Origin of the sequence: Nocardioides ureilyticus (genome assembly GCF_051280745.1) — a bacterium.
GTDB lineage: Bacteria > Actinomycetota > Actinomycetes > Propionibacteriales > Nocardioidaceae > Nocardioides.
The window spans coordinates 1-57,215 of record NZ_JBNCOG010000020.1 but is presented as its reverse complement, the minus strand read 5'-3'; the positions used below and the strand labels follow the sequence as shown (position 1 = coordinate 57,215).

General features: G+C 73.7%; 49 protein-coding genes (1 of these 49 running past the window's edge). 18 read left to right on the top strand and 31 right to left on the bottom strand.

Translation table 11 applies throughout. The features are described from left to right. The 3 genes from ACSMHG_RS12625 to ACSMHG_RS12615 all read right to left on the bottom strand — a co-directional run. On the bottom strand, positions 1–913 hold the start of the coding sequence (locus ACSMHG_RS12625; protein ID WP_435745501.1) for a sensor histidine kinase. Its footprint begins 1,166 nt before the window's first position; 913 of the gene's 2,079 nt are visible here — the first part of the coding sequence; it begins with the start codon at positions 911–913; its stop codon lies beyond the left edge, outside the window. 70 nt (positions 914–983) lie between these two features. Then, the gene (locus ACSMHG_RS12620) at positions 984–1,718 is read right to left on the bottom strand and encodes a hypothetical protein (RefSeq protein ID WP_435745499.1); all 735 of its coding nucleotides are present in this window, start codon (positions 1,716–1,718) and stop codon (positions 984–986) included. Between the two features lie 84 nt (positions 1,719–1,802). Then, entirely contained in the window at positions 1,803–2,765 is a 963-nt protein-coding gene (locus ACSMHG_RS12615; RefSeq protein WP_435745497.1) for an ArsR/SmtB family transcription factor, read from the bottom strand. A 76-nt stretch (positions 2,766–2,841) separates the two neighbouring features. On the opposite strand from ACSMHG_RS12615, the gene ACSMHG_RS12610 reads away from it, so the two are divergent. Then, positions 2,842–4,128, top strand: coding sequence for an MFS transporter (locus ACSMHG_RS12610; protein WP_435745495.1), 1,287 nt, complete (start codon positions 2,842–2,844; stop codon positions 4,126–4,128). On the opposite strand, the gene hemG is transcribed toward ACSMHG_RS12610, so the two are convergent. After that, positions 4,065–5,453: a protoporphyrinogen oxidase gene (hemG, locus tag ACSMHG_RS12605; protein ID WP_435745494.1), complete on the bottom strand. Its 1,389-nt coding sequence runs from the start codon at positions 5,451–5,453 to the stop codon at positions 4,065–4,067. The two genes, ACSMHG_RS12610 and hemG, sit on opposite strands and share 64 nt — an antisense overlap. Before the next feature lie 57 nt (positions 5,454–5,510). Between hemG and ACSMHG_RS12600 the strand changes: the two genes are divergently transcribed. Next, entirely contained in the window at positions 5,511–6,572 is a 1,062-nt protein-coding gene (locus ACSMHG_RS12600) for a DUF4349 domain-containing protein (RefSeq protein WP_435745492.1), read from the top strand. 88 nt (positions 6,573–6,660) lie between these two features. Here the strand turns inward: ACSMHG_RS12600 and ACSMHG_RS12595 are convergent, their stop codons facing one another. Both ACSMHG_RS12595 and hemE read right to left on the bottom strand, forming a co-directional pair. Beyond that, positions 6,661–10,359: a hypothetical protein gene (locus tag ACSMHG_RS12595; RefSeq protein WP_435745489.1), complete on the bottom strand. Its 3,699-nt coding sequence runs from the start codon at positions 10,357–10,359 to the stop codon at positions 6,661–6,663. 141 nt (positions 10,360–10,500) lie between these two features. Further along, entirely contained in the window at positions 10,501–11,568 is a 1,068-nt protein-coding gene (gene hemE, locus ACSMHG_RS12590) for a uroporphyrinogen decarboxylase (protein ID WP_435745486.1), read from the bottom strand. A gap of 70 nt (positions 11,569–11,638) precedes the next feature. On the opposite strand from hemE, the gene ACSMHG_RS12585 reads away from it, so the two are divergent. Together ACSMHG_RS12585 and ACSMHG_RS12580 are read left to right on the top strand one after the other, a co-directional pair. Then, positions 11,639–12,277 (top strand): DUF3000 domain-containing protein, encoded by a 639-nt coding sequence (locus tag ACSMHG_RS12585; RefSeq protein WP_435745483.1) that lies wholly within the window; start codon positions 11,639–11,641, stop codon positions 12,275–12,277. Further along, positions 12,274–13,608: an HRDC domain-containing protein gene (locus ACSMHG_RS12580; RefSeq protein WP_435745481.1), complete on the top strand. Its 1,335-nt coding sequence runs from the start codon at positions 12,274–12,276 to the stop codon at positions 13,606–13,608. Before ACSMHG_RS12585 ends, ACSMHG_RS12580 begins: the two co-directional genes overlap by 4 nt. A gap of 47 nt (positions 13,609–13,655) precedes the next feature. On the opposite strand, the gene ACSMHG_RS12575 is transcribed toward ACSMHG_RS12580, so the two are convergent. Beyond that, positions 13,656–15,050: an ABC transporter substrate-binding protein gene (locus ACSMHG_RS12575; protein ID WP_435745479.1), complete on the bottom strand. Its 1,395-nt coding sequence runs from the start codon at positions 15,048–15,050 to the stop codon at positions 13,656–13,658. Between the two features lie 387 nt (positions 15,051–15,437). On the opposite strand from ACSMHG_RS12575, the gene ACSMHG_RS12570 reads away from it, so the two are divergent. Further along, entirely contained in the window at positions 15,438–16,007 is a 570-nt protein-coding gene (locus tag ACSMHG_RS12570) for a hypothetical protein (RefSeq protein ID WP_435745477.1), read from the top strand. Positions 16,008–16,133: 126 nt separating this feature from the next. Here the strand turns inward: ACSMHG_RS12570 and ACSMHG_RS12565 are convergent, their stop codons facing one another. Both ACSMHG_RS12565 and hrpA read right to left on the bottom strand, forming a co-directional pair. Further along, positions 16,134–16,727: a hypothetical protein gene (locus ACSMHG_RS12565; RefSeq protein ID WP_435745475.1), complete on the bottom strand. Its 594-nt coding sequence runs from the start codon at positions 16,725–16,727 to the stop codon at positions 16,134–16,136. A gap of 40 nt (positions 16,728–16,767) precedes the next feature. Then, complete coding sequence (gene hrpA, locus ACSMHG_RS12560; RefSeq protein ID WP_435745473.1) at positions 16,768–20,712, bottom strand: ATP-dependent RNA helicase HrpA; 3,945 nt, start codon at positions 20,710–20,712, stop codon at positions 16,768–16,770. A 191-nt stretch (positions 20,713–20,903) separates the two neighbouring features. Between hrpA and ACSMHG_RS12555 the strand changes: the two genes are divergently transcribed. Continuing rightward, a complete protein-coding gene (locus ACSMHG_RS12555) occupies positions 20,904–22,472 on the top strand; it encodes an FAD-dependent oxidoreductase (RefSeq protein WP_435745470.1) in 1,569 nt (522 codons plus the stop codon). Here ACSMHG_RS12555 and ACSMHG_RS12550 read toward each other — a convergent pair whose 3' ends face one another. Further along, positions 22,473–22,880 carry a hypothetical protein gene (locus ACSMHG_RS12550; protein ID WP_435745467.1) on the bottom strand — a complete coding sequence of 136 codons (408 nt, stop codon included), beginning with the start codon at positions 22,878–22,880 and terminating at the stop codon, positions 22,473–22,475. It lies immediately after the preceding gene. Positions 22,881–23,037: 157 nt separating this feature from the next. Here ACSMHG_RS12550 and ACSMHG_RS12545 point away from each other — a divergent pair, with 157 nt between their 5' ends. Genes ACSMHG_RS12545 through ACSMHG_RS12535 form a run of 3 tightly spaced genes read left to right on the top strand, consistent with a single transcriptional unit; the run spans position 23,038 to position 24,814 of the window. After that, a complete protein-coding gene (locus ACSMHG_RS12545; protein ID WP_435745465.1) occupies positions 23,038–23,793 on the top strand; it encodes a hypothetical protein in 756 nt (251 codons plus the stop codon). Next, entirely contained in the window at positions 23,790–24,212 is a 423-nt protein-coding gene (locus ACSMHG_RS12540; RefSeq protein WP_435745463.1) for a phage holin family protein, read from the top strand. The genes ACSMHG_RS12545 and ACSMHG_RS12540 overlap by 4 nt, the downstream gene beginning before the upstream one ends. Continuing rightward, positions 24,188–24,814 carry a DUF3618 domain-containing protein gene (locus tag ACSMHG_RS12535; protein WP_435745461.1) on the top strand — a complete coding sequence of 209 codons (627 nt, stop codon included), beginning with the start codon at positions 24,188–24,190 and terminating at the stop codon, positions 24,812–24,814. Before ACSMHG_RS12540 ends, ACSMHG_RS12535 begins: the two co-directional genes overlap by 25 nt. A gap of 200 nt (positions 24,815–25,014) precedes the next feature. Here the strand turns inward: ACSMHG_RS12535 and ACSMHG_RS12530 are convergent, their stop codons facing one another. Then, a complete protein-coding gene (locus ACSMHG_RS12530) occupies positions 25,015–26,613 on the bottom strand; it encodes a phytoene desaturase family protein (protein WP_435745459.1) in 1,599 nt (532 codons plus the stop codon). Between the two features lie 4 nt (positions 26,614–26,617). After that, on the bottom strand, positions 26,618–27,601 hold the full coding sequence (locus tag ACSMHG_RS12525; RefSeq protein ID WP_435745456.1) for an SDR family NAD(P)-dependent oxidoreductase: 984 nt from the start codon (positions 27,599–27,601) through the stop codon (positions 26,618–26,620). A 155-nt stretch (positions 27,602–27,756) separates the two neighbouring features. Between ACSMHG_RS12525 and rocD the strand changes: the two genes are divergently transcribed. Beyond that, entirely contained in the window at positions 27,757–28,995 is a 1,239-nt protein-coding gene (gene rocD / locus ACSMHG_RS12520) for an ornithine--oxo-acid transaminase (RefSeq protein ID WP_435745454.1), read from the top strand. Here the strand turns inward: rocD and ACSMHG_RS12515 are convergent. Further along, a complete protein-coding gene (locus ACSMHG_RS12515; protein ID WP_435745452.1) occupies positions 28,975–29,595 on the bottom strand; it encodes a TetR/AcrR family transcriptional regulator in 621 nt (206 codons plus the stop codon). The two genes, rocD and ACSMHG_RS12515, sit on opposite strands and share 21 nt — an antisense overlap. Before the next feature lie 50 nt (positions 29,596–29,645). Here ACSMHG_RS12515 and ACSMHG_RS12510 point away from each other — a divergent pair, with 50 nt between their 5' ends. After that, positions 29,646–31,253, top strand: coding sequence for a flavin-containing monooxygenase (locus ACSMHG_RS12510; protein ID WP_435745450.1), 1,608 nt, complete (start codon positions 29,646–29,648; stop codon positions 31,251–31,253). Continuing rightward, positions 31,250–32,092: an SDR family NAD(P)-dependent oxidoreductase gene (locus tag ACSMHG_RS12505; RefSeq protein ID WP_435745447.1), complete on the top strand. Its 843-nt coding sequence runs from the start codon at positions 31,250–31,252 to the stop codon at positions 32,090–32,092. Before ACSMHG_RS12510 ends, ACSMHG_RS12505 begins: the two co-directional genes overlap by 4 nt. Positions 32,093–32,165: 73 nt before the next feature. Here the strand turns inward: ACSMHG_RS12505 and ACSMHG_RS12500 are convergent, their stop codons facing one another. Beyond that, a complete protein-coding gene (locus tag ACSMHG_RS12500; RefSeq protein ID WP_435745445.1) occupies positions 32,166–33,539 on the bottom strand; it encodes a threonine/serine exporter family protein in 1,374 nt (457 codons plus the stop codon). A 67-nt stretch (positions 33,540–33,606) separates the two neighbouring features. Between ACSMHG_RS12500 and ACSMHG_RS12495 the strand changes: the two genes are divergently transcribed. Continuing rightward, complete coding sequence (locus ACSMHG_RS12495) at positions 33,607–34,752, top strand: glutamate--cysteine ligase (RefSeq protein WP_435745443.1); 1,146 nt, start codon at positions 33,607–33,609, stop codon at positions 34,750–34,752. A gap of 7 nt (positions 34,753–34,759) precedes the next feature. Here the strand turns inward: ACSMHG_RS12495 and ACSMHG_RS12490 are convergent, their stop codons facing one another. Beyond that, positions 34,760–35,863, bottom strand: coding sequence for an FUSC family protein (locus tag ACSMHG_RS12490; RefSeq protein WP_435745441.1), 1,104 nt, complete (start codon positions 35,861–35,863; stop codon positions 34,760–34,762). A gap of 55 nt (positions 35,864–35,918) precedes the next feature. Beyond that, a complete protein-coding gene (locus ACSMHG_RS12485; RefSeq protein ID WP_435745438.1) occupies positions 35,919–36,269 on the bottom strand; it encodes a hypothetical protein in 351 nt (116 codons plus the stop codon). A 267-nt stretch (positions 36,270–36,536) separates the two neighbouring features. Here ACSMHG_RS12485 and ACSMHG_RS12480 point away from each other — a divergent pair, with 267 nt between their 5' ends. Continuing rightward, positions 36,537–37,958, top strand: coding sequence for a WS/DGAT/MGAT family O-acyltransferase (locus ACSMHG_RS12480; RefSeq protein ID WP_435745436.1), 1,422 nt, complete (start codon positions 36,537–36,539; stop codon positions 37,956–37,958). Positions 37,959–37,990: 32 nt separating this feature from the next. Here the strand turns inward: ACSMHG_RS12480 and ACSMHG_RS12475 are convergent, their stop codons facing one another. Next, positions 37,991–39,175 (bottom strand): site-specific DNA-methyltransferase, encoded by a 1,185-nt coding sequence (locus ACSMHG_RS12475; RefSeq protein ID WP_435745433.1) that lies wholly within the window; start codon positions 39,173–39,175, stop codon positions 37,991–37,993. Positions 39,176–39,261: 86 nt separating this feature from the next. Here ACSMHG_RS12475 and ACSMHG_RS12470 point away from each other — a divergent pair, with 86 nt between their 5' ends. Beyond that, positions 39,262–40,842, top strand: coding sequence for an alpha/beta hydrolase family protein (locus ACSMHG_RS12470; RefSeq protein ID WP_435745430.1), 1,581 nt, complete (start codon positions 39,262–39,264; stop codon positions 40,840–40,842). 25 nt (positions 40,843–40,867) lie between these two features. After that, complete coding sequence (locus ACSMHG_RS12465) at positions 40,868–42,127, top strand: phosphodiester glycosidase family protein (protein ID WP_435745428.1); 1,260 nt, start codon at positions 40,868–40,870, stop codon at positions 42,125–42,127. Between the two features lie 15 nt (positions 42,128–42,142). Here ACSMHG_RS12465 and ACSMHG_RS12460 read toward each other — a convergent pair whose 3' ends face one another. From ACSMHG_RS12460 to ACSMHG_RS12415, 10 genes are read right to left on the bottom strand one after another with little or no spacing between them, the layout of a single operon-like run. Continuing rightward, positions 42,143–42,856, bottom strand: coding sequence for a YoaK family protein (locus tag ACSMHG_RS12460; RefSeq protein WP_435745426.1), 714 nt, complete (start codon positions 42,854–42,856; stop codon positions 42,143–42,145). After that, on the bottom strand, positions 42,853–43,542 hold the full coding sequence (locus ACSMHG_RS12455) for an urease accessory protein UreD (protein WP_435745424.1): 690 nt from the start codon (positions 43,540–43,542) through the stop codon (positions 42,853–42,855). The genes ACSMHG_RS12460 and ACSMHG_RS12455 overlap by 4 nt, the downstream gene beginning before the upstream one ends. Beyond that, complete coding sequence (gene ureG / locus ACSMHG_RS12450; RefSeq protein WP_435745422.1) at positions 43,526–44,248, bottom strand: urease accessory protein UreG; 723 nt, start codon at positions 44,246–44,248, stop codon at positions 43,526–43,528. The genes ACSMHG_RS12455 and ureG overlap by 17 nt, the downstream gene beginning before the upstream one ends. After that, positions 44,241–44,915: an urease accessory protein UreF gene (locus ACSMHG_RS12445; protein WP_435745420.1), complete on the bottom strand. Its 675-nt coding sequence runs from the start codon at positions 44,913–44,915 to the stop codon at positions 44,241–44,243. Before ACSMHG_RS12445 ends, ureG begins: the two co-directional genes overlap by 8 nt. Before the next feature lie 14 nt (positions 44,916–44,929). Next, the gene (locus ACSMHG_RS12440) at positions 44,930–46,633 is read right to left on the bottom strand and encodes an urease subunit alpha (RefSeq protein WP_435745418.1); all 1,704 of its coding nucleotides are present in this window, start codon (positions 46,631–46,633) and stop codon (positions 44,930–44,932) included. Continuing rightward, on the bottom strand, positions 46,633–47,247 hold the full coding sequence (locus tag ACSMHG_RS12435) for an urease subunit gamma (protein ID WP_435745416.1): 615 nt from the start codon (positions 47,245–47,247) through the stop codon (positions 46,633–46,635). Before ACSMHG_RS12435 ends, ACSMHG_RS12440 begins: the two co-directional genes overlap by 1 nt. A 19-nt stretch (positions 47,248–47,266) precedes the next feature. Next, positions 47,267–47,905 (bottom strand): class I SAM-dependent methyltransferase, encoded by a 639-nt coding sequence (locus tag ACSMHG_RS12430; protein WP_435745414.1) that lies wholly within the window; start codon positions 47,903–47,905, stop codon positions 47,267–47,269. Beyond that, on the bottom strand, positions 47,902–48,213 hold the full coding sequence (locus ACSMHG_RS12425) for a hypothetical protein (RefSeq protein ID WP_435745412.1): 312 nt from the start codon (positions 48,211–48,213) through the stop codon (positions 47,902–47,904). The genes ACSMHG_RS12430 and ACSMHG_RS12425 overlap by 4 nt, the downstream gene beginning before the upstream one ends. 52 nt (positions 48,214–48,265) lie before the next feature. After that, on the bottom strand, positions 48,266–48,772 hold the full coding sequence (locus ACSMHG_RS12420; RefSeq protein WP_435745409.1) for a nuclear transport factor 2 family protein: 507 nt from the start codon (positions 48,770–48,772) through the stop codon (positions 48,266–48,268). Further along, positions 48,765–50,000, bottom strand: a complete 1,236-nt coding sequence (locus tag ACSMHG_RS12415; RefSeq protein ID WP_435745406.1) for an aromatic ring-hydroxylating oxygenase subunit alpha — start codon at positions 49,998–50,000, stop codon at positions 48,765–48,767. The genes ACSMHG_RS12420 and ACSMHG_RS12415 overlap by 8 nt, the downstream gene beginning before the upstream one ends. A gap of 226 nt (positions 50,001–50,226) precedes the next feature. Here ACSMHG_RS12415 and ACSMHG_RS12410 point away from each other — a divergent pair, with 226 nt between their 5' ends. Together ACSMHG_RS12410 and ACSMHG_RS12405 are read left to right on the top strand one after the other, a co-directional pair. Continuing rightward, a complete protein-coding gene (locus ACSMHG_RS12410) occupies positions 50,227–51,597 on the top strand; it encodes an FAD-dependent oxidoreductase (RefSeq protein ID WP_435745404.1) in 1,371 nt (456 codons plus the stop codon). Between the two features lie 784 nt (positions 51,598–52,381). After that, positions 52,382–53,392 (top strand): DUF4238 domain-containing protein, encoded by a 1,011-nt coding sequence (locus tag ACSMHG_RS12405; RefSeq protein ID WP_435745401.1) that lies wholly within the window; start codon positions 52,382–52,384, stop codon positions 53,390–53,392. Positions 53,393–53,522: 130 nt separating this feature from the next. Here the strand turns inward: ACSMHG_RS12405 and ACSMHG_RS12400 are convergent, their stop codons facing one another. The 4 genes from ACSMHG_RS12400 to ACSMHG_RS12385 all read right to left on the bottom strand — a co-directional run bounded on the left by ACSMHG_RS12400 (position 53,523) and on the right by ACSMHG_RS12385 (position 57,014). Beyond that, positions 53,523–54,137 carry a hypothetical protein gene (locus tag ACSMHG_RS12400; RefSeq protein WP_435745398.1) on the bottom strand — a complete coding sequence of 205 codons (615 nt, stop codon included), beginning with the start codon at positions 54,135–54,137 and terminating at the stop codon, positions 53,523–53,525. A gap of 2 nt (positions 54,138–54,139) precedes the next feature. Next, complete coding sequence (locus ACSMHG_RS12395) at positions 54,140–54,856, bottom strand: DUF8453 domain-containing protein (protein ID WP_435745396.1); 717 nt, start codon at positions 54,854–54,856, stop codon at positions 54,140–54,142. 278 nt (positions 54,857–55,134) lie between these two features. Further along, positions 55,135–56,559 carry a DHA2 family efflux MFS transporter permease subunit gene (locus ACSMHG_RS12390; protein WP_435745394.1) on the bottom strand — a complete coding sequence of 475 codons (1,425 nt, stop codon included), beginning with the start codon at positions 56,557–56,559 and terminating at the stop codon, positions 55,135–55,137. Further along, the gene (locus ACSMHG_RS12385) at positions 56,556–57,014 is read right to left on the bottom strand and encodes a (2Fe-2S)-binding protein (protein ID WP_435745392.1); all 459 of its coding nucleotides are present in this window, start codon (positions 57,012–57,014) and stop codon (positions 56,556–56,558) included. Before ACSMHG_RS12385 ends, ACSMHG_RS12390 begins: the two co-directional genes overlap by 4 nt. Positions 57,015–57,215: the final 201 nt, after the last annotated feature.

Sequence of the window (57,215 nt, the reverse complement as noted above, 5' to 3'; positions counted from 1 at the left end):
GCAGGACCAGACCGACCCCGCCGACAGCGAGGGTGCGGCCGAGCAGGTCCTCGACGTCGACCACCCGCGGGGCGACCACGGCCACCGTCATGGCGGCCGGGACCAGGTTCACCACGAGGAAGAACACCAGCTCCTCGAGCCGGCCGAGGTCGAGCACGGCGACCAGCACGATGAGGAGCGCGGCGGCGACGACCGCCCACAGCAGCCATCGCATCCGGTCCCGGTCGAGCCCGCGGGCGCGGCGGTAGCGCAGCACGACGGTCACCAGGGGCACCAGGGCGGCCACCGCGAGCGCCGCGCCGGCGGCGGCGAGCAGCCCGTCGGCGTACGGCGCGAGGGCCCGGATCGTCGTCGGGTCGGGGTCGGTCCCCGGTGGCAACCGGCCGACCTGCTCGAACCCTCCGGAGGGCACGACCACGTAGGTCAGCGCGCTCACCACCATGACGGCGAGGGCGACCCGGCCGACGGTGCCCCATGCGCCCTCGATGAAGCGCCCCGTCGGGAAGAGCAGTGCGACCACCGCCACCGTCACCGGCAGCAGCGAGGTGAAGCGGAGCAGGAACCACGCGGTGAAGGTCATCGCCGGCAGGGGCTCCGCCTCGGCCAGGCCGGCCCGGAACCACGCCTGGGAGAGCCCGTCGAGGCTCCAGAACAGGCCGAACCACGCCAGCGCCCAGCCGAGGCCCTGCCGCCGGTCGTGCACGAGCACGACGGCGGCCATCGCGGCCAGGAGCATCCCGGTGCCGGCCGTGGTCCATCCCGGATCGGGCGCCAGGCCGTCGCCGGGGATGTGCGCGGGCAGGCGCAGCTCCAGCCACACGGTGAGGCCGAGCACCAGGGCGCAGACCGCCGGGAGCGCCAGCACCGCCCACCGCGTGCGCTGCGGGTCCGGAGCAGTGGCGCGGGCGGTCACCGGGACAGTGTGCTGCCGGCCCGGCCCCGGCGGGGCCGAACCGGCAGCAGAAGTGTCGGTCACGGGTGGGTCACGCGCCGCGGTGCCGCTTGTCGCCGACCGAGAACCCGAGGGCGGTGACGAGCAGCCACAGCGGGCCGGTCATGCCGGCGAGGTACTGCAGCGGCGAGATGCCCGCGAGGAGGGTCAGGCCGCCGAGGACCAGGCCGACCCGGCCGATCCATCGCGGGACGCCGCCGCTGCGACCGGCGACGTGGAGGGCGAGACCGGCCAGGCCCGCGAGCACCCAGCACCACGGCACCGTGCCGATCCAGTGGCCGTACATCACCACGTTGTCGGCCACGAGCTGGTCCTGGTGCGGCAGCCCGAAGAGGAACTCGGTGTCCAGGCTGGTGCCGATGACCGAGACGACCGACGTGCCCGCCAGGCCGGCGAACGCGACGTGGGGCGCGAGGCCGTCGGCGTCCGTCGACCGCATGCGGCGCAGCAGGCCGGCGGCGAACACGACCAGCAGCACCGCGCTCACGAGCGCGAGGGTGTGGAAGACGAAGGCCGCCTCGGTCTGGGTGGCGAGCTTGTCGGCGATGGCGACGGCGTCGCCCTGGATGTCCGGGTCGTAGACGGCGTCGACGAGGCTCGAGGTGATGATCGCGCCCACGCCGGCAAGGCCGGCGCCGACACCGGCGAACGCCCAGAGCCGGCCGCGGTGGGCGGTGCGGGTGCCCGGCGTCGCTGCCGGATCCGACGCCAGGTCGGTCCGGACGGGGTGGGTCGTGGTGATGGAGGTGGTGGTCTGTGTCGTCATGGCAGGAGGTTCGCGGGCCGGCTGTCCCGCACGACAGGGACAACGAGGCACAGCTGCGCGCCGCGCCGGGCCAGCGAGTCCCCTTCAAGCCGTGGCGGCGACGAGCCGGTCCCCCAGACCCGAGCGGAGGTAGAGCACCGACCGACCGTGCCGAGCGGAGGTCAACAGGCCTGCTGCCCTGAGCGCTCGCAGGTGCTGGTTGACCGCGGTGGTCGTCACCCCGAGGCGTACGGCGAGCTCGGTGGACGAGGCGGGGGCCTCGAGCAGGACGAGCAGTCGGGCGCGGGCGGTGCCGACCAGGCCGGCCAGGCTCCCGGGCACCTCCGGGCGCTCCCTCTGCCACAGCGCACCGATGCCGCGCGCGGCGTACATCACCTGGGGGTCCTGCTCCGCGGTGATCGGTGTCGAGCCGCCGCGCGAGAACAGCGACGGCACGAGGGTGAGGCCCGCGCCCGTCGTGGTCCGGCGATACCCGCAGGGCAGCGCGGTGGCGACCGTGACGACATTCCCCTCCAGCCGGACCTTCGGACTCAGGTCGGCGAACATGGCAGCGAGCCCACGCTGGGCCGTGACGCGACCGCGGTAGGTGACGTCGGCCTCCAGCACCGCCCGCATCCGCGGCCAGTACGGCGCGAAGCACGCCTCCCAGTACTCCTCGAGCGCGCGCACCACCCGCCGCAGGACGCGGTCGGTCCGGCCGCTGAGGGCGGGGGGAAGCCGTTCGCCGTGGACCTCGGCGAGCTTCACGCGGACCAGTCGCGGCGGCAGGTCGGCGACCCGGTCGAGCTCGTCGCGGATGCGGGTCAACGGGCTCGTCGGTCGCGGGTGGAGGAAGTCCGGCGTCCAGAGTGCGGTGTTGGTGAGGGCGGTCAGCACCTCGCCGTCGAGGTCCGCGCGGGCCCTCTCCGTCAGCCGGAGCCACGGAAGGTGGAGGGGGTAGCGGCCGGGGTCGCGGAAGGTGCGTACTGACAGGGCGAGCTCGTTGAGCGGTGAGATGGCGAACCGCACATCGGCCAGGTCCGGGCCGCCGAGCTCGTACTCGATCATCCCCAGCACCCCTCGACCATGAAGCACGACGCTACATCGTTGGCCGCAGGGTCAGCACCCGTGCGAGAACGGTCCCGTGCTGGTGCGAACCCTCCTTCCCGCCGACCCCGTCGCCCGGGCCCTGTCGGTGGCGTCGATGGCAGGCTCCCTGTCGACCGGCCTCTTCTACACGGTCAGCGCGCTGTACTTCACCACCGTCGTCGGACTTCCCGCCACGACCGTCGGGCTCGGGCTCACCATCGCCGGAGCCTGCGGCGTCCTGGGGTCGTTCGCCGGTGGCGGGCTCGCCGACCGCTTCGGAGCCGATCGGCTCCAGGTGCTCGCCACGGTCGTGCAGGGCCTCGCGCTGCTGGCCTACGTGGTCGCCGACGACGCGGTGACCTTCGTGCTGGTCGCCTGTGTCGCCGTGGGGTCGCGCAGCATCCAGGGCACGGCGAGGCAGACCCTGCTCGCCCGTTGGTACACCGGACCCGACCGGGTCGCGGTGCGCGCCCGGCTGCGGGTCGTCACCAACGTCTTCATCGGGCTGGGGACGGCGCTCGCCGCGCTCGCGCTGCTGGTCGGCACCCCCGGCGCGTTCCGGGTCACCATGGTGCTGGTCGGTCTGGTGGCCCTGCTCGCGGTCCTGCCGCTGAGGAACCTGCGAACCCGGGTGCCGGCCCTGTCCGCGGCCCTGGCACCGACACGCGGCCGGACCGCCCCACCCGACCTGGTGCGCGGGCGCTCACCGCTGCGGGACCGCACCTACCTCGCCTCGACCGCACTGAACTCGGTGATCGCCATGCAGTTCGGGCTGCAGACCGTCGGCATCCCGCTGTGGGTCGCCCACCACACCGAGGCGCCCACCGTCATGGTGTCGGCGATGCTGCTGCTCAACACGGTCCTGGTCGCACTCCTCCAGGTGCCGGCCTCCCGGGGCACGCACGACGTGGCGGCCGCCGGGCGGGCCGTACGCCGTGGCGGGCTGCTGCTGGCACTGGGTTGTGTCCTGCTCGCCGCCGCGGGCACGACCGGTGCGGTCGTCGCGGTGCTGGTGCTCGTGGCCGCCGCGGTCGTCAGCACCCTGGCCGAGGTCCTCACCGAGGCCGGCGGGTGGGCCCTCGCCTTCGAGCTGGCCGACCCGCGCAGCGCCGGCGCCTACCAGGGCGTCTCGCAGATGGGCTACTCGGTGGCCGGCATGCTTGCTCCGCTGGTGATCACGGCGACGGCCATCGACCGCGGTCTCATCGGGTGGCTGGGACTGGCGGCGCTCTTCGTCCTCGCCGGGTGCCTGGTCGCCCTGCTGGCCGGACGGGTCGCTCAGAGCTCCGCGACCGCGCGGTGCGCCGAGGCGATGACCGCCGGGATCCCGACACCCTCGTAGGCCGCGCCGCATAGAGCCAGGTCTGGCAGGTCGGCGACCGCGGTCCGAATGCGGGCGACCCGGTCGAGGTGGCCGACGGCGTACTGCGGCAGCCCGCCGCCCCAGCGCTGGACGTGGGTGTCCACGGGGGTGGCCCGCAGGCCGGTCGCCTCACGGAGGTCGGCGAGCGACCAGGCGACCAGCTCCTCGTCGGTCGCCTGGAGGGTGCGCTCCTCCCCGTGCCGCCCGAGGGAGGTGCGGAGGTGGACGACCCCCTCCTCGGCGCCGGCGGCGCGGACCCAGGCCCACTTGGCGAAGGAGAACGTCGATGCCTTGATCCGCCGGCCCTCGACGGGCGGGACCAGGAAGCCGGAGGAGCCCGTGCCGGCGAGGACTCCCGCGTCGTCGGCCCGGACGGCGAGGGTCACCACCACCACGGACGCCGACTCGACGGCGCGAAGCTCGGCCGCCGCGGCCGGGGCGAGGTCGGCCAGGAGCCGGGCGGTCGGGGCCGCCGGGGTGGCGAGCACCAGCCGGTCGGCCGTCACGCGCTCCGGCGCGGTGGTCGGCCCGCAGGTCAGCAGGTAGCCGCCGCCCGCGCGGGCCTCGACGGCCCGGACCGTCACGCCGGTGCACAGGGTGCCCCGCGCGGCCACGTCCGCGGCGAGCGCCTCGGCCAGCCGCGCCATCCCCCCGTCGAGGCCGGCGAAGACGGGACCGTCGTACGTCGTGGCCCCCGACGACGTGAGCGCCGCGGCCTGCTCGAGGAGCGAGCCGCGCTCGGCGAGCCCGACCAGCTGCGGCACCGCCGCCCGCGCGGAGATCTCGCGCGCCCGACCGGCGTAGACGCCGCCGAGCAGCGGCTCGACGAGCCGGTCGGTCACCTCGGGGCCGAAGCGCCGGTCCACCAGGTCGCCCACGGACAGGTCGTCGGCCAGCGCCTCCGGCTGCAGGCTCGGCTCCCGCTCGACCCGGGCCAGAGCGGCGTCGTCGAGGACGCCGGAGTCGCGGAGCTGGTCGAGGTCCAGCGGCACGCCCATGAGGGAGCGCGGGAGCGGGCGCAGCGCCCCGCGGGTCCAGATCCGCGACGAGGTCATGGCCGGGTGCTCGAGGTCGAGGCCCAACGACCGGGCCAGATCGACCCCTTCGGGTCGGCGGTTCAGCATCGCCTCGGCCCCGACGTCGACGTACGAGCCGGCGACCTCGCGGCGCCGCAGCTTGCCGCCGGTCTCGTCGGCCGCCTCGAGGACGAGCACGTCGTCGCCCTCGTCGAGCAGCGCGCGGGCGGCAGCCAGGCCGGCGATGCCGGCCCCGACCACGACCGTCCGTCGCCGTTGCGCCTCCATGCGCCCAGCCTCCCACCCGGGCGGGAACCGGCGCCCGGGCGTCGGCGTCACACCCGCATGACCTCCGTCACCGGCGTGCCCGGCCCTCCTCCGTCCTCCACGCCGCGATCCCGCGCCCGGCTGGGTGCCCGGCTGGGTGCCCGGCGAGCCGCGGTCGCGCTGGTCGCGCTCACCACGCTGGCGGGCGCCGCCTGCTCGGCCGGCGGTGGGGCTGGCAGCGGGGCCGGCAGCGGGGAGAGCGGCAGCGCGGACGGTGGTGGCCGACCGGCGTCGGCGGCGCAGGACGCGCCGGCCGCGGCCCGCGACGGCGTCGGCGGCGCGGCGGCGTTCGCCGACGGGACGGCGGCTGAGTCGCTCGACGACCTGGGCCGTGCCGCCTCCGACCAGGACGCGGCCGGGACCGTGAGCGAGCAGGCCGCGATCGAGCGGAAGGTCATCTCGACCGGCAACGTCGTGCTCCGCGCCGACGACGTCGCCGAGACGCGGCTGGAGGTCCTCGGCGTGGTCGACCGCCTCCGCGGCGAGGTGTCGGAGGAGGAGACGGCGACCGACGACGACGGCGAGGTCAAGCGGTCCCGGATGGTGCTGCGGGTGCCGACGGCGGCGTTCGACGAGGCCGTCGAGGGGCTCTCGGACGTCGCTGAGCTGGTGAGCGCGCAGACGGGCAGCGAGGACGTCACCACGAAGGTCCTCGACGTCGCCATCCGGGTGCGGGTCCAGCGGCGCAGCATCCGCCGGATCGAGCTGCTGCTGGACCGCGCGCAGTCGATCCGCGACATCGTCGCCATCGAGGCGCAGCTGACCCGTCGGCAGGCGGCCCTGGCATCGTTGGAGAAGCAGCAGGACTACCTGGCCGACCAGACGTCGATGGCCACGATCACGGTCAGCCTCCAGCGCACGGTCGAGGAGGAGGTCCGTCCGAAGGCCGAGGAGGCGGGGTTCCTCGCCGGGCTCTCCGCCGGGTGGGGCGGCCTCGTCTCCTTCGCGGTCGGCGCGGCGACCGTCACGGGTGCCCTCCTGCCGTTCCTGGCGCTCGCGCTCCTGCTCGCGATCCCGGGCTGGCCGCTCGCGCGCTGGCTGCGCAGGCTGGCCCGGTCCCGCCACCCCGCCGCCGGCTGACCCGCCCGACCCCACCGCCAGGGACCGTCGGACGACGGCCGCCCACCCGGCCAGGCGGACGGCCGTCGCCGCTGTCAGCGCCGCGTCGTCACGGCGTCCGGTCGACGTCGCAGATGGCGTCCTCCAGGCCCAGCGTGAGCGGGATCCCGGCGACCCTGACGGTCACGTCCAGCGCGGTGTCGGACACGCAGTGCACCACGCCGGTCCCGCCGGTGCCCTCCACGCCGATCGTCTGGCCGAAGAGCTTGCGCGGCTTCAGCCGGGTCAGCGCATCGTGGGCGTAGAAGCCGTTGCCCGGCCGGAACAGCAGGCCGGCGGAGCCGAGGTCGGCGCTGACCGAGCCACCGCGGATCGGCCGGACGCATCCCTCGCTTCCGCACTCCCCACCGAACTCGGTGGTGTTGAGGTACACGTCGCCACCGTCGTCGGCGTCCAGCGACCCGGTCAGCTCCAGCACCCGCACCCGCAGACCGTCGGCGGAGAGCCCCCCGGCACCGTCGACGAGGTCGACGGTGGTGTGCTCGCTGGCGGCGAAGCGGACGGAGCCCAGGCCAGGGTCGTCGATCCCGAGGTCGGGCAGGCAGGCTTCGTCACCGGCCATGCAGACCACGAGCTCGGCCGGCAGCGGTCCACCGATCGACCCGGACAGGTCACCCATGTCGAAGGTGAGGCTGTTGGTGGGCTCGTCGGCGGAGTAGCGCAACGACACCGCGCCCGAGCCGTCGTCGACCACACCGAGCCGCATGTGCGGGACCAGGTGGTCCAGGGTGGCCCGCACCTCGTCGTTGAGCGCACCCGTGCCGTCGCGTTCGCGCAACGAGACCTCGAAGACCTGACCGGCCACCGTGTCGAGCATCAGCTCAGGGGCGTCGCCCAGCGCAGCCGAGACCGCGCGCAGGCCGCTGATGCGGGCGGCGATCGTCGTCCCCGTCGGCGACCGCTCGAGCACGAGCCCGTCCGCGCCGTCGGGGACGGTGACCGGGTCCCCGGCGTGCGCGTCCAGCTCGAGCAGGCCGACCGGCTGTCCACCGGTGTCGAACCGCACCGTGCCGCCCTCGTCCAGGGCGACCTCGAGCTGCCCTGGCACGTCCTCGAGCCGGAGGTCCAGGTCGGTGGCGCCGTCGAGGATGCCTCCGTCGTCGGACGCCTGCACGGTCACCAGGTCGATCGGCGCGGAGCCGGTGACGCGGACGGCGCCGTCGGGCGACAGCCCCAGTCCGATCGACCGGGGGGCGTCGAGGATCCGGGCGTCGAGCACCAAGCCGTCCTGGTCGACGAGGGCACGCAACGGAGTCGGCGCCATGGTGAGGTCGAGGGCGATCTCGTCCTCGAGCTCCAGCGACATGCCTTCGAAGCCGGGGAGCCGCAGACCGATCGACCGGGCGTCGCCGGACTCCAGCAGACGCAGGTACGCCGGGTCGTCGAGCTCGGCGATCGAGCGGCCCGAGGCGTAGCCGGCCTCGAAGACGCCGATCGGGCCGCTGGCGGTCAGCTCGCCGGCACCGTCGCTGTCGAGCGTGAACCCGACGACGGTCGGCACATCGGTCAGCGCCAGGCTGATGTCCTCCACGCTGCGGCCGGCCTCGAGCTCACGCGCGCCCAAGGAGACCGAGGCCAGCCCGCTGGGGCTGGTCAGCGAGGCGGCCAGGCCGCCTGCGTCGGTGCCGGTGAGCTCCAGGTCCAGGTCACCCTCGACGCGGTCCAGGACGCCGTCAGCGAGGAACACCCGGTCCCCGCCACTGTCGTCGGCGAGGTGCAGGGTCACCCGCGTCGGCTCGTCGACCTCCAGGCTCGCCGCGAGGTCCTGGCCCGACCCGCCGGCCCCGCTCAGGCTGAGGCCGATGCGGGCACCGGCCGGCGCACGGTCGAAGCCGACCGCGAACCGCTGCTCCGCGGGAGCCCCCGCCTCCGGCGCGGGCTCCGCCTGACCTGTCGGCACCACCGCGCCGGTGACCTCGACCGGCGCAGCGCCCCGGCTGGTGAGCTCGAGCACGGCACCGCCCTCGGCCAGCACGACGTCCGCTCGGAACGCGTCCGGGGCGTCGCCCTCGCGGGCGTCGTAGCCGAAGCGGTACTGCTGGTCCGCGTCCGGCAGGTCGATGAGCGCCTGCAGGCTGAGCGGGAGCCGGTCCGGCGCGCCGTCCAGCCGCGCCACCTCGAGACGGGGCACCACCCGACTGGGGTCCCCGTCGGCGACGGCTCGGTCGAGCCCGGTGAGCGTGACGTTGGCCAGGACGTCGGCCGTGCCGTCGCCGGTCACGTCCAGGGGCGCCGGTGCTCCCACGAACGCACCGAACTCCCGGTTCCGGCGCGTGCCGTCGTCCGCGACGTAGCTGGCGCGCCACTGGAACCTCGCGGTGTCCACCACCGCGCCGAGCGGCGTGCCTGCCCCGACCGTCCGCAGGATCCGGTCCAGGGCCCGGTCGACCGGGTCACCCGAGCGGTCCACGCCGTCGGCGACGGCCCCCAGGAGGTGGTCGAGCACTCCCCGCAGCTGCGTCGCGTCGAGCACGTGCAGCAGGCCTGCGTCGACCACGTCCGTGACCGAGCTGAGCGGCGTGCCGTTCCAGGCGCCACCCGTCAAGGCCGCCAGGAGACCGGTCAGACCGGTCGAGCCGCCGGAGGTCGTGCCGCCGCCCAGCAGCCCGCCGACGAGGCCGCCGAGCGCGCCGGTGACGTTGCCGATCACGCCGGACTCCGTGGGAGCCGGCGCCGCAGCGTCCTCGCTGACGTAGAAGGTGATCGCGTCGGAGCTCGGACCGTAGACCTCGCCACCGCGGTAGACCGCGGAGGCCGCGAGCGTGCGCGACGGGCCGCTGACCGGCACCGTGCGGACGGCGCGGCCGGTCGCGACGGTGCGCACGTCGGCCACGTCCGCGCCGAGCGCGAGTGCGAGCGGCTCGTCCTGGACCGGCTGGCCGTACCGGTCGCTGCCGGGGGTGACGTCGAGCAGCTGCCCCTCCAGGACGGCGCTGCCGCCCGGCATGGCGCGGCTGGCTCCTCGGTAGACCGTCTGCGTCGACCGCACCACCACACGGGTGCTCGCCGACGCCGCCTGGCCGAGGTAGGAGGAGTCGGACTCCACGGCCGCCTCGACCTTGAGGTCTCCCGCCGGCAGGTCGGGGAGGTCCACGGTCGCGGTGCCCGTGCCCGCGGCATCGGTGTCGACCGCGACGTCTCCCACACCGGGGACGGTCACGACGACGTGGCGCCCGCCGAGCGCCTGCCCGGTCACGCCGCTGCCCGACACGGTGGTCCGCACGGTGACGGCGAGTTCCTCGCCGGTGACCACGGAGTCCGGCAGCGCCACGGCGACGGATGCCTTGTTCTCCAGGGTCACGGTGATGTCGGAGAGCCGTCGCTCCGCCTGGAGGGTGCAGCCGAGGTTGAGGAACCCGGACTTCTTCGCGTCGCGGGCGTAGGACTGGACGCGGTAGCGACCCAGGGGCGCACCGACGCTGTTCCACGTGGTCGAGTAGGAGCCGGTCCCCGACTTGCTCGCGGTGTGGACGACCGCACCGTCGGCCACTCGGGTCACCACGAGCCTCGACCCGACGGTGCTCGGGGCGTTCACGCAGTCCTCGGTGGCGCCACGCCCCTCGGCGATGACCACCTTGCCGGACACGACGGCTCCGTTGGCCGGGCCGGTGAGCGCTGCAGCAGCCGGCGCGGCCGCCGCGAGGATCCCGGTAGGCACGGCGAGGGAGGTGGCGAGCAGGGCCGAGGCCATCCGCCGCCTGCGCCGTCGCCTGCTCTCGGTCGGGGGGTACGTCGAGCGCTGAGTCATGCTTCCTCCCTGGTCACAGGCGCCTGCCGACGAGCGCCCTCCAACCGGGGAACGGCGGCCCGGGGACGACGTCACGGGCCATTTCCCTACGCTAAGACGGGTCTTGCGGACACCCGCCCAGGAGGTGTAACGAAGGTCTGCTCAGACTTCGGTGGGTCGATAAGCCTGCACGAACTCGGTGAGCCGCTTCAGCTGGTCGGGGTCGGTGGAGGGGATGACGCCGTGGCCGAGGTTGAACACGTGGCCGGGCGCGGCGCGGCCCGCCTCGATCACCTCGGCGGCCCGGGCGGTCATCACCTCGGTCGGCGCGAAGACGAGGGTCGGGTCGAGGTTGCCCTGCACCGCGCGGCCGCCGACCAGCGGGATCGCCGCGTCGAGCGGCGTACGCCAGTCGACGCCCACCACGTCGGCGCCGGCCTCGCCCATCAGGCCCAGCAGGTTGGTGGTGCCGACCCCGAAGTGGATCCGCGGCACGCCCAGCTCGCCGGCGCGGGCCAGGACGCGCGCCGAGTGGGGCATGACGTGCTCGGCGTAGTCGGCCGGCGTCAGCGCGCCGGCCCAGGAGTCGAAGAGCTGCACCGCGGAGGCCCCGGCGGCGACCTGCACCTCCAGGTACGTGGCGGCGATGCCGGCGATCTTGCGCATCAGGGCGTCCCACACGTCCGGGGCGCCGAACATCATCGCCTTGGTCTTCGCGTGCTCCTTCGACGGACCGCCCTCGACGAGGTACGACGCGACCGTGAACGGCGCGCCCGCGAAGCCGATGAGCGGGGTGCCGCCGAGCTCGGCGGTCAGCTGGCGGACCGCCTGGCTGATGAACGGCACGTGCTCGGGAGTGAGGTCGGGGATCGCCGCCACGTCGGCCAGCGTGCGCACCGGCTCGGCGACCACCGGCCCGACGCCGGGCTTGATGTCGAGGTCGACACCGACCGCCTTGAGCGGCAGCACGATGTCGGAGAAGAAGATGGCCGCGTCCACGCCGTACCGGCGCACCGGCTGCAGCGTGATCTCGGTGACCAGGTCAGCGTCCATGCAGGACTCCAGCATGCCGACGCCCTCGCGGACCGCGAGGTACTCCGGCAAGGAGCGCCCGGCCTGGCGCATGTACCAGACCGGCGTGTGCGGCACCGGCTCGCCGCGGGCGGCCTTGAGGAACGCGCTGTCCGCGAGCCCGGGGTGCCGGTCGGCGGGAGGAGTGGCGGTGCTCACGGGGACAAGCCTCCCACCCGGCCCGGCGTGTTCGCACATCGGTTCGAGCGCCGCGACCTAGGCTGGACCCATGGTCGTGCGTCAGGAGACGCATCCGGGGACGGGTGCTGCGGCGAGCCCGCCGGAGTTCCGGGACGCCGTCGACAGCATGCGCGCCGCCCGCCTGCGACCCGAGGTCCTCTGCGAGGAGATGCCCGCACCGCAGCGGATCGCGCCGTACGCCGCCGCCCTCAGCGCCGACGTGACGGTCGACGGCACCGACGTCGGCACCGGGCGGATCATCCTGCTCCACGACCCGGCCGGCAACGACGCGTGGGACGGCACCTTCCGGTGCGTCGCCTACGCACGCGCCGAGATCGAGGTCGACATGGTCAGCGACCCGATGCTGGCCGAGGTCGGCTGGTCCTGGCTGACCGAGGCCCTCGACGCCCACGGCGCGACCTACGCCATGGTCTCCGGCACCGTCACCCGCGTCGCCACCGAGAGCTTCGGCGGCATGGCCGACGAGGGCGGCACGGCCCAGCTCGAGCTGCGGGCCTCCTGGACGCCGGGCGCGCCGGCCGGCTCCCCGTCGGGTGCCGGTCCGGACATCGGCCCCCACGTCGAGGCCTGGGGCGAGCTGCTGTGCACGGCGGTCGGACTGCCGCCCGTTCCCGACGGGGTGACCGTGATGCCCAGTCGTCGCGGCCAGCGGGGCCCCGCACGTTGACCGGGGAGCCAGCCGAGGACGGAGCTGCCGTCGAGGCGCAGGACCAGCAGCAGGGCGGGGCCCAGGAGGTCCAGCCCGAGCCGGCCCCGCTGCTGACGCTGCGCGACGGCCTGCCTCCGGTGGTCGACTCGCCCGAGGCCCTGGCCCGGGTCTGCGAGCTCGTCGCGGCGGGCAGCGGCCCGGTCGCCATCGACGCCGAGCGCGCCTCCGGGTACCGCTACTCCAGCCGCGCGTACCTCGTCCAGCTGCGCCGCGAGGGCGCCGGGACGGCCCTCGTCGACCCGATCGCGTTCGACGACCTCGCACCCCTGCAGGAGGCCCTCGAGGGCACGGAGTGGATCCTGCACGCCGCCACCCAGGACCTCCCCTGCCTCGCCGAGGTCGGCCTGGTGCCCCACGCCCTCTTCGACACCGAGCTCGCCGGCCGGCTCCTGGGCTACCCGCGCGTGGGCCTCGGCACGCTGGTCGAGACGGTGCTCGGCTTCCGGATGAAGAAGGAGCACTCCGCGGTCGACTGGTCGACCCGCCCCCTGCCGGCGCCGTGGCTGGAGTACGCCGCGCTCGACGTCGAGGTCCTCGTCGAGCTGCGCGACGCCCTGGCCGCGGAGCTGGTGGCCGCGGGCAAGGACGAGTGGGCGCGCCAGGAGTTCGACCACCTCCGCTCCTTCGAGCAGCCGGCCCGCGTGGACGCGTGGCGGCGTACCTCGGGCCTGCACCGCGTCCGCGGCCGTCGCGCCCTCGCGGCGGTCCGCGCGCTGTGGCAGCTGCGCGACGAGATCGCCGAGCAGCGCGACGTCACGCCCGGCCGGATCATCCCGGACGCCGCGATCATCGCCGCCGCCACCGCCATGCCGCAGGACCGGAGCGCCCTCCTGGGGACCAAGGGGTTCCACGGCCGCGGCGCCGAGCGGTACGCCAACCGGTGGGTCACCGCGCTGCGCGAGGTCGCCGCCCTCGACGACGCCGACCTGCCGAGCCGGAGCCCGCGCGGCGACGGCCCGCCGCTCCCGCGCGCCTGGGCCGAGAAGGACCCGGTCGCCGCGACGCGGCTGCAGCTGGCGCGCGAGGCGATGACCGCGCTGGCCGAGCAGCACGACGTGCCGGTCGAGAACCTGCTCACCCCCGACTACCTGCGTCGCACGTTGTGGACGCCGCCCGCGACCCGGGAGCCGGGCGAGCTGCTCGACGCGGTGGTCGCGATGCTGCAGGGGTACGGCGCCCGCTCGTGGCAGATCGCGCTGGCCGCGCCGGTGATCGTGCAGGCCGTGCTCGACGCCGACGCCGCGCCGCAGGAAGCGCCGCAGGAGGCGCCGCCGACCGACGCGGACTGATCGGCGACGGCCGCCCGCACCGTCTGCCTCGAGCGGCCCGCTGCGCCTCAGTCCGTCGGCTCCTCGCCGCCGTCCTCGCCGGACTCGGGGGCCTCCTCCTGCGCCTGCTCCTCCAGCTCGGCGAGCTCCTCGGCGTAGCCCTCGGGGTCGAGCACCCGGCGCGACTCGAGGTCGATCTCCTCGGTGACCGCCTCGAGGTCCAGGTCGGGCGCGGAGGTGACCAACGAGCGGATCTCGTCCTCGACCGCGGCCGTCAACGCATCCCAGTCGTCGAGGATCGGCGGCAGGTAGAGCGCGCGCAGGGAGTCGGTGTAGACCGCGGCGTGCGCGGGCGCACGGCCGGGCTGCAGGAACGCCTCGGAGAGCGCGACCTCCAGGTTGGCCGGCATCAGGTAGCCGGAGCGGGCCACCCGCTCCACCGACTCGGTCGAGGTGGCGTGGACGAGGAAGTCGGCGGCCTCGGGGATGCTCTCGGAGCGCGCGGACAGGCACAGGCCGCTGATCTCGCCGACAGTGGCGGCGGTGCTCAAGGTGGGCATGGGCATCACGTCGAAGCGCAGCCCCGGCACGTGCCGGAGCTCGGGGACCGACGAGCGGAAGCCCGGCAGGATCGCGAGGCGGCCCTGCTTGAACCACTCCAGTGGCGTCGCGCGGCGGAGCCGGTCCTCGGTCAGCGTCACCTGCGGGTTGCGCAGCAGCTCGAGCGTCCGGGTCAGCGCCTCCCTGCTCTCCTCGCTCGAGAACGCCGTGGAGGTCGGCGTGGTGTCGTCGTCGAAGACGTCGCCCCCGCCGCTCTCCACGAACGGCGCCAGCCCCTGCAGGGTCGGCTCCACGTGGACCCCGCGGGTCCCCCGCCGGGGCCGGGTCGCGAAGTCGACGGCGGCGGCGAACTCCTCGAAGGTCCACCGCCGGTCCTCCTCGTCGTCCGGCGCGGGCAGCTCGCGGGCGCGCATCCGGTCGAAGTCGACGAGGTCGGTGTTGTAGTAGAGGACCATCGGCGAGATGCCGTAGGGCATGCACTGCAGCCGGGACTCCGTGGAGAACGCCCGCAGGGCGTCGCGGGAGTAGCCGTCGCCGAAGTCGGTGCCGCGCTCGTCCAGCAGCTCGTCGACGGGCCGGGTGATTCCCTCCTCGAGGAGCCAGGCCAAGTCGCGCCGGGAGGCCAGGAAGACGTCCGGGATGCGGCCACCGGCGCGGAGGGCGTCGGCCAGCGCCTGCCGGTTGGTCCAGGACCGCAGCTCGACCTGGCTGTCCTCCGCCGTCGCGTTGTAGGTGTCGACCATGGCCTGGTAGGCGCTGATCTCGTCCGGCTCGCCCCACACGCCGAAGAGCAGCCGGGCGGGCTTCGCGTCCGCCGACGGGCTCGGGCCGGCGGGCGGCTCGGAGGTCCCGCCGGTGCACCCGGCCAGCAGGAGCGAGCACGCCACGGCCAGGCCGGCCACTGCCCTGCCTCCTCGGACCACGCCCCGCACCTCCTGCTCGCCACGGCCACCTCGGCCGCCCGACGTTCCACCGCGACCGGGTCCGGACGCGTCCGGCCACCCTACCGAGCGGTCGTCACCCCCCGACGGCATGTCGCACCCGCCGTGCGACGCCTGCGCTACCTACGATGGAGCGTGCTTCCCCGCGCGTCGCTCCTCGCTGCCCTCGTCCTCGCTCCCGTCACCGCTCTGGCCGTCTCCGGGTGCGGTGGCTCCGAGCCGCCTCCGACGGCCGACCCCGCTGAAGGGCGGCCGACCGCGAGCGCCTCCGCGACCGCGACCGCCGTTCCGCCGACGGCCTCGACCAGCACACCTCCGACGGCGAAGCCGCGGCGTGAGCGGACCCTCGTGCCGATCGAGTCCGCCGTACCGCTGGCCAAGCCGTCCCGGTCCCACCTCCTCCCCGCCGACCGACTTCCCCGGCTGGGGCGCGACCTCACCTGGGCCCGCACGACCGACGACGCCGGTGGCGGGCCGGTCGGTGCGTGCCAGCGGGCGTCGCTGGTCGACATCGGCGCGCTGGACGCCGTGCGCCGTACCTCCGAGACCGCCGACGGCCGCGCGCGGGTCACCCAGGTCGTGGCCCGGTTCCCCGACCGCACCTCCACCTGGCGGGCGCACGAGGTGCTGCGCTCGTGGCGGGCAGACTGCGCCGAGGAGCTCGGCGGCCGGCGGTCCGACGTCGGCGCGCTGGAGCCGGTGCCGGTCCGCACCGGCCACGGCGAGGCGTACGTCGCGGCGTACCGCCCCTCCGACGGCTCCGCGGCCGCGGGCATGCGCACCGCCGGTCTCGGCATCGTGCGCAAGGGGAGCTGGCTCGTGGTCGTCGAGGTCGCGACCGACGCGCGGACCTGGCCCTCCGGCTGGGACCCGACGCGCAAGGCCGTGCGCCGCATCGCGGCGACCTTCGAAGGCTGACAGGCCCGAGAAGACTGACGAGCACGCCGGACCGGGAGCGCCTCACGGCGCGTGGCCGCTCGTAGCGGCTAATTGTGGGACCCGGGGCTGCCGCGGCCCGACGTGCTCGTGCTCCAGTGTAACGACCTACTGGAGGCGGTGGGCCAGCTCCGAGTGACCGGCCGCCTCCAGCTGCTCGGAGAGCACCAGCATCCGCCGGACCTCCGCCTCCGACGGCTCGGCGAGGTGCGCCCGACCCGTCGCCACGACGCGGGCGAACGCCGCGGCGCGCAGCAGCACGTCGGCGAAGTCGCTGCTGGTGATCCCCCGGAGCACCTCGTCGACCATCGACCTCAGCTGCTCGGGCCCCGGGGGGTCGGCCACGCCCGCGACCACCCGCGCCACCTGCGCCCGGGAACGGCCGGCCTCGAACTCCCGCGCCACGGCGACCGGCTCGGCGTGGACCCAGGAGCGGAGCAGGAACAGCCGCCACAGCGCCCCCGCCAGGGAGTCGGCCGGCGCCCCGGACCAGACCTCGGCGATCGTCTCGATGCCCTCGGTGTCGGCCAGGTGGAGCAGCCGGTCCGCCACCGCCGCGTCGGCGCTCTCGCGCGCCCCGCGCACCAGCAGGTGGGCGGCCCGGTCCGCGGCCTCGGTCACGAGCGCCGGGTCGGTGCCGCCGACGATCTCGGCGAAGAAGCCCGCGCCGGGCGTCATGGGGCGGTGGTGCTGTCGACTCACCCGCCCGAAGATACGCCCGACGTGGGAGCCGGGGGCGGGTTCAGGACCGGCCGGCGGCCTGGCCGGACGCCTGGGCGAGGGCCTTCCGGATCCGCTGGTCGCTGACCGGGTACGCCGTGCCGAGCTGCTGGGCCCACAGCGAGACGCGGTACTCCTCGAGCATCCAGCGCACCTGCCGCAGGGCCGCGCCCGGTGGCCGCCCCTCCGGCAGCGCGGCCACCGCGTGCAGCCACGACTCCTGCAGGTCGGCGACCTGGTCCATCAGCTGCCGGTCCCGGTTGACCGCGGCCCCGCCGTCCTCCAGCCGCTGCCGACGCTGCAGGAGGGCCTGCAGGTAGCGCGGGTAGGCCCGGAGCTGGGTCGCACCCGCCGCCGAGACGAACCCGTCGTGCACCAGCCGCGCGAGCTGGGCCTTGAGGTCGGAGAGCGCCGGGAGCATCGTCATCTCGGCACGGCCGCTGAGGGCCTTCTCGGCCTGGCGCCACAGGTCCAGGACCCGGACCAGGTCGACCAGCACGCCGCGCAGGTGCGCCTCCTGGTCCTGGGCGGCGGCCGCGACCAGCGCGTCGTACGCCGCCTGGTCGCGCACCGGCGGCCGGCCGTCGACGAGGTCCTGCAGCACGGCGGCGCGGCAGTCCTCGAGCAGCGCGGTGACCGAGGAGTACGGCGACCCGGCCAGCGCCAGCTTCTCGTGGTTGGTGAGGCTGTCGAGGACCGCCTTGACCGGCCCTCCTCGCTGGTCGCGCCGGTCGAGGCCGAGCTGGAGCAACCGCCGCACGCCGAGCCGGTGCCGCGCCTCCTGCTCGTCGGCCGACCCGAAGACCTGCAGCCCGACGGTCGACCCCTCGTCGACCAGTGCGGGGTAGGCCTTGACGTCGTGGCCCGCGCGCTTCTGGGTGAACGACGCCTCGACCGTGCCGAAGACCCACCCGGTCTCGCCGGTGCGCGCCAGGCCGCTCTCGCTGGCGACCTCCTCCAGCGCCTGGGCGAACTTCGGACGCAGCGGCGCCTTGAGCGCCTCGAGGTCCTTGCCACGGGCCTGCTCGCGGCCGTCGTCGTCGACGACCCGATACGTCGGCCGGAGGTGCTCGGCCACCTTCGACCAGTCCCACGCCTCACGCGGGACCACGACGCCGGTGGTCGAGCGGAAGTAGCGCTCGAGCGCGTCGAGCAGCGGCTCCTCGCCCGGAGGAACCGCGGCGAGGAACTCGCGGGCCTTGTTGGGCGCCGGCACGAAGTTCACCCGCAGGCTCTTCGGCAGGCTGCGGATCAGCTCGGTGACGAGCTCCTCGCGCAGGCCAGGGACGTTCCAGGAGAAGTCCTCCGCGGCGACCCGGTTGAGGGTCGCGACGGGCACGTCGATGGTCAGGCCGTCCTCGTCGGCGCCCGGCTCGAAGTGGTAGCTGATGGGGAAGGTGAGCCCCTCGGCCTGCCACTCCTGCGGGTAGTCGGCCTCACGCACCTCCTCGACGGTGTCGTGGGTGAGCATCGCCGGGTCGAAGGTGAGCAGGTCGGGCCGCCGCTGGCGCTCGCGCTTCCACCAGGTGTCGAAGTGGGCGCCGCTGACGACCTCCTCGCCGACGCGGGCGTCGTAGAAGTCGAAGAGCGTCTCCTCGTCGACGACGATGTCGCGCCGCCGGGCCCGGTGCTCGAGCTCCTCGGCCTCCTCGAGCAGCCGCTTGTTCTCCGCGAGGAACCGGTGCCGGGTCTGCCAGTCGCCCTGCACCAGCGCATGGCGGATGAAGAGCTCGCGGGAGACGACCGGATCGACCTTGCCGTACGACACGAGGCGGTCGGCGACCAGCGGCACGCCGTACAGCGTGGCCCGCTCGTAGGCCATGACCGCCGCCCGTTTCCGGGACCAGTGCGGCTCGCTGTAGGTCCGCTTGACCAGGTCGCCGCCGAGCCGCTCGGCCCACTCGGGCTTGATGGCGGCGTTCTGCCGCGCCCACAGCCGGCTGGTCTCCACCAGCTCGCCGGCCATGACGTACGTCGGGTACCGGCGCGCCAGGCCACTGCCGGGGAAGATCGCGAACCGCGCGCCGCGGGCGCCCAGGTACTCCCGGGGCCCGCGCCGCCGGCCGTCCTTGCCGCGGTCCTTGCCGCGGTCCTTGTCCCGCTCCTCGAGCAGCCCGATGTGGGAGAGGAGGCCGGAGAGGAGGGCCTGGTGGATGCCGTCCGAATCGACCTCGCTGGTCGAGCTTGTCGAGCTTTGCATCGAGCTTGTCGAGATGGCGCCTGCCGGGTGCCCGACCTCGATCTTCATCTCCTTGCAGACCTGGCGCAGCTGGGACTCGAAGTCCTGCCACTCGCGTACCCGCAGGTAGTTGAGGTGCTCGGCCCGGCACATCCGCCGGAAGGCGCTGCTGGAGAGCTCCTTCTGCTGGGCCTTGAGGTAGCGCCACAGCTCCAGCCAGGTGAGGAAGTCGCTGTCCTCGACCTTGAACCGCGCGTGCAGCTGGTCGGCGCGGGCCTGCTCGGCGGGGTGGTCGGGGCCCGGCCGCTCGCGGGGGTCCTGCAGCGAGAGCGCGGCCGCGATGACGACGACCTCGCGCACGCAGCCGAGCCGCTCCGCCTCGAGGATCATCCGGGCCAGCCGCGGGTCGATCGGCAGGCGCGCCAGCCGGCGGCCGAGCCGGGTCAACCGTGGCTGGCCGCCGCTGCCGTTCCCGCCGCCCCCGCCCCCGGTGGGCGCCAGCGCGCCGAGCTCCTCGAGCAGCTGGACACCGGCGGTGACGTTGCGCCGGTCCGGCGGCTCGACGAACGGGAACCGAGCCAGGTCGCCGAGGCCGAGGCTGGCCATCTGCAGGATGACGCTGGCCAGGTTGGTGCGGAGGATCTCGGGGTCGGTGAACTCCGGGCGGCCCTCGAAGTCCTCCTCGGAGTAGAGCCGGATCGCGATGCCCGAGGAGACCCGGCCGCAGCGCCCGGAGCGCTGGTTGGCCGAGGCCTGGCTGATCGGCTCGATCGGCAGCCGCTGCACCTTGGTGCGCACCGAGTACCGGGAGATGCGCGCGACGCCGGTGTCCACGACGTACTTGATGCCGGGCACGGTCAACGAGGTCTCGGCGACGTTGGTCGCCAGCACGATCCGCCGCCCCGTGTGCGGCGCGAAGACCTTGTGCTGCTCGGCCGCGGAGAGCCGGCTGTAGAGGGGGACGACCTCCGTCCCGCCGCCGCGGGTGCTCTGCGTCAGCTCCGCGAGGGCGTCGGCGGTGTCGCGGATCTCGCGCTCGCCGGGGAGGAAGACCAGGACGTCGCCGGGACCCTCGGCCGAAAGCTCCTTGACCGCGTCGACGACCGCCTCGGTCTGGTCCCGGACGACGGTCTCGCCCTCCTCGTCGTCCTCGGCGAGCTCCATGAGCGGGCGGTAGCGGACCTCCACCGGGTAGGTGCGCCCGGAGACCTCGATGATCGGCGCCGGGCGGCCGCGCCGGTCGCTGAAGTGCTCGGCGAAGCGCTCGGGGTCGATGGTCGCGCTGGTGATGACCAGCTTGAGGTCGGGCCGCTTCGGCAGCAGCCGCTTGAGGTAGCCGAGGAGGAAGTCGATGTTGAGGCTGCGCTCGTGCGCCTCGTCGATGATGATCGTGTCGTACTTGCGGAGCATCCGGTCGCGCTGCAGCTCCGCGAGGAGGATGCCGTCGGTCATCAGCTTCACCCGCGTCGCGCGGGACGTGCGGTCGGTGAACCGCACCTGGTAGCCGACCGGGCTGTCGGCCCCGCCGAGGTCGGTGCCGAGCTCCTCCGCGATCCGCTCGGCCACCGAGCGTGCCGCGATCCGGCGCGGCTGGGTGTGGCCGATCAGCCCGCCGTCCTCGGCCGCGCCCCGGCCCCGGCCGAGCTCGAGGCAGATCTTGGGCAGCTGGGTGGTCTTCCCGGATCCGGTCTCACCCGCGACGATCACGACCTGGTGGTCGCGGATCGCGGCGGCGATGTCCTCGCGCCGCTGGGTGACCGGCAGCTCCGGCGGGTAGGTGATCTCCACAACCGGTCCATCATCCCAGCCCGGTGGTCGTCGGACCCAGCCGGTTTCGGGTCGAGCGCTTCCGCGGGCCACCGGGATCGTTCAACTGCGGCTCTTGTGCTGTCTCCGTGGGTCAGGATCGGCCGGGGAGCGCGCAGCCGACGGGTGGGAGCGCGGTTGCGGCCGGAACGGCGAGCGATCACGATCTCGGCGTGACCGGCGACGACGCGTTCGACCCCTCCCCGCGCGACCTGGCGGAGCACGACGTCGTGGTGGTCGGCTCCGGCGGCGGCGCGCTGGCCGGCGCGGCCCTCGCCGCCCGGGCCGGGCTCTCCACCCTCGTGGTGGAGAAGACCGCGTTCCTCGGCGGCACCTCGGCGTACTCCGGCGGAGCCTGCTGGCTGCCCGGCAGCGCCGTCCAGCAACGGGCGGGCCTGCCCGACTCGACCGAGGGCGCGCGGGCCTACCTCGAGGCGATCCTCGAGGATCCCGACCGCGACCGGTTGGAGGCCTTCCTCGCGCACGCTCCCGAGCTGGTCGCCGAGCTGGAGTCCGACGAGCTGATGGACTTCGAGTGGCTGCCGTTCGCCGAGTACTACGACGCGCCCGGGCGTGTGCCCATGGGCAGGTCCATCCAGCCGGTGAAGGTGCGCCGCGACGACCTGCCCCCGGAGGTGGCCGTCTGGGTGCGTCCGCCCGTCGAGCTGGACCGCGCCGGCGAGCCCGGTCGGCGGACGCTCACCGGCGGGCAGGCGCTCGTCGCCCGGCTGGCGGCGATGCTGGTCCGCGACGGCGGCACCGTCCGCACCAACCTGCCCGTCACCGGCTTCGTGACCGACGACGACGGCGCCGTGGTCGGTGTCGCCGCGATGAGCCCCGAGGGACCGGTGCAGCTGCGCGCACGCCGCGGCGTCCTCGTGGCGGCCGGCGGGTTCGAGGGCAACGCCTCGCTGCGCGAGGAGCACGGCGTACCCGGCTCGGTGGCGTGGACCATGGCGCCGCGGGAGACCAACACCGGCGAGCCGCTCGAGGCGGCCGTCGCGCTCGGGGCGGCGACCGACTTCTCCCCAGGCGGCTGGTTCTGCCCCGGCCTCGAGCAGCCGGACGGCGGAGGGTCGTTCACCCTCGGCTTCCGCAGCGGCCTGATGCTCGACCAGCACGGCCGTCGGTACGCCAACGAGTGCCTCCCCTACGACCGGTTCGGGCGTGCGATGGCGCAGGAGCCGGAGCGGGTGCCCTCGTGGTTCGTCTTCGACTCCCGCGAGGGCGGCCGGCTCCCCGCGATCGCGATGCCTGAGGGTGACCCGGCCGAGCACCTCGCCGCCGGCACCTGGGTGCAGGCCGACACGCTGGACGGGCTCGCCGCGGCGACCGGGCTCCCCGCGGACGCGCTCGTCGCGTCGGTGGAGCGGTACAACGGGTCCTGCGCCACGGGGGTCGACGAGGACTTCGGCCGCGGCAGCGACGAGTACGACACCTTCTTCGCCGCCGGCGAGGGCCCGAACAGGGCCCTCACCCCCTGCGACCGACCGCCGTACCTCGCGGCGCGCTTCGTCCTCTCCGACCTCGGCACCAAGGGCGGTCTGGTCACCGACGCCGCCGGCCGCGTGCTCCGCCAGGATGGCACGCCGATCCGAGGGCTCTACGCGTCGAGCAACTCGACGGCCTCGCTCTTCGGCACGGTCTACCCCGGCCCGGGTGCCCCGCTCGGGTCGGCGATGGTCTTCGCCTCGCTCGCGGTCAAGGACATGCAGGCCCGCGCGCCGGCGGCGACCGGCTGATCACGTCGCGCTGCCCGACTCCTCCTCCGGGGCCGTGCTCGGCGACAGCGGAGCCCCGGGGAGGCGGCCCCTGCCGCCCGGCCCGCCCTGCCGGTCGCCGCGGCCGTCCCCGTCCCAGCCGACCTGCCGTGGCGTGTCGCCGCCCCCGGCGGCGTCCTCGGTCGCAGCCGCGTGCACGAGGGCGCCGCCACTGCCACCGATGACGAGGCACGCGAGCCCCACGGCGACGATGCTCCGCAGCCGGAAGGTCCGCTCGCGCAGCGACCCGCCACGCGGCCGCCACGCGCCGGCCCGCTGGCGCCACGAGCGGCGCGGCGGCGCGTCCCCGGAACTGGTGGCCGGCGGGGGCTGCGGCGCGGGCCCCGATGCAGCGGCCTGGATGGGGGTGGTGTGGTCGTCGTCGTCCATGGTTCGAACGGTGCGCCCCGGACCTGTGTGACCGCTGTGCCCGAACCCAGGCGTCGCGGTGAGTGAGGACGGCTCCTCATCCCGGCGGGTGAAGCATGCCGCGCCCTGGCACGGGCACTGGCAGGGGTACATCCACCCTATCCCGGAGGGACACCACATGACGACCGACACCAGCGCGACGGACCGCGCACAGCAGGCCGCCTCGACCGCGGCCGACGAAGGTCGCCACGTCGCGGGTACCGCCGCCGACGAGGCGAAGCAGGTCGCCGGCCAGGCGGCCGAGCAGGCTCGCAGCATCGTGAGCGACACCCTCGGTCAGGCGACCAGCCAGGCCAGCGAGCAGGCCCGCTCCCAGCGCGACCGGCTCGTGAGCACCCTCACCACCCTCGGCGACGACCTCGACGGGATGGCCGAGCAGGCGCCGGGTGGGCTCGCCACCGACCTCACCCGCCAGGCTGCGGAGCAGGTCCGCGCGATCGGCAACCACCTCGACGGCCGCGAGCCCACCGAGATGCTCGAGGACGTGCGCCGCTTCGCCCGCCAGCGCCCCGGCACGTTCCTGCTCGGCGCGCTCACCGCCGGCGTGGTCGCCGGCCGGCTGCTGCGCGGCGCCGGCGACGGCGCGGCCGGTGCTGCCGCGAGGCCTCGGACGCCCGCCGTCCCGGCCACCACCACGCCGGCGACCACCCCCACGACCACGCCCACGTCGTACGCCGCTCCCGCGGGCGGACCGCTCGCAGGTGGCCCGACGCACACCACGGGCACCGCCGCTGCGCCGACCGGCACGGCGACCACCAACCCGCCGATGCCGAGCGCGACTCCCGGCCAGCCGACGCAACCCTCGCGCGACGAGATGTCCGGCCCCGAGACGGGCTACACCGGCGGGGGCCTCAGCTCGGAGGACCGACTGTGAGCACACCCGCGCACCAGACCCACGACCCGACGAAGCCGAAGGACGACCGGAGCCTCGGCGACATCGTCAGCGACGTCAGCACCGATCTCAGCACCCTGATCAAGCAGGAGATGGCGCTGGCGAAGACGGAGATGAAGCAGGAGGCCAGCAAGGCCGGCAAGGGCGCCGGCCTGCTCGGCGGCGCTGGTCTGGCCGGCTACATGGTCCTGCTGTTCGGGTCGCTCGCGCTGATGTTCATGCTCGACAGCTGGATGCACACGGCGTGGGCCGCCCTGATCGTCATGGGGGTGTGGGGCGTCGTCGCAGCCGTCCTCGCCCTCACCGGCCGCAAGGCCCTCAAGGAGAGCAACCCCGAGCTGCCGAAGACGCAGCAGACCCTGAAGGAGGACGCGGAATGGGCCAGAGCACAGAAGAGCTGACCACCGAGATCGAGGGCACCCGAGCACGGATGGCCGGTGACCTGGACGCGCTCCAGGACCGGGTCAGCCCCTCGGCGATCGTCGACCGCCGCAAGGCAGCAGCCCGGGGGCGGTTCGCGTCGATGCGCGACAGGGTGATGGGCACCGCCCACGACGCCCGCGACACGGCCATGCACAAGGCTGGCAGCGCGAGCGGCACCATGAAGCAGAAGGCGAGCAGCACCGGGGACTCGATGCCTTCGACCTCGGACGTGACCGGCGCCGCGCACTCGGCCGTCGGCACCGCCCACTCGCAGGTCCAGGGGTCGCCGCTGGCGGCGGGATTGGTCGCCTTCGGCGCCGGCCTGATCGTCTCCTCGCTCATCCCGGCCAGCAAGGCCGAGGCCGAGGCGGCGCACCAGACGCTGGAGACGGTGAAGGAGAAGGGCCAGCCGCTGCTCGACGACGCTCGCTCCGCGGGCGAGTCGCTCGTGCAGGATGCCAAGGACCAGGCCGCCCAGGCCGCCCAGGAGGTCAAGGGCTCCGCGGCCGATTCGGCCCAGAAGGTGAAGCAGGAGGGCCAGTCCTCCGCCGAGTCGGTCAAGTCCGACGCCCAGAGCTGACGGGCACACCGCGCGGACTGACCGTCCCGCGCTGAACAGCGAAGCGGCCGCACCCCTCGAGGGCGCGGCCGCTTCGTGTACCCGGAGCGGTCCACGTGGCACTCCCGCACGGTCCACGTGGCACTCCCGCACGGTTCGACCGTGCACGGCTCCCACCTCGACCGTGCGGGGCTCCCACCTCGACGGGGTCGGGGGGTCGGTCAGCGGCCGGGGACGAGCCGGCGCACCCGGCGGTGGGCGACGGCCGCGCGGGCGGCGTTCATGCCGCAGGCTCCGTGCACGCCGCCGCCGGGGTGGGCCGAGGCGGAGCCGAGGTAGAGGCCGCGGACCGGCGTCTCGGAGCGTCCCAGGCCCGCGACCGGGCGGAAGACGAGCTGCTGGTGCAGCTGGGAGGTCCCGCCGTTGACGCCGCCGCCGATGAGGTTGGCGTTGCGCGCCTGCATCTCCCTCGGGCCGAGCACGCGGCGGGCCATCACCTTGGAGCCGAAGCCGGGGGCGAGCTCCTCGATCCGTGCCTGCATCCGGTCGGCGAAGCGCTCGCACTCGTCACGGTCCCAGACACCCCGGACCGGGTCCTCACCGAGGTCGCGGGCGACGTCCTGCGGCACGTGGGTGTAGGCCCACAGCGACTCGGTGCCGGCCGGCGACCGGGTCGGGTCGCTCGTGGTCATCTGCCCGGCGAGCATGAACGGCCGGGCCGGGATCGTGCGGGCGTTGACGTCGTGGAGCGCGGCGGACATCTGCTCCACGGAGTCGGCGACGTGGAAGGTGCCGGGCGCGTGTGGCGGCTCCACCCGCCACGGGACCGGGCCGTCGAGGGCCCAGTCGACCTTCACGGTGCCGGGGTCCATCTCGAAGGAGTCCATGCGCTGCAGCAGCCGCGCCGGCAGGTCCTCCGGCGCGACCAGGCCGCCGTAGAGGTGCGGCGCGACGACGTCGGCGACGACGGCGTGCCGTGCGGCGTACCGCTCGCCGTCCACGGTGCGTACGGCGCTCGCCCGGCCGCGGTCGACCTCGACCCGCACCACCTCGGCGTCGCAGCGGATGGTGCCGCCCAGCGCCCGGACCCGGCTCGCCAGCGCCTGGGCGAGCATGCCGGCGCCGCCCTCGGGGACGGGGTAGCCGACGGTCTGGCCCAGCATGGTGAGCAGCAGGCCCATCAGGCCGGAGCCCGGCGCACCGAGCGGGATGTCGGAGTGGCCGGCGTTGCCGGCCAGCAGGATCCGCGGCGCCAACCCGCCGAAGCGGTGCCGGCCGAGGTCGACGACCGGGGTGAGCATCTCGCGCACGAAGTCGAGGCCGCCGACGCTGCGCAGCCGCGCCAGCGCGGAGAGGCCGGGCCGGACCGGCGGGAACGGCGTGAGCAGCGCGCCGACGACCTGGTTGCCGATGCGGTCCCACGTCTCGCAGAGCCGGAGCCAGGCGTCGCCGTCCCCGGGGTGCTGGGCCTCCATGAGGGCCGCGGTGACGGTGCGGTCGCGGTGCAGCATGGCCCACTCCCCCGACGGCAGGCAGTGGCCGAGGACGGCGGGCGCGTGCCGCCACCGCAGGCCGTGCTCCTCGAGGTGGAAGGAGCGGATCGTCGGCGACCCGGCCGCCAGCGGGTAGAAGGCGCTGAAGGTGTCGTGCACGAAGTCCGGGTGCAGCTCACGGTCGCTGCGGACCGCGCCGCCCACGTCGGGCTGGGCCTCGAGGACCAGCACCGACCACCCCTGGTCGAGGAGGTGGTTGGCGGCGACCAGCCCGTTGGGGCCCGCGCCGATGACGACGGCGTCGTACGACTGAGTGCCGACGGTCACCCAGTCACCTCCGCAGGTGGGTGAGGACGTTGCGGGTGATGCCGACCAGGGCGTTGCCCTGGTCGCCGTGGATCTTGTTGCCGCTCTGTCGGGAGGCGAGCACGTTGCCCGGGTGGGGCTCGACGGGCCGCAGCCGGTCGATCGCCCCGTGCCGGAAGAACGGGCCGATGATGGCGTCGTAGACGAACGGCAGCGCGGTGAAGCCGAGCCGGATGACCTCGTTGCTCAGCAGCAGCTGGGAGCGGGCCAGGCCGCCGCCGACGCGGGAGAGGATCTGCCGCGCCACCCGCTCGGGGCTGGCCACGGGCGGCGGCGGACGTCCTTCGAAGCCGTCGTAGTTGGCCGCCTGCTGGTAGATCGGCGTGTCCACGCCACCCGGCGCGACGTAGGAGATGTGCACGCCCTTCTTGTCGGCGTTCTCGATGGCCAGCTGGCGGGCCAGCGAGCGCACGCCCCACTTGCTCACGACGTACGCCGACATGCCGGGCACGGCGATGTGGCCGACGACCGAGCCGACGAGGGTGAGCGTGCCGTGGTCCTGGCCCCGGAGGACGGGGACGACGTGGCGCGCGACGTTGGCCGAGCCGTGCAGGTTGGTGCGCAGGACGCCGTCGAAGACCTCGGCCGGCACCTCCTCGGTGCGCCCGTAGGCGACGACACCGGCGGCGTTGACGAACGCGTCGAGCCGGCCGTGGCGGGCGAGCACCTGGTCGACGAGGTCGCGGACCGCGTCGTCGTCGCCGACGTCGGTGGGGACGACCATGGTGGAGGCCGCGCCCGCGTCGTCGCACTCGGCGGCCACCAGGTCCAGCGACCCGATGCCGCGGGCGGCGAGGACGAGGTGGGCGCCGTCGGCGGCGGCCTCGAGGGCGGTGGCCCGGCCGATGCCGCTGGAGGCGCCGGTGATGACGAGGACGGCGCCGGCGAGCTCGCCGGTCGCCCCCGACGGGATCTCGCCGTTCGCCGGGGAGCTGGGGGTGGGAGGCATGCGCGCCCCGTACCCGGCGTACGGACGCGGCAACCCGTGGGGCCGTCGGCTTGGTCCTGGGCACGGCGGCGGCCACCATCGAGGAGGACCAGCCGGAAGATTCGGCGCCCGGCCGGATTGTCTGACAATCTTGGCGCGACCTACGAGGAGGCCCCATGACCGTCGTCAGCGACGCCACCGCCGACATCCGCACCGCGTTCGCGCGTGCGGAGGAGCGGACCGCCCACAACTACCACCCGCTGCCGGTGGTCGTGGAACACGCGGAGGGCGCGTGGATGACCGACGTCGAGGGCCGCCGGTTCCTCGACCTCCTCGCCGGCTACTCGGCGCTGAACTTCGGCCACGGCCACCCCGAGCTGCTGCGCGTGGCCCACGAGCAGCTCGACCGCCTCACGCTCACCAGCCGCGCCTTCGTGCACGACCAGTTCGCCGGCTTCTGCGCCGCTCTGGGCGACCTGTGCGGCAAGGAGCTGGTCCTGCCGATGAACACCGGCGCCGAGGCCGTCGAGACCGCGATCAAGGTCGCCCGCAAGTGGGGCTACGAGGTCAAGGGCGTCGCGGCGGACCGGGCGAAGATCATCGTCGCGCAGGGCAACTTCCACGGCCGGACGACCACGATCGTGGGCTTCTCCGACGACCCGGACGCGCGGGACGGGTTCGGGCCGTTCGCGCCCGGCTTCGTGCAGGTGCCGTACGGCGACCTCGCGGCGCTCGAGGCCGCGATCGACGAGGACACCGTCGCGGTGCTCATCGAGCCGATCCAGGGCGAGGGCGGCGTCGTGCTGCCGCCCGACGGGTTCCTGCGCGGCCTGCGTGAGGTGTGCACCCGGACGAACGTGCTCATGATGGCCGACGAGATCCAGGCCGGCCTCGGCCGGACCGGCCGCACCTTCGCGTGCGACCACGAGGACGTCGTGCCCGACGTCTACGTGCTCGGCAAGGCGCTCGGCGGCGGCATCGTCCCCATCTCCGCCGTGGTCGCCGACCGCGAGGTCCTCGGGGTGCTCCGGCCGGGCCAGCACGGCTCGACCTTCGGCGGGAACCCGCTCGCCTGCGCGGTGGGCCGCACGGTCGTCGACATGCTCGCCACCGGCGAGCACCAGGCCCGGGCCACCGAGCTCGGGGTCGTGCTGCGCGAGCGGCTCGAGTCGCTGGTCGGCCACGGCGTCGTCGCCGTCCGCACCCGGGGCCTGTGGGCCGGCGTCGACATCGACCCGACGGTCGGCAGCGGCCGCCAGGTCTGCGAGGCGCTGATGGCCCGCGGCGTCCTCGCCAAGGACACCCACGGCTCGACGATCCGGCTCGCCCCGCCGCTGGTGATCAGCCTCGAGGACCTCGAGTGGGGGCTCGACCAGCTCGCCGAGGTGGTCGGCTCAGGACCGCTCCTGGGCTGACCCCCGCTGCGCGGCGGCCTCGACGAGGGAGGGCAGCGAGCCGGCCACCACGTCGAGCAGCTGCTCGCGGGTGACGCCGGTCGGATCGGCGACCCAGGCGAGCACGAGCTCCTCGACCATCGCCGACCAGCCGCGGACCAGGAGGCGGTTGACGGCGGTGTCGGGGATGACGTCGCCCCACGGGTCCTCGGTGAAGATCCGGCCGGTGAGCGCGGTGCGAGCCTCCTCGTAGATCTCGCGGAGCGTGTCGTTCCCGCTCGCGGCCCCCTTGACCAGGGAGACGTAGCCGGCGTGGTTGGCCACCACGTAGTCGACGTACGCCGTGACCGACGACAGCAGCCGCTCCAGCGGCTCGCCGTCCTCGGGCGGCGCGGTCTGGGCGATGAGGTCGTCCGCGGCATGCCGGACGACCGCCTCGTGGAAGGCGTGCTTGCCGCCGAAGTAGTGGTAGAGCAGCCCGCGGCTGATCCCCGCCTCCTCGGCGAGCACGTCGATCGACAGCTCGTCGAGCGAGCGGGTCGCGAGCAGTCGCACGCCCAGGTCGAGCAGCTGGGTGCGCCGCTCCTCGGGCGAGAGCCGGGTGCGTGTGGGTGCCGTCACGCCCCCCAGTCTATTGACGGTTGTTCAATAGCGGCAATACCGTCGAGCCCATGACCTCGTACCCGACGACCCAGGCGCCGGACGGCGTCGGCGCCGACGCCGGTGCCGCCGACGGCACCGTCCGCCACGTCGACCACCTCGTGGTCGGCGCCGGCTTCGCCGGCCTCTGCGCGGCGATCAAGCTCGACGAGGACGGCGAGCGCGACTTCGTCGTGATCGAGAAGGGCGACGACGTCGGGGGCACCTGGCGCGACAACACCTACCCGGGCGCCGCCTGCGACGTGCCGAGCCAGCTCTACTCCTTTAGCTTCGCACCGAACCCCGACTGGTCGATGTCGTTCTCCCAGCAGCCGGAGATCCAGGCGTACCTGCAGCGGGTCGCCCGCGAGTCGGGCGTGCTCGACCGGTTCCGCTTCGGCACGACCGTGGAGCAGGCGACCTGGGACGACGCCGCCGCCCGCTGGACCGTGCGCACCAGCGCGGGCACCTGGTCGGCGCGCACCCTGGTCGCCGGCGCGGGCGGCCTCTCCGAGCCGCGACTGCCCGACGTCGAGGGCATCGAGGGGTTCACCGGCGAGCTCTTCCACTCCGCCCGCTGGAACCACGACGTCGACCTCACCGGCAAGCGGGTGGCCGTGATCGGCACCGGCGCCTCCGCGATCCAGATCGTGCCGGAGGTGCAGAAGGTCGCCGGCCGCCTCGACGTCTACCAGCGCACCGCGCCCTGGGTGATCCCCCGCAACGACCGCCACTACTCCGCCCTCGAGCGGGCGGCGCTCCGTCGCGTCCCGGGCCTGCAGAAGCTCTACCGCACCGCGATCTACTGGGGCCGGGAGAGCTACGTCCCCGCGTTCACCGTCGAGCCGAAGATCGCGCTGCCGGCGAAGAAGGCGGCCCAGCTCAACATCGCCCGCGGCATCTCCGACCCGGCGCTGCGGGCGAAGGTGACGCCGCACTTCGAGATCGGCTGCAAGCGGATCCTCATCAGCAACACCTACTACCCCGCCCTCGCCGCCGACAACGTCGACCTGGTGACCGACCGGATCGCGCGGGTGACGCCCACCTCGGTGGTCACCGCGGACGGCACCGAGCGCGAGATCGACGTGCTCATCGTCGCCACCGGCTTCTACACCACCGAGCTCCCCTTCACCGAGCACGTCGTCGGCCGCCGGGGACGCAGCCTCGCCGAGCGGTGGCGCGAGTCCGGCATGGCGGCGTACAAGGGCACCACCATCCCGGAGTTCCCCAACCTGTTCATGCTGGTCGGCCCGAACACCGGCCTCGGCCACTCGAGCATGGTCTTCATGATCGAGTCGCAGGTGCAGTACCTGCGCGAGGCGCTGCGCACCATGCGCGTCAACCGGTACGCCGCGCTCGAGCCGACCGAGGACGCGAACCGCCGCTGGAACGACGCCCTGCAGCGGCGGATGAGGCGGACCGTGTGGCACCGCGGCGGCTGCTCGAGCTGGTACCTCGACGAGCACGGCCGCAACACCACGCTCTGGCCGCGCACGACGTTCGGCTTTCGGGCCGCGCTGCGCGCCTTCGACACCGCCGCGTACGCCGTCCGCGGCGCGCCCCGCCGAACCGACCCATCGCTGCCCGGCTCCGCCGTGGCCGCCCCCACCCAGAACAGCCGAGAGGACGTGTCCGCATGAAGACGCTCGACGACAAGGTGGTCGTGATCACCGGAGCCGGCTCGGGCATCGGCCGGGCCCTGGCGCTGGACTGCGCTCGCCGCGGCTCCCTGCTCGCGCTCTCCGACGTGGACGAGGCGGGCCTCGCCGAGACCGCCGAGCAGGCGCGCGCCGCCGGCGCCCGCGAGGTCCGCTCGGACCGGCTCGACGTCGCGGACCGCGACGCCATGGCGGCCTACGCCGCCTCGGTCGCCCAGCAGCTCGGCCGGGTGAACGTCGTGGTCAACAACGCCGGCGTCGCGCTCGCCGGGGACTTCGACGACCTCGACTACTCCGACATGGAGTGGATCATCGGCATCAACTTCTGGGGCGTGGTGCACGGCACCAAGGAGTTCCTGCCGCACCTCATCGCCTCCGGCGACGGCCACGTGGTCAACCTGTCCTCGCTCTTCGGGCTCGTCTCGATGCCCGGCCAGTCGATGTACAACGCCAGCAAGTACGCCGTGCGCGGCATGTCCGAGGCGCTGCGGATCGAGCTGCTCTCGGCCGGCCACCCGGTCGGTGTCACCGTCGTCCACCCGGGCGGCATCAAGACCGCGATCGCCCGCAACGCCCGCGTCTCCTCGCGCGAGGACCAGGCCGCCACGGCGTCGTTCTTCGACAAGAAGCTGGCGAAGATGACCCCCGAGAAGGCCGCGGAGATCATCGTCGAGGGCATCCTCGGGAACAAGGCGCGGGTCCTGGTCGGCTCCGACGCGCACGCGCTGCACTGGTTCGGCAAGCTGGCCGGCGCTCGCTACCAGGACGTCGTGGCGCGGGTGTCGAAGAAGGTGCTGCCCGCGAAGACCACGGTGGTCTGACCCCTCCTCGGCCCATCTCCTCGGCCCATCTCCTCGGCACACCGGCCGGCCGCCTGCGGACCGCGGCGGCCGGTCAGCCCACCGTGTCCGCCCCTCCCCGACGGGCCGACCGCCGCGAGCGGGAGGTCCGTTCGGGGCGGGTCCGCACCGGGCCCACCAGGCGCGGCCCCGAGAGCCGGCTCTCGAGGCGGGCCGCCTCGCGCTTGACCGGCTGCGCGACGTACTCCCCGAAGATCACGCCGGCCGAGAGCGCCGTGGCCACGGAGGCCGCCGTCACCATGGCGAGCAGGCCGGCGCTGGTGGACATCCCGCCCTCGGCCAGGAGGGTGAGGCCGCGGTAGATCGACAGGCCCGGCAGCATCGGCACGATGGCGGAGACCACGACCACGAGGGGTGGGACGCGGAGCCGGCCACCGACGGTGTAGCCGACCAGCCCGACGAAGAACGCGGCGAGCGCGACCGACCACGCTCGGCCGATGCCCGGCACCGACAGCGTCTGCATGATCAGCATCGCCACGGCGGAGACAAGCGCGATCGGCGCGATGATGCGGCGCGGCGCGTGGGAGGCGTAGGCAAAGGCGCCGGCCGCGATCGCCGACCCCAGCACCGTCAGGCCCAGGGTCGAGAGATTCCCCCGGCCCGGGTCGAGGGCGGGGACGTCGGCGCCGAGGGCCGAGGCCAGCGTGATGCCCCCACTGACACCGCCGATGATGCCGGCCGTGGCCAGCAGCGCCTCGGTCAGGCGGGCGCCGGCGGTGATGTAGAAGCCGGTCAGCGCGTCCTGCAGGGCGCCCATGAAGCCGATCCCGGCCAGCAGCATGATGATGTTCGCGGTGACGACCAGGGACGGGTTGAGCGCCAGGGGCGTCGCGGCCACCGCCAGGGCGATGATCGTGGCCACCGCGCCGCCGGCGACCTGCTGGTAGAAGGCGGGGTAGCGCTGGCGCGACATCCGCAGCTGGAGCCGGTCGATGACGACCGCGGCCAGGAAGGCGATGGCGACCACGGCGGCGTCACCCCCGAGCTGGAGGCCGATGCCGCCGCACATGACGCCCCAGCCGAGGGTGATCGCCCAGCGCGGCCGGTCGTGGCCGGAGGAGGTGATCCGGCCGAGCTCGGTGCGCGCCTGCTTGAGGTCGAGCTCCTCGCGCAGGACCGCGCGGACCAGGTGGTCGACGCGGGTGAGGTGCTCGTAGTCGATCGCGCGCTGCTTGACCTGGCGCAGCTGGATCAGCGGCGGCTCGTCCTGGCTGATCTGGTAGCTCATCGACAGCGAGATGAAGGTGATGTCGACGTCGACGTTGCGCATCCCGAGGGCCCGCGCGACCGCCTGCATCGAGGCCGTCACGTCGGCCGCGCCCGCCCCCGAGGAGAGGAGGAGCTCACCCACGCGCAGGCAGAAGTCGAGGGTCTGCGTGTACGTGCGGACGGGGCTCTCCTCGGGCATGGCGCCGATGCTAGACAGCGACCTCCGGCGCCCGATCGGCCCACCGGTCGTGTGCTTCGCTGGGTGTGTGCGGATCGACTTCCGGGCCTCGCCCGAGCCCACCCTCGGCGTCGAGTGGGAGCTCGCCCTGGTCGACCGCGGGTCGCGGGACCTGGTCAACGGCGCCGCCGAGCTGCTGCGCGTTGCGCGGGAGCGGCTGTCCGACCCCGAGCGGCTCCACGAGGAGCTGCTGCGCAACACCGTGGAGGTCGTCACCGGCGTCTGCCACACCGTCGGGGAGGCGGTCGCGGAGCTGCAGCAGACGCTGGAGGTGGTGGTGCCGGTCGCCGACGAGCTCGGCGTGGACCTGTACGGCGCCGGCACCCACCCGTTCGCCTCCTGGACCGCCCAGCAGCTCACCGAGGGCCACCGCTACGAGGAGCTGATCAACCGCACGCAGTGGTGGGGCCGGCAGATGCTGATCTGGGGCGTGCACGTCCACGTCGGCCTGCCCGAGCAGGACCGCGTGATGCCGGTCCTCTCCGCGCTGCTCAACCACTACCCGCACCTGCAGGCGCTCTCGGCGTCCTCGCCGATCTGGGCGGGCGTGGACACCGGCTACGCGTCGAACCGGGCGCTGATGTTCCAACAGCTGCCGACCGCGGGGCTGCCGTTCCAGTTCGCCCGGTGGTCGGAGTTCGAGCGCTTCGCCGCCGACCAGGTGCAGACCGGCGTCGTCGACGAGCTGAGCGAGATCCGGTGGGACGTCCGCCCCGCCCCGCACCTGGGGACGCTGGAGAACCGGGTCTGCGACGGCGTCTCCTCCTTCGAGGACCTGGCCGCGATCGTGGCGCTGTGCCACTGCCTGGTGGTCGACCTCGACACCCGGGCAGCCGCCGGCGAGGAGCTGGCGACGATGCCGCCGTGGCACGTGCAGGAGAACAAGTGGCGCGCGGCCCGCTACGGCCTCGACGCGATCGTCATCCTCGACGCCGACTCGGGTGAGCGGCTGGTCACCGAGGACCTCGCCGACCTGCTGGTGCGCCTGGAGCCCGTGGCCGAGCGGCTGGGCTGCTCCGCCGAGCTGGCCTCGGTGGCCGACATCCCCGTCCGCGGGGCGTCGTACCAGCGCCAGCGGGCCGTCGCCGAGGAGTCCTCCGGCGACCTGGTCGCCGTGGTCGACTCCGTCGTGCGCGAGCTGCGCAACGGTCTGGGCCGCACGCCCGGCCGCTGATCGGTGGTCAGCGCGGTGGCGGGGGCAGGGCGTTCGTCGACTCGAGCTGGCTCAGCCCGGTGATGAGCAGCAGGTCGACCGTCACCGCTCGCAGCTGCGCGAGCACCACGTCCGCGGTCATCTCCGGAGCCCGCTCCACCCGCCCGGTGGCGTCCCCGACCGCGAGCAGGGCCGGACGCGCCGCGATGGGCAGCCGGTCGGCCGCGAGCTCCTCGGCGACCTCCTCGGCGGCGTCGGCGAGGTCGCTGGCGATCCCCGCGTACGACGGCGGCACCGGCCGCCGGTGGTAGGCCGCCACGGCGACGTGGCGCACCAGCACCCGCGTGCTGCGCAGTGCCCGGTCCAACGGCTCGACCAGCTCCACCATCCGCAGCAGGTTCCCGCGCTGGCGGAACCGGAAGGGCGAGGACGCGACGACCGAGAGCCCCTCGTCCGCCGCGGCCTGCAGCTCGCGGATGAGCCGGTCGGTGGCGCGCGCGTCGGCGAGCAGCTCGAAGCCCCGCTCGCTGGCGCCCTCCACCATCACCTCGCTGGCCGCCCGGAGCAGCCCGGCGATCTTCCGCGTCACCACCGCCGCCTGCTCCCGCGGACGGCGCAGGGCCGCCGAGGGGACCACGGTCGCCGCGACGAGCGCCACGCCGCCACCGACGAGGGCGTCGGTCCACCGGACCAGCGCCGCCCCCGGGTCGGGCACCAGGGTCGCGACGATGATCGCCTGCACCGCGGCCTGGGTGACCAGCAGCTGACCGCCGTCCAGGAGGAAGGCCGTCGTCATCGCCAGCGCCACGACCACCGTGAGCTGCCAGGCGCCGCTGCCGATCTGGAGGGTGAGCAGGTCCCCGACCAGGACGCCGACGGCGACCCCGACGGTCACCTCCGCGACCCGGCGCAGCCGCTGGCCGTAGCTGGTGCCGAGCGAGACCACCGCGGCGACCGGGGCGAAGAACGGCGTGGGGTGGTCGAGCACGTCGGCCGCCAGGAACCACGCCACCCCCGCAGCGATCGCGCACTGCGCGATCTGCCAGCGCTTGGCCGACAGACGGGCGAGCCGCGCGCGCACCGACGTGCGACCCCGGTCCCGGAGTCGGTCGAGCGGCCCCGGCTCCTCCATGACTCCGATGGTGCCAGAGGGGGCCCCGCCGGCCCCGCCGAGGCCGCTGCCCGGGTCAGGACCCGGCGGTCGACTGGGCGTAGTTGATCGCCCGCTTCATCTCTCCGAGGTCGCGGTACCAGGTGCGCACCTCGGTCCGGCAGCGCACGCGCAGCACCTGGGTGTCGTAGCCCCGGCACTCTGCCCGGGCCTCGGAGTCGACCGGCGGGAACTGCTCGGTGCCGTCGTAGCGGTAGATCTCGAAGCCGTGCAGCTTGTCACCGGTGATCTCCACGATCGTGCTCGGGTGCGGCTCGTAGGTGGCGGCGCTCGCGCCACCCGACCCGGCGGCGGCCGCACCGCCCACGCCACCACCCACGCCACCGACCACCACGCCGGCCGCGACCCCGGCCACTAGCCCGGCCACACCGGTTCCTGTCCCACCCACGACCCGCTTCCCCATGACGTACCTCCATCTCCCGGCACCGGCCAGCCCGGCGCGCAGCGACGACGCTAGGGAGCCCGGCGGGCCCGGCGGTCCGCCACGAGCCCGGCCGGTGGGGAACGCCGGATCGGCCGAGGCTGTGGACGACACCCGGCTCAGCCCTTGTGGCGGACGTCACCAGGAGTCACACTCACCCCCTGGCCGCGCGCTCGCGTTCGGCCGGCTGCTCCCTCGCGACGAAAGGCCCCCGTGGTCACTCCCATCGACCCCACCTCGCTGGCGTTCCTCCTCGCCGAGAACCGCAGCATGCCGATGCACGTGGGCGGCCTGCAGCTCTTCGAGAAGCCCGAGGACGCGGGGCCGGAGTACACCCGCGAGATGTACGAGTGCATGCGCGACGTCCAGGAGCTCTCCCCGCTGTTCCGCAAGCACCCGCACCGGTCCCTGCGGACCGGCGGCCAGCTGGTCTGGAAGCCCGACGCGCAGATCGACGTCGAGCACCACGTCCGCCACAGCGCCCTCCCGAGCCCCGGCCGCGTCCGGGAGCTGCTCGAGCTGTGCGGCCGCCTGCACAGCACGCGGCTGGCGTGGGACCGCCCGCTGTGGGAGTCGCACGTGATCGAGGGCCTGCAGGACGGCCGGGTCGCGCTCTACACCAAGGTCCACCACGCCCTGCTGGACGGCGTCTCGGCGATGCGGCTGCTGCAGAGCGTGCTCAGCCCCGATCCCGACGAGCGGGGCATGCGGGCGCCCTGGGAGGCCCGCCCCCGCAACGGCGGTCCGGGCCGCGCCCGGGGAGGGCGTCCTCCCGCCGGCGCCCCCCAGCTGTCGGAGGTCCCGGTCCAGGCGCTGCGCACCGCGCTCGGGATCACCGCCGAGGCCGCAGGCATGCCGGCAGCGCTGGTGCGCACGCTCAACAAGGGCCTGCGCAACGAGACCTCGGCCGTCTCGCTGCACGCGCCGCGGACCATCCTCAACCAGGCGATCACCGGATCGCGCCGGGTCGCCGCCCAGGACTGGCCGATCGAGCGGCTCCGGGCGATCAGCCGGGCGACGGGCACCACCATCAACGACGTGGTGCTCGCGATGTGTGCCGGCGCCCTGCGTGGCTACCTCCGCGAGCTCGGGGCGCTCCCCGACTCGGCGCTGGTCGCCATGGTGCCGGTCGGGCTCAACGCCAAGGAGTCGCACCTCGCCTCCACCGACGGCGGGAACGCCGTCGGCGCGGTGATGGTGAAGCTCGCGACCGACCGGGAGGACCCCGCCGACCGGCTCGAGGCCATCCACGCCTCCATGCGCGACGGCAAGGAGGCGCTGTCCTCGATGACGCCCGCGCAGATCGTGGCGATGAGCGCGCTGGGGCAGGCGCCGGCCATCGTGCTGCCGCTGCTGCGCATGCAGGGGCTGGTGCGGCCGCCGTACAACGTCATCATCAGCAACGTGCCCGGCCCCCGCACCACGCAGTACTGGAACGGCGCCCGGCTCGACGGCACCTACCCACTGTCCATCCCCATCAACGGCATGGCGCTCAACATCACCTGCACCTCCTACGCCGACAAGATGGCCTTCGGGCTGACCGGCTGCCGGCGGACGGTGCCGCACCTGCAACGGCTGCTCACCCACCTCGACGACGAGGTCGCCGCCCTGGAGAAGGCCGCCGACGTCGGCTGAGGGCCGGTCGCCCGGTGGCCCGGTCGCTCCGGTCAGTGCAGGCGGCGCTCCTCCAGCCCGCCGCCGAGGGTGGCGTCGACGGCGCGCAGCCGGGCCCGGGTGATGTCGGCGACCGTCAGCAGCCCGGCGGCGTGGGCGTTCGAGCCGACCCGGGTCGGCTCCGCGGAGTTGACCGAGACGCAGGTCCGGCTGCCGCCGTCCGCGGCGTTCTGCAGGGCGACGGCGTGGCCGGTGGTCCCGCTCCCGGCGAAGAAGTCGAGCACCACCGCGTCGTCGGGCATGGTGGCGAGCACCCGGCGTACGAGCCCGGTGGGCTTGGGCGACTCGAAGACGTGCCCGACCAGCGCCTTGAGCTCGGCCACCGCGGTGTCGGTCGAGCCCACCTCCTCGGCGAGCCAGATCGTCGTGAGCTTCTTGCGCCGCCCGCCCTCGCGGTGCAGCCAGTCCTTCTGGAACACGTCGACCCGCTCGCCGGTCCGCCCGCGGACCACGCGGCAGACCAGGTCGTCGGGGCGCTCGTCGATCAGCGGCCGGCTCCACCGCCACACGGCGGGCCGGCCGTCGCCGAAGACGGGCCGCACCTCCGCGGCACCGGCGAACGGCGCCGTCGCCACCCGGCCGTCGCTCGGGTCGCCCCACACCGGGAAGTGCAGGGTCGGCGCGGTCGCGGGGTTGAACTTCTTGTTCGTGTTCCGCAGCGGCAGGTGCCGGTAGCGGCGGCCGGTGCCCTCCTCGGTCAGCGGAAAGTCGCGCTCGTCGACCGCCTCGGCGCTGGTCGCGTCGAGGACCGTGCGGCGGGGGTCCCGGGCGTAGACGAGGAGGTACTCGTGGCTGGTCGCGAAGCCCCGGCCGAGCTGGCGGCCCTTCGGGTTGAGGTTGACCACGACCTGCGCGAGGAAGCACTCCTCGCCGAAGACCTCGTCCATCAGCAGCCGCAGCCGCGCGGCCTCGTGGTCGTCGATGCTGACGAAGATCGCACCGGTCACCCGCAGCAGGTCGCGGGCGGCCTCCAGCCGCGGGCGCATCATCGCCGCCCAGGCGGCGTGCCGGCTCGCGGGGCGGCCGCCCTCGTCGCGGAAGTCGTCGCGGTAGGCGAAGTCGTTGCCGGTGTTGTACGGCGGGTCCACGTAGACCAGGTCGACCTGGTCACCGGCGGCCGCCATGGCGCGCAGCACGTCGAGGTTGTCGCCCTCGACGAAGGTGTTCCACGGGCGCACCCGCCGCAGCCTAGTTCGACGGGTCCGTGACCTGCGCCACCTCCGGACGTTTACCGACTGGTAACCGAACCGACCCCGAGGACCCGATGCGCCGAACCGCTGCGACCCTGATGACCGCCCTGGTCGCCCTCGCGGGCACCCTGACCGCCGGGCCGGTCCCCGCCACCGCCGGGACGGCGGAGCCCGCCGAGCGCGCCGCCCAGCGCGTCACCGAGCGCAGCGGCTGCCTGCAGAGCGTCCCGGAGCCGGGCGAGACCGCGAAGGTCGACATCTGCTACACGATCTTCAAGCCAGCCGGCGCGTCGCGGAAGCGGCCGGTGCCGATGGTCATGCACAGCCACGGCTGGGGCGGCTCGCGCGCCGAGCTCGAGGAGGTGCAGGCCTTCGTCGACGCCGGGTACGGCGTCCTCACCTTCGACCAGCGCGGCTTCGGCACCTCCGGTGGCCACGCGCACGTGGAGGACCCCCGCTTCGAGGGGCACGACGTGCGCAGGCTGGTCCGGCTGGTCGCGCGGCTGCCGTGGGTCGAGCAGGACCGGCCCGGCGACCCGCGGCTCGGCGCGATCGGCGGCAGCTACGGCGGCGGCTACCAGTACCTCGCCGCCTTCGAGCTGCTGCGCACCAGGGGCCGGCCGCTCTTCGACGCGCTGGCGCCGCAGATCACCTGGCACGACCTCAGCCAGAGCCTCGCCCCGGACGACGTCGTGCGCACCGAGTGGGCGCTCGCGCTGAGCGCGATCTCCCTGCTGAGCGACGCGCTGCCGGGCACGGTCTACAAGGCGCTCGTCGAGGGCACGGTGCTCGGCACCTGGCCCGACGGGAGCGTCCCGGGCACCGAGGACATGGTCGAGTTCATGCGGCGCAACGGCCCGAAGTGGCACGTCGACCACGGGCGCCGCCTGGACATCCCGATGCTCCTCGGCCAGGGCACCACCGACGGGCTCTTCCCGCTGGAGCAGGGCTTCCAGAACTGGCGCAAGGCGATGACCGCCGGCGCCCGCAAGCGCTCGATCTTCGTCGGCTACAACGGCGGGCACGTGCTCCCGGCGATCCTGCCGGCCGGCACCGGCGCGACCGGTGACCCGTGCAGCCGGCGGCTGGGCGGCGGCGACTTCGAGCGGCTCAACGTCCGCTTCTTCGACCGGGTGCTCAAGCGGGACGGCACCCGGCTGCGCGGACTCGGCCGGATGCACCTGGCGACGCCGAGCGGCACCTGCACCACCATCACCAGCCCTCGCGCCAACCGGACCCGCGCGGTCGGCACCGTCGCGACGACCACGAGCGTCGGCGCACCGGTGGCCGTCCCGGTCGCTGCCGGCCCGATCCGGGTCGCGGGGACGCCATACCTCACCGGGAAGGTCACGGCCCCGGGCGTGCACAACCGGGCGTTCCTCGGGCTCGCGATCGGCACCTCGCCCCTCGACGCGCGGCTGGTTCAGAACAACGTCCTGCCGCTCCACGAGCCGCTTCCCGTCGAGGGCAAGCAGCGACGGGTCGACCTCCCCTCGGTGGCCGTCGACGTCCCCGCCGGGCAGCACCTCTACCTGCTCGCCACGGCGGTCAGCGACACCTTCGTCGCCATGGGCTCCCGGGTCCCCGGCGTCGTGACGATCGAGGACGCGATCGTCCATCTTCCTGTGGTCGGCCGTCGATCGGCTTACCGTTGACCAGGTGCGTGCCCACCTTCCCCTGATGTCCCGGCCCCCCAAGTCCCGGAGCCTGGCCGCCGGCGTCCTCACCTGCGCGGTGGCGCTGACCACGGCCGGTACGACGGCCGTGGCGGCCGACCCCGGGGCCGACCGCTCCCCCGCGGCCCGCGCCGAGGCCGACCGCCGGCCGCTGCACACCTCCGACGGCCAGCGCGGCTGGCTGACGTCGGACCTGCCGGTGGTCCCCCGGCTGCTGCGCCGTGCCGAGCCCGCGCCACCGGTCCGCACCGTCGTCGCCCCCGGCGTCACCCTCACCCGCTGGGAGCAGGTCGACGCACGCGGCCCGCAGCGCTTCCACCTGCTCACCGTCGACCCGTCGGTCCCGGGGGTCGGGCTCGACTACGCCGGCCCCGGCCGGATCGCCCGTACGGCGACCGTCCCCGCCCTGGTCGCGGGCGCCGACACGGTCGGCGGCGTCAACGGCGACTTCTTCGACATCGGCGACACCGACGCCCCGCTGGGGGTCGGCCAGGCCGCCGGCCGCGGGCTGCTCCACGCGCGCACGCACGGGTGGAACGCCTCGTTCGTGGTCCGCCGCGGCGGCCGGCCGGACATCGTCGAGGTGCCGATGCGCACGTCGGTGCGGCAGCGGCCGGAGCTGAAGGTCACCAACCTCAACTCGCCCTTCGTCCGGCCCGGCGGGATCGGGGTCTACACCGCCGACTGGGGCCGCACCTCGGGCTACCGCGTCACCAGCGGCCAACGCCGCAACGTGCGGATGCTGGTGGTCCGCGGTGGCCGGGTCGTGGAGAAGCGGGCCAAGCTCACCAAGGGGCGCGCCATCAAGGGCACGCTGCTCATCGGTCGCGGCAAGGGCGCCCGGGCACTCGCCGCCATCCCCCGCGGCAGCCGGCTCGGGGTCACCCGCTGGCTGGAGGGCGGGCCGCGGATGGCGATCAGCGGCAACCGGATCCTCGTCGACGAGGGCGTCGTGAAGGTGGTCGACGACCGCGAGCTGCACCCGCGCACGGCGCTCGGCATCGACCGCGACACCGGCGAGGTGCTCCTGCTGGTCGTCGACGGCCGCCAGGCCGCCAGCCGCGGCGCGACGATGGTCGAGCTCGCCGAGACGATGGCCGACCTCGGCGCCGACGAGGCGCTCAACCTCGACGGCGGCGGGTCCAGCACCATGGTCGCGCGCTCGTCCGCGGGCTCCCTCGGCGTCGTGAACGCCCCGTCCGACGGGTCGCTGCGGAAGGTCGCCAACGCGCTGCGGGTGACCTACCGCCCGCCTGCCGGCTGACCCGCCGCTCCCGCGTCAGCGGAAGCGGGCTGCGGCGTACCCGGCCACGGCGAGGACGAGGAGGCCCGGGACCAGCAGGCCCAGCGCGAGGTGCACCTGGAGCAGCGCCGCGCCCAGGAGGGCACCGAGGAGCATGAGCGCGACCGCGGCGACCCGGCGAGCGCTCGCGCCCGGCTGCCGCCGCGCCGCGCCGTTGCCGAGGAACGACTCGGCCGCGAGCCCGGTGAGCGTCGAGGTGACCACCACCGTGGTGACGTCGCGGACCGCGACGAACCGGGCGGTCCCGGCCTGCAGCCCCATCACCACGCCGAGCGCCGTCGACGCCGCGACGCCCGCCTGGCCCTCGAGCCGCACCGCGGTCGCGACGGCCGCGAGCGCGAGGCAGACCAGGCCCACGCTCGCCAGCAGCAGCACCACCCGGGCGTCCCACGGTGGTCGACTGCGGCGCAGGACCCTCCCCGCGACGGCGGCGCCGAGGAGGAAGCCGCCCAGCGCCAGGCACGGTCCGAGGAGCGGCAGGCCCTCCACCCCGGTGAGGGCCATGCCGAGGATGACCACGTTGCCCGTCATGTTGCCCACGAAGACCTTGTCGAGGCCGAGGTACCCCACCGCGTCGACGGCGCCCGTCGTGAAGGTCAGGACGAGCATGAGCAGCAGGGTGGCCGAGGCGTCGTCGGGGCCGCGGGGACGCCGTGCGCCGGGCTCGGTCCTCGGCCCCAGGGCGGTCATGCCGCCCGCTCCCGGCCCAGGCGGCCCACGGGACTGCGGTGCTGCTCGGCGCCCATCCAGCGGGCCACGGAGCCGGGGCCGTCGAGCTGCAGCACGCCGGCACCGTCGGGCAGGCGGTGACCCAGGGTGGTCAGGCTGTCGAGGCAGCGGTGGCCGCCGAGCACCGCCCACCCCGCACGCGCCTGCTCGCCGAGGTCGAGGTCCTCGACGAGCAGGGGCCGGCCTGCTCGGGTCAGCCGGGTCGAGGTGACGAGGCGACCGCCGACCTCCCCGGTGCGCCCGAGGACCACCGACTCCCGCAGCGTCGCGGCGGCATCCTCGGTCAGGTCGACGTCGAGGGTGCGGTGCACGTCTGCCCCGGCGGCGACGACGAAGGGCTCCCCGTGCCAGGTGAGCCGGGCACCGTCGGCCAGCCTGACGACGACGTCCCACCGGGCGGCGCCGCCGCGCATGGCGTAGGCGACCGTGCCGGCTGTCTCCAGCACGTCCAGGGTGACCTCGCCACGAACGTCGACCTCGATGCGCACGTGGTCGCCGGCCAGCAGGAGCGCCTGGTCGGCGACCAGCGCGACCCGCACGACCCCCGGCTCGGCGCCGCGGACCCGACGGGCCTGGAACGGGCCGTGCCCGAGCCGGACCCTGGGCGGCGCCGCGCCGCCGGCCTCGACCTCAATGCGCGTGCGCATGGCTGTGGCTCGTGCCGTCGGCGTGGGTGTGCGGGGCCATCGGACCGGGGTCGACCGGGGTGTGCGCTCCGGCGCGGTGCGCGCGGAGCACGGACCGGACCCAGTCGGCGAGCTCGGCCACCGAGGCGGGGTCCGTCCTCGAGAGCGCGACGACCGGGCGGCCCCCGCGGGCCGCCCGCGCGTCGGCGACCATGCGCTCGACGTCGACGCCGACGTATGGCGCGAGGTCGGTCTTGTTGACCACCAGCAGGTCCGCGCGGGCGATGCCGGGCCCGCCCTTGCGCGCGACGTCGCCGCCGCCGGCGACGTCGAGCACGAAGACCTGGGCGTCGGCCAGCGCCGGCGAGAACGTCGCGGTCAGGTTGTCGCCACCGGACTCGACGAGCACGACGTCGAGCGGGGTGCCGGCGGCGGCGTAGTCGGACTCGAGGGTCTCGACCGCGATCAGGTTGGGCGTCACGTCGTCGCGGATCGCGGTGTGCGGGCAGGCACCGGTCTCGACCGCGCGGATGCGGTCCGCGGCGAGGATGCCCTCGGAGCGCAGGAAGCGGGCGTCCTCGTCGGTGTAGATGTCGTTGGTGACCACCCCCAGCTCCAGCTCGGCGGAGAGGGCCCGGCAGACGGTGGCGATCAGGGAGCTCTTCCCGGTGCCGACGGGACCGGCGACACCGAGGCGCAGGGCGCGGGACGGACGTGGCTCAGGCATGGAACAACCTCATCTTCTCGGTGGCGTGCTGCTCGGCGTGCTGGTCGACCAGCGGAGCACCGCAGGCCGGGATCTTGGTGGGGTCGGTGAGTCCGGCGACGGCGGCGACGACGTCCTCGATGTCGGGGTGCAGCCCGACCAGCCACGCCGCGGCGTCGGCGGGGTCGACCGGCAGCAGCTTCAGCGAGGCGGCCACGACGGTCTGGGCGTCGTCGTACGCCGTGAGCCGGGCGACCTGCTCGGGGCCCAGGCCGGTGACGGCGCCGACCACGCCGAGGACGACCGGTCGGGCGACCTCGGCGTCGCGGGGCAGGTGGTCGAGGACGGCGGGCCAGATCCGCTCGGCCAGCCGGAGGTAGCCGCGCCCCATCCGGGCGGAGGCGACCCGCAGCGCCCGGCTCGGGGTCCGCGCCGCCCAGTGCGGCACCACCGTCAGCGGGTCACCGCCGGCGAGGGCGAGGTGCCGGGCCACGACACCGGCGCCCGCCTCGACACGGACCACGGTCCGCAGCCGGTCGCGGGCGTAGGCCGCCACCTCCCCCAGGGCCCGCCCCTCGGCGCCGAGACCGGCGCGGACGGCGGGCTCCAGCCCGGCGGACTGGGTGTGGCCGCCCGTGGGCAGCCGCGCGTCGGCCAGCATGAGGGCCACCAGCTCCGGTGCGGTCATGGTCGGTCCGGCGCTCAGAACATCGAATAGAGCTGGGCCATCGGGAGCCGGTCGGCCGGAGCCGGCAGGACCGGCTCGCCGTCGACGGCGATGGCGAAGGTCTCCGCGTCGATGTCGATCCGTGGCAGGGCGTCGTTGTTGCGCATGTCGGCCTTGGTGACGTCCCGGGTCGGCTGCAGCGGCAGCAGCGACCGACGCAGCCCGAGGCGCTCGGCGAGCCCGGCGTCGAGGGCAGCCGGGGCGACCCAGGAGACCGATCGGTCGGCGCCCGTGGTGTCGGCGAAGGAGGGCCGCATCAGCACCGGCTGCGGCGTCGGGATCGAGGCGTTCGGGTCACCGAGCGCCGCCCACGCGATCGCGCCGCCCTTGATGACCACCGAGGGGCGAACGCCGAAGAGCTTCGGCTCCCACAGGGTCAGGTCGGCGAGCTTGCCGGCCTCGACCGAGCCCACGGTGGCGTCGATGCCGTGCGCGACCGCCGGGTTGATCGTGTACTTCGCGACGTAGCGCCGGGCGCGCTCGTTGTCGGCCGGCAGCGAGGTGCCCAGCGTCCCCCGGCGGGCCTTCATCACGTGCGCGACCTGCCAGGTGCGCGTCACCACCTCGCCGATCCTGCCCATCGCCTGCGCGTCGGAGGAGGTGATCGAGATGGCGCCGAGGTCGTGGAGCACGTCCTCGGCCGCGATGGTCGTGGCGCGGATCCGGGACTCGGCGAACGCCAGGTCCTCGGGGACGTCGGGCGAGAGGTGGTGGCAGACCATCAGCATGTCGAGGTGCTCGGCGACCGTGTTGACCGTGTGCGGCAGGGTGGGGTTGGTCGAGCCCGGGAGCACGTTCGGGTCGCCGGCGAGGGTGAGGATGTCCGGGGAGTGCCCGCCGCCCGCGCCCTCGATGTGGAAGGCGCTGATCGAGCGGCCGGCGATCGCGCGCCGGGTGGACTCGACGTACCCGGCCTCGTTGAGCGAGTCCGAGTGCAACGCCACCTGCAGGCCCCACTCCCCCGCTGCGGAGAGCGCGGCGTCCACGGCGGCCGGGGTGGAGCCCCAGTCCTCGTGCACCTTGTAGCCCCCGGCGCCGGCGAGCGCCTGCTCGGCCAGCCCGTCCGCCGAGACGGTGTTGCCCTTGCCGAGCAGCACCACGTTGACCGGCAGCGGGTCCAGCGCCCGGTGCAGGTGGGCGAGGTGCCAGGCACCCGGCGTGACCGTCGTGGCCTTCGAACCCTCCGACGGGCCGGTGCCGCCACCGACCACGGTCGTGATCCCGGTGGCGAGCGCCTCGTGGACCTGGGAGGGCGAGAGCAGGTGCACGTGGCAGTCGACCGCGCCCGCGGTCAGGATCTTGCCCTCCCCGGCGATCACGTCGGTCGAGGGACCGATGTGCAGGTCGGGGTGGACGCCGTCGGCGATGTCGGGGTTGCCCGCCCGGCCCAGCGCCACGATCCGGCCGTCGCGGATGCCGACGTCGGCCTTGACGATCCCCCACCAGTCCAGGACGAGGGCGTTGGTGACGACGGTGTCGAGCGCGCCGTCGGCGCGGGAGGTGAGCCCCTGGGCCATCGACTCGCGGATCGACTTGCCGCCGCCGAAGACCACCTCCTCACCGCCGACGGTCAGGTCCCGCTCGACCTCGATCCACAGGTCGGTGTCGGCGAGCCGGACCTGGTCGCCGACGGTGGCGCCGTAGAGCGCGGCGTACGCCGCTCGGGTGATCTGGACCATCACAGGGCCTTTCCGGGCTGGATGCCGGGGACCCGGCGGGCTCCGGCGAGGGCGACCGCGACCACCTCGCGCGAGGAGCCGGGCTCGAAGCGCTGGGAGGTGCCGGCCGGGACGTCGAGCCGGTAGCCGTGGGCGGCCGCACGGTCGAAGGCCAGCGCCGGGTTGGCGTCGGGCAGGTGCAGGTGCGACCCCACCTGGATCGGCCGGTCCCCGGTGTTCTCGACGACGAGGGTGATCGTGTCCCGCCCCTCGTTGAGGGCGACGGTGCCGGCACCGGTCCGCACCGCGCCCGGGCCCTCCGCAGCGTCGTCGGCGCCGATGGGGTCGTGGATGGTCACCAGCTTGCGGCCGTCGGGGAACGTCGCCTCGACCTGGACGTCGTGGAGCATCTCCGCGACGCCGTCCATGACGTCCTCGGGGCCGAGCACCTCGCGGCCCTGCTCCATCAGGTCCGAGACGAGGGCACCCTCGCGGGCCCGCTCGACGACCCACGTCGAGAGCAGGGCGATCGCCTCCGGGTGGTTGAGGCGCACGCCGCGGGCCCGGCGGTCGCGCGCCACCATGCCGGCGACCGACAGCAGCAGCTTCTCCACCTCGGACGGGGTCAGGTGCACGGCGGTCTCCGATCGAGGGTCAGCGGGTGCGGAAGGTGAAGATACGCCGGCCGGCGGGCAGGGGCGCGGTCGCGCCGGTGAAGCGGTGGGCGGCCACGACGTACGACGCGGTGCGGTGCAGCGCGACCCGGGCGAACGCGCCGTCCTCCAGGCGTGCGAGCACGGCGTCGACGTCGGCCAGCCCGTCGCCGTGGCTGCTCCACACCACGGTGCCGCCGGGTGCGCAGAGCGCGGGGAGCAGGTCGACGGTCCGGACGGCGTCGGCGAGGTCGACGTTGGCCAGGACGCCGCACATCAGCACCAGGTCGGCCGGGACGGCGCCGGCGTAGGCGTCGCTCTGCCCGGCGTCGGCCACGACGACCCGGACGTCGGTGAGCGCGGTGCTGCCCAGCGCACCGTGCAGGAACGAGGCGTTGAGCGGGTCGAGCTCGAGCATGGTGGCGCTGGTCTCGGCTCCCCGGGGGTGGCTGATCAGGATCGGCAGCAGGTCACGCGCCTGGCCCGAGCAGACGCTGACCGCCCGCAGCGGGCCGGCCGGCGCGTCGTCCAGGACGTCGACGAGGAGCTGCTGCACGACCTCCAGCCGGTCGGTGTGCTCGGAGAGGAGGTCGTCGTACGGCGCGTGCCACTGGTACCACCCCTGCTGGGTGAGCGTCACGCGTCGAGCCCCAACCGCTGCAGCTGGTCGTGGGCGGTGCCGGGGATGGTGCACGCCAGCTGCTCGGCGTTGAGCGCCGCCATGCCGTCGATCTTCTTGGTGGCGAGGTGCTCGGCCTCGAAGGCCGCCATCGACTCGAAGCGGGCCTCGAGCACCATGTGGTGCAGGCCGCCGAAGGCCGGCGCCCACACGGCGTACGGCGTGAGCCCGTGGGCGAGGAGCAGCTCGTTCTTCTTCTGCTGGGCGGCCATGAAGGTCGGCAGGGTGCCGAACTGCAGGTTGCGCAGCACCTGGTGGCGGTAGGTCATCGTGGGGTCCTCGTGTCGTCTCGGTGGCGGTCCGGCGGGGCGTGCGCGGCGCTCAGGGCGTTTTCAGGTGGGGCACCTTCACCCAGCCCTGGTCGAACGGCGTGGTGAAGAAGTTGTGGACCCGCATGTACGACAGCAGCCAGCGCCCGTCGACCCGGCGGAAGTCGTTGTCGTAGGACCCGGCGATCCACAGCGGCTGGTCGCCGCGGTAGGTGCAGGCCTGGAAGTACATGAACTGCCCGCGGGCGGTGTCGCCGTCGAGCTGGATCGCGGCGTTGGTGACGAAGTGCGCCGAGAAGGGCATCCGCTCCACGTTCCGGTCGAACTTCTTGATCAGCGCCTCGTGGCCCTGGGCGGCCCATCCCGGGTTGCCGTGCGGGCCGACGCTCTCCCACTGGCCGTCCTCGGTGAACAGGGCGGCGACCTTGACGCCCTTGTCGGTGGCAGCGTCGGTGGCGGCCATGTAGGAGGTCATCAGCCCGGTGATCGCCTCACGGGACTCCAGGGCGTCGAGCCGCTCGAGCAGAGCGGTCAGGTCGACGGTTGCGGTCTCAGACATCGTCGGTGAGGGCCTTTCGGTAGCGCTCGATGAGCCACTGGTTGAGCTGCGGGATGTTGGACTCCATCCACGACAGGGGCCCTCGCGGGGCGAACCGGCTGCGCAGTCCCTGCTGGAGCGCGGCGGTGGTGACGGCGTCCTGGTGGATGGCGAGCGCCTTGCGCTCCATGAACTTCTCGTAGGCCTCCTGGAAGCCCGGCTCCTCGACCGCCGACTTGGGGTAGAGGTTGACTCGGCGCAGGTCGAAGGAGCCGGGGCCCTTGGGGTAGATGAAGGCCAGCTGCACGAAGGTCGGCTGCAGGATGGAGAAGAGCATCGGCGGGATGGACGCGAACATCACCCGCTTGCGCTGCTCGTCGGTCAGGCCCGGGATGATCGCCGTGGTCCGCTTGCCGTCGGTGCTGGCCAGGCCGGCGTTCTCGTCGAGCAGGTACGTCGGGTGCATGACCTGCCCGTCGCCCTCCTCGAAGGGGTAGAACCGGGCGTTCTTGGCCGGTGCGGCCTCGTGGACGCCGCGGTGCACGTAGCTGGTGTGGTACGGCTCGAGGGCGTTGTCGTGGTGGATCTTCCAGTTCCACTGCTGGTCCTCGAAGACGAACGCCGGCATCGGCACCAGCTCGTCCATGCCGAAGCTGGCCAGCTCCTCGTCCATCCGGGCGACCGTCGGCGCCAGTGGCGCGGCGTCGTCGTCGAAGTTGATGAACACCATGCCGTGGAAGACCTCGTGGCGGATCTGCGGCAGCCGGATGGTCTCCCGCAGGCGCTTCACGGGCACGGTCTCGGTCATCGCGGGCGCGGCGGCCAGGCGACCGTCGAGGTCGAAGGTCCAGTTGTGGTACGGGCACTTCATCACCCGTCCGCTCAGGCACGGTGCGGCGAGGTCCCGGCCCTCGCCGGCCAGGCCGCCGAAGAGCGGCTGCCCGCGGTGCTGGCAGACCGCGGACATGACGCGCACGTCGCCGGCGAGGTCGCGGAGCATCACGATCGGCTCGTCGAGGATGGTCAGCGGCAGCTGGTCCCCCGGCTCCGGGATCTCGTTGACGTGCCCGATGCACAGCCACTCGCGGCCGAAGACGGCCTCCTTCTCGAACTCCCAGAACTCTTCGCCGGTGTACACCTCGGGGGGCAGCAGTCGGGCGGTCGCCACGGGGTCGGCACACTGGTCCACGTCGGCGAGCACGCGACGCGCGGCCTCCAGGGCTCGCGGGCTCAGCGGTCGCTTGGCCATCTCTCTCCTCCGTCGTCGCATCCGACTCCCGATCGGATGTTGTATCCAACGTAGGGATCCATTGTTTCGGCCGCATGACACCATGTGACATCTCTGCGACAGGCGCCGGTCGCCTTGCTCAGCCACCACCCACCGGGCAGAGTTGTATCCAATAGCCCGTCGGCTATCGCGCCGTCCTGCCGCAGACGCCCTCGGCACCCACCCCCTCATCTGGAGGTCCCTCACCATGCTGCGCCCGCTCCGCGTCGCCGTCGTCGGCGCCGGCCCTGCCGGCATCTACGCGGCCGACCTGCTCACCACCACCGGCCGCGACGCCGGCCGCGAGGTGAGCGTCGACGTCCTCGAGCGCGACCCGACGCCGTACGGCCTGATCCGGTACGGCGTCGCCCCGGACCACCCGCGGATCAAGGACATCGTCAAGGCCCTGCGGCGGGTGCTCTCCCGCGACGAGATCGCCTTCTTCGGCAACGTGGAGGTGGGGCGCGACGTCAAGGTCGAGGAGCTCCACGAGCTCTACGACGCGGTCGTGGTCGCCACCGGCGCGGTGCGCGACCGCGACCTCGAGGTGCCCGGCGTCGAGCTCGAGGGCTCCTTCGGCGGCGCCGACCTGGTGCGCTGGTACAACGGGCACCCCGACGCGCCTCGTGACTGGCCGTTCGACCCGGCCGCCACCTCGGTGGCCGTGCTCGGCGTCGGCAACGTGGCGCTCGACGTGGCCCGGGTGCTGGCGAAGTCCGCCGACGAGCTGCTCACCACCGAGATCCCGCCGAACGTGCACGCCGGCCTGTCGCGCAACGCGACCACCGACGTGCACGTCTTCGCCCGCCGCGGCCCGGCGCAGGTGAAGTTCAGCCCGATGGAGCTGCGGGAGCTGTCCCACTCCCCCTCGATCGACGTGGTGGTGCACCCCGAGGGCTTCGAGTTCGACGAGGCGTCGCTGGAGCTGCTCCGGAGCACCAAGAGCGTGAAGCTGGCGGTCGACGTGCTGACGACGTACGCCGCTCGGGAGCCGGGCGAGGCACCGCACCGGGTGCACCTGCACTTTTGCCAGGACCCGGTGGAGATCCTCGGGGAGGACGGTCGCGTGGTCGGCCTGCGCACAGCCGTCACCGAGCTCGACGGCACCGGCCGGGCCCGGCGCACCGGGGAGACCGTGGACTGGCCGGTCGGTGCGGTGTACCGGGCGATCGGCTACCGCTCCGACGCCCTGCCCGGCATCCCCTTCGACGAGACCCTGGCCGTCGTGCCCAACGACGGCGGCCGGGTGCTCGACCTGGACGGCGAGCCGGTGCCCGGGCTCTACGTGACCGGCTGGGTCAAGCGCGGACCGGTGGGTCTGATCGGGCACACCAAGTCCGACGCCGCGCAGACCGTCGGCATGTTGCTCGCCGACACCGCCGGCGTGGACGGCCCCGCGCGCCCGCACTCGGCCGAGGTGCTCGCCCAGCTGCGCGACCGAGGGCTCGACGTCACCACCTGGGCGGAGTGGGAGCGTCTCGATGCCGCCGAGGTGGCGCTCGGCGAGGCGGAGGGACGCGCCCGGATCAAGGTCGTGGACCGTGCGGAGATGATCGCCCTCGGGCGAAGCGAGGGGTAGGGACCTCCCCCACTGCGCCGCGGATCCGCGGCGGCGGTCCTCCCCATGGCCGGGAGCCCCGGTCAGGTGCCGCCTTCGGTGAGGGCCGTGGGCGGCAGCCAGTCGGCCCCGCGGAGCTGCGCGAGGTCGGCGAGGCCGGTGGTGTCGCTTCCCACCGTGTCGGAGGCTGCGGCAATCCGCTCCACCATCACCTTGCCAACCTGCTCCTCGACCGTGCCCTCGTCATCGGGGTTGAGCGAGTTCTCGATGAACCGGCCGAGCGTGTGCGGCCCGGAGCGTACGGCGCGAGGTGCGCGGGCAGGGTGCGCCCGACGTACAGATGGGTCTTGATCCCCAGGTGCCAGGTGGCGCCGTCGACCTGCGTCCCGTACGGGACGTCGAGGACCCCCAGCCGCTCACCCGGCCCGACCGACGGCAGCGGTCGTTGACTGTCGCGTCCCGCTACGGCGCGGTGACGCGCTGCGCCCACGAGCACCGGATCGGCGACGACTGCCCACCCCCGGACGCTAACCGGGCTCCCGCCTCACACAGCGCTGGCTCGCCCAGGTTCCGCTCGCGGTCAGACGCGCCCGTCTGCCCGTGCTCGCACGGAGCCGTGGTGGCGCGCTGCACCGTGGCGGCACCGAACCGCACCGTGGCCACCGCCCCCATGGCGGCGAAGTGACGTACCCTCAGCCGCGCAGGGCGGGCACGTCTCCCTGCCGTTGCCCCGCGCCGAGGCTGACATCTGGTTTGGCTCACTTCCCATGCCTGAAACGCCGCGTGCGGCGGGCACACTTATGTCGTGGAGTCGGAGAAGCAGCAGGTTTCGAAGCGCCATCACACTGTTCCCCAGTTCTACCTCCGGGGTTTCGCGGCCGACGACCGCATCGCGACTGTTCCTCTGCCTGGCGACCATCGCTTCATCCAATCGGTTAGGGACGCGTCGGTGGCGAAGAACTTCTACGCACTCGATGGTCACCCAGACGGCAGTGACGTAGTCGAACGGGCTCTGTCTGAGATCGAAGGGGCGGCGGCCGCGGTACTCGCCAGAATTGAGCGTGGCGCCTGGCCACTAGTAGCCGAGGACCGGATGACCCTCGGCTACTTCATCGCGCTGCAAGCGACGCGGGTACCCGTGCAGCGACGCAGCCTTGATCAGGCAGCAGCGATGATGACGCGTCTCCAGATCGGCGCAGCGGGAAAGTCCGGTTTGCGCAGAAGGTTGGCGGAGACCGGACAGCAGGTAACCGACGATCTGGTCGAGCGCCTCTGGGCCATGTCAACGGGACCGGACGGTCCGCCGGTCAAGCGGCCCGTTGCCGAGCATCTTGAGCAGATGCTCGACTTGGCCGACGAGCTCCTGAAGTTCATCGTCGGGCGCCCTTGGACGCTGGTGCGATTCGAGCGCAGGTCACTGATTACATCGGATGATCCGGTCGCGCTTGTGGCCGATCCGAGCGCGGAGCCTTGGGACGGCGTCGGGTTCATGACGGCGTGGGGCATCACTTATCCGATGACCCGGAAGTTGGGTCTCTTGATGAGCAGTATCGAGCCCCTGGTGGACGCGAACGTCGCTGTAGAACGCGTTCACGAAGGGCGAGCTGACATGGAGCAGACCGGAACCACGGCGATGGAGCGGTTTTTCAACCTCCAAACGACCCTCGGTGCGAGCCAGTGGTTGTTCTGCCATCCCGACGATGAGCGGTTCGTTCCTGAGGAACTCCCACAGCCGCGTCCGTACTCGTTCGAGATGACTGGTGCGGATCGAGAGTTCACAGGGGAGCCGTGGTTCGGTTCACCCCGGGAAGGGTGAGCTCGCGTCGGCCGTTACGCATTGGCGGGTCATCGCCGACATCCAGGCATGGGACATGCCTGGCAAGCCGGGTAGCGCTACGGAAGGCGGCGGAATGATGCGGGCAGCCCGGCACGCCCCGGTAGTGCAGTCACGGTTGACGGGCCGCGCCGTTGAGCTCTTGCGTCTCGAGTGCCACCCGGGTTGACGTCTCTATTTGGATGACGTCATCCGCGACTCGGGACGCCATGGAGAGTACCACCTCCACCAGGTCGAGCGCTTCCCACGCGAGTTGCGTGGCGTGTTCAAAAGAGTCACGCGAGTAGCTATTCCGTGCTTTTGCGCATGCATCAACGGATGCGTCCAGAGTTCCCCTCAGCTGAGTGTCCTGCGCTTCTAGGTTGGCGCTGACGCGTCGTCCCGAGTCGATCCAGGAACGTAGTATGTCTACGATCGTCTGAGATTCAGGTCTCTCCGCTCGCGCCAGATTAGCAAGTTCCCGCTCCAGGCGCGTCCCGGTTTCAGACAGAGAATGCAATTGGTTCGTTTGAAGGTTCCGCCTGATGGACGTGGCGGTTCTTTGGGCGGCGCGTTCAGCTGACTGAGCTGCGGTGAGCGCCTTTTCGCTTGCAGCAAGTGACAGGCGAACTTGCCAAATTGCAACGGCGAATCCGACGACGCCAACGGGGAAAGCCACATATAGGTTGATCCAAGCAAAAGTCTCAGCCAGGACCTTGCCCAGATCTACCGCTTGTGCAGCGATCACGATCAGCTTTCTGCCTCGTCGGGGCTCGCACTCTCCGAGTCAGAAATGACTCGCCTCGTCAGTTCCTCGTGTCGGCGCCGTGCATTGGCGGCCTCGTCGCGGCGCCGCTGATCAACCGCGTCGCCATCCCGCGTGTAAACGGCCAAACCACCTCGTGGGCTGTCTTGCCAGCGCTTGACTGTCGACTGCATCTCACGCAGCGCCTTTGCCGCGTCATGGATTCCGTATTGCTGGACCCATCTGCGATTAGTGAAAGTGTTCCAATCGAGGACATAGCGGAGTGGCTTGAAGCGGCGCCCATCGGCCCCGCTGAATGTGACTACAACTTCGTGTCGCCCAGTCAAATCGACATTGGACCGCTCTGGCGAATAGTCCCAGAAGGTACGCCACTCCTGCCCGGGCACCAGGGTGGGCAACGCGTCGAAGAGTTGAACATCCTCGACGCCACCTTGGCCGTCTGAGCGTTGCAAATTCGGTTTCGTCTCTACCCGGACATCGAAAGCTGCTGTCGCTCCGAAGTTGCGCACGACCAGATCGACGAAGTGCGGGGATACTCCGCCTGATTCCATAAAGGCAACAACGTATGGTTGCGCCTGCTCGCGACGGAGAGCACGGGATTCGGCGAGTTGCCCATATGCCAAAAGAAGCGCGGTCAGGGCTACCATTGCTGTGAGCGCTGCAGCGATCGCTGTCACTGTTTCCGCGGTGGCTGAATCCACTTGCTCTCCACATCTGTTGGGGACTCAGGAAAACGTACCGTGGTGGACCGGGCTCTACTAGGTCGAGGCGTGTGCCGCCGAGACACGCTTCGTCGCCGGTGTCCTGGCCTTCCGACATGGTGGATGCCCCGGAAGTTCGCGACGCAAGGTCGACCTGCACAGTGCGCGGCGTCCCCATAGGGACGTCTCCCGACGCCGGGCCCATCGGGGCGGAGGGCGCCCAATCTGGGCGGGAGGTCGCTCTTCGGGTAGCCCATAGTGGGCGAAGTGACGCAGACTCACCGCGACCGCGACCGCGACCGCGACCGCGACCGCGACCGTCTCCGCCACCCGGCGGCAAGCACGACCACACTGCCACCCGCGGCGAGGCCGGCCCACACCAGCCAGCCCGGGCTGCCGGCTCGCTGTGCAGTGACCAGGGTGCCGGCGAGGGCGACGCCGAGGGCGAGGCCGAGCTGGCGGGAGGTGGAGGCGATGGCGCCTGCGACGCCGGAGCGGTCGGGTGGCAGGCCGGCGATCGCGGTCGCCGTGACCGGCGGGTTGAGGAGCCCGAAGCCGACGCCGAAGACGACCAGCACCGCGACCAGCAGCGGGACCGACGGTCGGGGCGACCCATCGCCGAGGACGACGGCGAGGCCGCCCGCGGACGCGCTGAGCAGCAGGCCGGCCAGCGCCAGGCACAGCCGCGCGTGGCCGCGCCCGACCAGCGGACCCACCCAGGGCGAGGTCGCGAGGGCGGCGAGCCCCAGCGGGAGCACCATCAGCCCGGCCGCCAGCGCGTCGTAGCCCGACCCCGACTGCAGGGTCAGCGACAGGGCGAAGAGCGTGCCGCCGAAGCAGGCGAAGCCACCGATGGCCGACGCGACCGCGACGGGCAGGCCCCGGGCGCGGAAGAGCCGCGGGTCGATCAGCGGAGCCGGGTGCCGCAGCCCGTGACGGACGAAGAGCCCCAGCGAGAGCGCGGTCCCGACGACCACCAGCACGACCGGAGCCGTCCAGCCGCGGTGCGGGCCCTCGATGAGCGCGAAGACCAGCCCGGCGACGAAGGCGGTGAGCAGCGCCTGGCCCAGCGGGTCGGCCGGGCGCGGCAGCAGCGACCGGCTCTCCGGGATGAACCTCGTCGTCAGCGCCAGGGCGACCGCGGCGACCGGGACGGTCAGCAGGAAGATCCAGCGCCAGCCGCCGAGCTCGACGACGAGCCCGCCGATCGGCGGGCCGGCGGCCGTGCCAAGCCCCGAGACCGCGCTCCACACGCCGATGGCGCGGGCGCGGCGGCGTACGTCGGGATAGGCGCCGACGATGATCGACAGCGCGACCGGATTCAGCATCGCCGCCCCGACCCCCTGCACCACCCGCGCCGCGACCAGCACCGGCAACGAGGTCGCCAGCCCGCACAGCAGCGAGCTGGCCGCGAAGACGACCAGGCCGGTGACGAAGACCCGTCGCCGCCCCAGGCGGTCGGCGACGCTGCCGGCGAGCACGAGCAGCGAGGCCATCACCATCAGGTAGCCGTCGACCACCCACTGCAGGCCGTTCAGCCCGCCGCCGAGGTCCCGCTGGATGCTCGGCAGGGCGACGTGGACGATGCTGCCGTCGACGGTGACCAGGAACAGGCTCGTGCAGCAGATCGCCAGGACCAGACCCGGACGGGTGGCGGCCGCGCGGGTCGCCCGGGGCGCCGCCGTGCCGAGGGTCGCGCTCACCGCTGCACGACCTGGGCCGCCTCGAGGGTGGCGGCCACGATCGCCTGGTAGCCGGTGCACCGGCACAGGTGTCCGACCAGGGCCTCGCGGACGTCCTCGCCGGTGAGGGGTACGCCGGCCGCCGCGCCCGCGCGGACCAGGTGCGAGAGCCCGACGACCAGGCCGGGCGAGCAGAAGCCGCACTGCACCGCGCCCGCCCGCGCCAGGGCGTCGACCAGCTCGGGCAGGTGGGCCGTGCGGACCGTGGCGACGCGGGCGTCGGCCGCCTGGGAGACCGGGACCAGGCACGAGGGGACCGGGTCGGCGTCGACCAGCACCGTGCAGGCGCCGCAGTGCCCGGTCGCGCAGCCCAGCGGCGGAGCGGCGCCGGCGTCGTCGAGGACGTCCCACAGGCTCGCCGTGCCGGTCCCCGGGAGCGGGTGCCCCTCGCCGTCGATCTCGACCACCCTGGGCACACGCGGCTCCCCCGGCACCCCTGTCCCGCTGGACCCGTTCATCCCGCGACCCCCGTGATGGAGCCGGGCACCGGGTCGGCGTGCAGGGCCCGGTGCACCCGCCGGGCGAGCCCGGCCAGCACCGCCACGGCGTCGTCCGGGAGCGCGGCGGCGGCCGCCGTCCGCACCACCGCCTCCACCAGACCTGCCTCGCCGTCGGCG

Excerpts from the sequence above, each read along its gene's own strand:
- ACSMHG_RS12525 (WP_435745456.1), bottom strand. The coding sequence starts at position 27,601 with ATGCCTCCCACCCCCAGCTCCCCGGCGAACGGCGAGATCCCGTCGGGG.
- ACSMHG_RS12620 (WP_435745499.1), bottom strand. The coding sequence starts at position 1,718 with ATGACGACACAGACCACCACCTCCATCACCACGACCCACCCCGTCCGG.
- ACSMHG_RS12500 (WP_435745445.1), bottom strand. The coding sequence starts at position 33,539 with ATGCCCGAGGAGAGCCCCGTCCGCACGTACACGCAGACCCTCGACTTC.
- ACSMHG_RS12550 (WP_435745467.1), bottom strand. The coding sequence starts at position 22,880 with ATGGACGACGACGACCACACCACCCCCATCCAGGCCGCTGCATCGGGG.
- ACSMHG_RS12425 (WP_435745412.1), bottom strand. The coding sequence starts at position 48,213 with ATGACCTACCGCCACCAGGTGCTGCGCAACCTGCAGTTCGGCACCCTG.
- ACSMHG_RS12445 (WP_435745420.1), bottom strand. The coding sequence starts at position 44,915 with ATGACCGCACCGGAGCTGGTGGCCCTCATGCTGGCCGACGCGCGGCTG.
- hemG (WP_435745494.1), bottom strand. The coding sequence starts at position 5,453 with ATGGAGGCGCAACGGCGACGGACGGTCGTGGTCGGGGCCGGCATCGCC.
- ACSMHG_RS12420 (WP_435745409.1), bottom strand. The coding sequence starts at position 48,772 with ATGTCTGAGACCGCAACCGTCGACCTGACCGCTCTGCTCGAGCGGCTC.
- ACSMHG_RS12545 (WP_435745465.1), top strand. The coding sequence starts at position 23,038 with ATGACGACCGACACCAGCGCGACGGACCGCGCACAGCAGGCCGCCTCG.
- ACSMHG_RS12600 (WP_435745492.1), top strand. The coding sequence starts at position 5,511 with ATGACCTCCGTCACCGGCGTGCCCGGCCCTCCTCCGTCCTCCACGCCG.
- ACSMHG_RS12455 (WP_435745424.1), bottom strand. The coding sequence starts at position 43,542 with ATGCGCACGCGCATTGAGGTCGAGGCCGGCGGCGCGGCGCCGCCCAGG.
- ACSMHG_RS12585 (WP_435745483.1), top strand. The coding sequence starts at position 11,639 with ATGGTCGTGCGTCAGGAGACGCATCCGGGGACGGGTGCTGCGGCGAGC.
- ureG (WP_435745422.1), bottom strand. The coding sequence starts at position 44,248 with ATGCCTGAGCCACGTCCGTCCCGCGCCCTGCGCCTCGGTGTCGCCGGT.
- ACSMHG_RS12595 (WP_435745489.1), bottom strand. The coding sequence starts at position 10,359 with ATGACTCAGCGCTCGACGTACCCCCCGACCGAGAGCAGGCGACGGCGC.
- ACSMHG_RS12510 (WP_435745450.1), top strand. The coding sequence starts at position 29,646 with ATGACCTCGTACCCGACGACCCAGGCGCCGGACGGCGTCGGCGCCGAC.
- ACSMHG_RS12535 (WP_435745461.1), top strand. The coding sequence starts at position 24,188 with ATGGGCCAGAGCACAGAAGAGCTGACCACCGAGATCGAGGGCACCCGA.
- ACSMHG_RS12505 (WP_435745447.1), top strand. The coding sequence starts at position 31,250 with ATGAAGACGCTCGACGACAAGGTGGTCGTGATCACCGGAGCCGGCTCG.
- ACSMHG_RS12470 (WP_435745430.1), top strand. The coding sequence starts at position 39,262 with ATGCGCCGAACCGCTGCGACCCTGATGACCGCCCTGGTCGCCCTCGCG.
- ACSMHG_RS12440 (WP_435745418.1), bottom strand. The coding sequence starts at position 46,633 with ATGGTCCAGATCACCCGAGCGGCGTACGCCGCGCTCTACGGCGCCACC.
- ACSMHG_RS12465 (WP_435745428.1), top strand. The coding sequence starts at position 40,868 with ATGTCCCGGCCCCCCAAGTCCCGGAGCCTGGCCGCCGGCGTCCTCACC.
- ACSMHG_RS12460 (WP_435745426.1), bottom strand. The coding sequence starts at position 42,856 with ATGACCGCCCTGGGGCCGAGGACCGAGCCCGGCGCACGGCGTCCCCGC.
- ACSMHG_RS12415 (WP_435745406.1), bottom strand. The coding sequence starts at position 50,000 with ATGGCCAAGCGACCGCTGAGCCCGCGAGCCCTGGAGGCCGCGCGTCGC.
- ACSMHG_RS12490 (WP_435745441.1), bottom strand. The coding sequence starts at position 35,863 with ATGGAGGAGCCGGGGCCGCTCGACCGACTCCGGGACCGGGGTCGCACG.
- rocD (WP_435745454.1), top strand. The coding sequence starts at position 27,757 with ATGACCGTCGTCAGCGACGCCACCGCCGACATCCGCACCGCGTTCGCG.
- ACSMHG_RS12410 (WP_435745404.1), top strand. The coding sequence starts at position 50,227 with ATGCTGCGCCCGCTCCGCGTCGCCGTCGTCGGCGCCGGCCCTGCCGGC.
- ACSMHG_RS12615 (WP_435745497.1), bottom strand. The coding sequence starts at position 2,765 with ATGATCGAGTACGAGCTCGGCGGCCCGGACCTGGCCGATGTGCGGTTC.